Genomic DNA, 56,071 nt, shown 5'->3' on the forward strand with positions numbered 1-56,071 from the left:
ACAGCAGCGTCGGCGGACAGAACCCGGTGAAGGCGGACTGCACGAGATTGGCGCCGACGAAAGCGGGCAGCAGCAGCCACCACGGATTGACGAACGCCGCCAAGGCCGTGCCCGCGAGCACGAAGGACCCGGCGAGCGCGCGAATGAAGGAATCGGTTTTCATGTTGCGGTTTTAATTTATATGCGCATATACGCATGTAGTTGAATCGATGTCAACCTTCTGTTTTGTCCGCGGCATGCCGAAATCCCCCGCCCTTTCCGAGGCGGCGATCGAGTTGATCGCGCGCCGTTTTTCCGTGCTGGCCGAGCCGATGCGATTGCGGCTGGTCCACGCGCTTTTCCAGGGAGAGAAGAACGTCAACGCGCTCGTCGAGGAGACGGGCGGCACGCAGGCGAATGTCTCGCGTCACCTGCAAACGCTCACCCAGGCGCACGTCCTCGCCCGCCGGAAGGAGGGGCTGCAGGTCTTCTATTCGATTGCTGACCCGACGATCTTCAAACTCTGCGAACTCGTCTGCGGCAGCCTGGAAAAACAGCTCACCAAGCAGGCCGAAGCGTTCGGCCGCTAGTCAGCGGAAGGAGCCGGAAACCAGGAAACACGCGAAAAACGAATCCCTGAAAATGAGCCCACGGAATACACGGATTACACGGAATTCAGACTTATTCTTCCGTGTCGTCCGTGTGTTCCGTGGGCCTTCTCCGGCCTTTCGTGTGTTTCGTGGTTCCTGCTCAACGCGCGAGATCGTAGAGCGCGTAGCCGGCAAATAGATTCGGGAACCAGCGGCAGGGCGTCCGCCAGTTGCCGCTGAGGTGCGCGCGACGCACCACGCGGATGCCCTTCACGGCGCAGAAATGCTCGAAGTCCGCGATCGTCACCGGGTTCGTCGGCGCGCTTTCGAACCATTCCGTGGTGTAAACCTCGTTGCGGATCTTGCGCCCGCGCAGCAACGCATCGAGGCGGTTCTTCCAGAAACCGTGGTTGACGAAACCGACCGTGACCGAACGCCCGACGCGCAATGCCTCCACGATCACCGCCGTCGGATTATCGAGTTCCTGCACGGTACGCGAACAGATGACGCGGTCGAAATGACCGTCGGGAAACTCGCGCATGAAGGACGTCATGTCACCCTGATACGCGGACAGGCCCCGCGCGACGCAGGCGGTGATGCGCTCGAAGTCGAGATCCACGCCGACCGCGCACACCTGCTTCGTCTGCACGAGATAATCGAGGAGCGCGCCGCGGCCGCAGCCGAGGTCTAGGACGCGCGAGCCGGGCTCGACCCATTCCCCGATGATCTGCATGTCGACCGTGCGTTTCTCGATGACCTTCGTCATGGCAGGATGTCGCGTGTGGCGGATTTCTCAGATCGAGAAATCGAACACGGGGTTGGCCGTCGTCTCGAGGAAACTGCGGACGAGCGTGTAAAGCTGCTCCGACTCGAGCAGGAAGGAATCGTGGCCGAGGTCGGTCGAAAGCTCGGCGTAGGTGGCGCGTTTGCCCGCGCGGAGCAGCGCGAGCGCGATCGCACGGTTCTGCTCCGGCGGAAACAGCCAGTCGCTCGTGAAACCGACCACGAGCGTCTCCGCCTGCACAGGCGCAAACGCCGCCTCGAGCGAGCCGTAGGCCTGGGGCAGATCGAAATGATCGAGTGCGCGCGTGATGTAGAGATACGTGTTGGCGTCGAACCGGTTGATGAAGCTCTGCCCCTGGTGGCGCAGATAACTCTCCACCTCGAACTGCACGTCGAAGTTGTAGCTCCCGCCGTTGGCGCCGCTCTTCCGCCGCCGGCCGAATTTCCGGTCCATGCTCGCGTCGGAGACATACGTGATGTGCGCCATCATGCGCGCGATCGCGAGGCCCACGCGCGGTCCGCCGCCTTTCGCGTAATCGCCGCGGTGCCACTCCGGGTCCTGCATGATCGCCTGACGACCCACTTCGTTGAACGCGATCGCCTGCGCGCCTTCGCGGGCGGTCGTGGCCATCGCCGCGACGCGTCGCACGAAGTTGGGATATTCGATCGCAAATTGCAGCGCGAGCATGCCGCCCATCGATCCGCCGATCGCGGCGTGCAGCTCGCTGATTCCAAGATGATCGAGCAGGTGCTTTTGCGCGCGCACCATGTCCGGAATCGTGACGAATGGAAACGAAAGCCCGTAAGGCCGGTTGGTCTCCGGGTTCGTCGACGACGGGCCGGTCGACCCCTGACAACCGCCGAGGACGTTGGCGCAGATGACGAAGAACCGTTCCGTGTCCACCGCCTTGCCGGGACCGATGAGGTTGTTCCACCAGCCGGGTTTCCGATCCTCGGGCGTGTGCAGGCCGGCGCAGTGATGGTCGCCGCTCAACGCGTGGCAGATCAGGACGGCGTTGTCCCGGGTCGCGTTGAGCTCGCCGTAGGTTTCATAACGCAGCGTGAATCCCGGCAGGGTCTGACCGCTGTTGAACGTGAACGGATGCGGGTAAACGAAATCGTGGGGCACGACGATGCCCACCTCGCCGCGCGCGAGGCGATCATGGGCAATGACGTCAGTCGGATCGTCGGTCATGCGGGAAGGACAGGATCGTCCGGGAGCGGAGCGGACACAAGGGTCGCGTTTGTCATCAGTCGTGCGCTCGCGCGATGACACGACGCACCCGACGTCGTGTCGCGATCCGCGCGGACAGTAAGACGAAACAAGTTCAGCAGCCTCAGCCGGCGACCTTCTCGTCGACTTCCTCGTTCGAGAACACCGTCTGCACGTCGTCGATCTCCTCGAGTGCGTCATGCAGCTTCGCGAGCGACTGCGCCAGCTGCGCGTCGGTCACCGGCACGGTGGTCGTCGGAATGTAGGCGATCTCGGCGCTTTCCGCCTTGATCGCATTTTGTTCGAGCGCCTGCGCCACGCGGTCGAACGCTTGGACCGCGCAGCGCACTTCAAAACCCTGTTCGCTCACGATCACGTCGTCGGCGCCGGCTTCGAGCGCGATCTCCATCAGCGCATCCTCGGTGGTCTGCTCCTTCGCGATGAGAAACTGGCCCGCGTGCAAAAACTGAAACACCACGGCACCGCTGCTTGCGAGATTGCCGCCCCAGCGCGAAAACACCGAGCGCACATCCTGCGCCGCGCGCGTCTTGTTGTCCGTCGTCACCTTCACCACAAACGCCACGCCGCCGGGGCCGTAGCCTTCGTAAGTGATTTCTTCGAACACGACGCCCGGCAGTTCGCCCGTGCCCTTCTTGATCGCACGGTCGACGTTGTCCGCGGGCATGTTGGCGTCGCGCGCCTTCAACAGCAGCGTGCGCAGGCGCGCATTGCCCGCGGGATCGCCGCCGCCGGCCTTGGCGGCGAGCGTGATGTCGCGCGACAGACGCGAGAAGACCTTGCCCTTCCGCGCGTCGGTGACGGCTTTCAGGCGTTTGACTTTGGACCATTTATTATGGCCGGCCATTGGTGGAGCTGAGAGTTGAGAGCCTGAAGCTGAGAATCCGGATGCCGTCGAGTGCTGGGCTCCCGGCGCTCAGCTCCGGGCTGACTTACTTCTTTTTCTTCGGGGTGACGTTCTTGGTCGGGCGCTGAAACGCGGCCGCAGTCGTGACGGCCGCGCTGCCGGGCGACGCCGGCGGGAGATCGTCCTTCATGCGGTTGATGACGAGCTGCTGACCGATAGTGAAGATGCCGTTCACAGTCGAGTAGAGCGCCAGGGCGCAGGAAAAATTATAGCAGAACAGCGTGAAGATATACGGCATGAACTTCATCATCTTCGCCTGCGCGTTGTCCACCGTGGGCGAAGGCGTGAGCCGCATCTGGATCACCATCGTCGCGCCCATCAGCAGCGGCAAAATATTGATCGGCAGACCGACCACATGCGCCACCGTGTCCGGCGACGAAAGGTCCGTGGCCCAGAGGAACGGCTGGAAACGCAGTTCCGCCGTGCTCTGCAGCATCTGGAAGAAGCCGAAGAAAAACGGCATCGTGAGAAGAATCGGCAGGCAGCCGCCGAGCGGGTTGACCTTGTGCTTCTTGAACAGCTCCATCGTCGCCGCCTGGAGCTTCTGCGGGTTGTCTTTGAACTTCTCGCGGATCGCCTGCATCTCCGGCTGAAGCTTCGCCATTCGCTTCGCGGATTTCGACGCCGCCAGCGTGAACGGCACGAAGATGGTCTTCAGCGCCAGCGTCGTGAGCACGATCGCCCAACCCCACGCCCAAGTCGCGCCCGGGAAGAAACCGTGAATCCAGGTCATGAGCGTGAGCAGGATCTGGCTGAAGAACTTGAACATGCCGAACTGCATCACCTTGTCCTGATCGGCCTTGAACACGTCGCCATTGGCGAGCCGGCGATATTCCTTCGGGCCGACATAAAAATCGGCGCCGATCTTCGCCTCGCCGCTCCCGGCGAGCGCGGGCACGTCGAACTGCGTGGCGCTCGTCAGGCCATAGGCGTTGTGGCTCTCGTCGGGCAGCGCGGGGAGCAACTTCACGCGCCGCGTCAGCATGCCGGCGGCGGGCTGATCGGGTGTGAGGATCGCCGCGAAAAACTGATTGCTGACCGAGGTCCAGGTCAGCGGTCCGCCGGTCGCCACGAACGGCACCGCCGCATGGCCGCCGATCCCGAGGATGCCGTTGCTCGGCTCAAGCTTCGAACGCGCGAAAAACTCCTGATCCTTGCCGGTCGAGTAACCCGCCGTGAGGCGCAGGCCGACGTCCGCCGCATTCGTCGGCGCCGCCGTGCCGAGGCTCAGCGCGACGCGCGGCACCGGCACCGCCTGATCCGTCAGGTTGCGGAAAGTCGTCTCGTGGCGGATGACATACGGGTCGTGCTGCTTGTCGGGATTCGCGACGATCTCATAGCGACGCGTGACCTCGATGCGACCGTCATAGACGGCGCGATAGACAATCGACGTCGCCGTCGAGGACACCACCTGGAACGGCGTGGCGCGGTCGAGACCGGGAAAATCGACGAACGCCAGCATCGGGTCGGCGTGGAGCTCGTTGAACACGAAGGGCGCGGGGCTGTCCTGCTCGGCCGGATACTTTTTCAGAGCGACATTGCGGATCGCGCCGCCGAAATTCGTGAACTCCACCGCGACGAACGCGTTCTCCAGCGTGTGCACCTGCGCCTCGGCGACGTCGTGATTCACCGCGGCAAAGGCCGTGCCCGGCGTCATCGTCGACGGCGCGGCCGGCGCGGTCTCGCCCGCAACCTTCTCCGCGACGCCGGGTTGGTTGACGGTGGGTGTGGGTGCCGGCGTGTGCGGAGGAGAAAATCGTTGGCCGAGGTAAAGGCTGGCGAACGCTGTCAGCAGCAGCAGCACGCCAATCGTGGTGTTCTTTTTATCCATGGAAAAGAAAGGGGAAGTCAGCGCGCCTTGCCGGACGCAAGCAGCGACGGAGCCGTATCCGTCGATTCGCGACGGCAGGTCGGACGCCGGCGCAGCGTCGCCGGCACCGGATCGAATCCGCCCGGGTGCAGAGGCGTGCATTTCAGAAGCCGGACAATCGACAGTCCGGCGCCCGCGAGCGCGCCATGCCGCCGGATCGCCTCCGCGGCGTAGTGGGAGCAGGACGGGTAAAACCGGCAGCCGCAGTTCGGACCGAGCACCACCGGCAGCACCGGCGAGAGCGTGCGCTGATAGACCCAGACGAGCGCCAGGAGGGCGCGCGCCGGAATCTGCAGCAAAACCGAAAACAGGCGCTTCATGACGCTGCCGATCCCGAGGCCTCTCCGCGACGCTCGCCGCCCGGAGCGGACGGCAGGCGAATGCGCCGGCAGGCGTCGACGAATTTCTGCTCCAGCTCCGGCAGCGGCGCATCCACCGCCGCCGCGCGGGCGGTCAGGAGCACATCGCAGCCGGCCGGCACGCATTCCTGGTGCCGGCGAAAAACCTCGCGCAGACGACGTTTCGCACGATTGCGCCGAACGGCGTGGCCGACGGCCGCCGTGGAAGCGACGACCCCGAGCCGGCGAAGTTCGCCCGGCACCGCGCCCGCCGCTGCCCGCGGCCAATACGAAAACGTAAACGCGCCGCAGTGCACGCGGCGTCCCTGTTCACGAATCGCGCGAAACTCGCTCTGGCGGCGGACGTGCTGCTCAGGGCGAAAACGCATGGTTGCGAAAGTGAAGGCGAGAGTGAGAGCGACAGCGCCCTTTCACGGTCACCCGCACTTCACGTTACTCAGACGACGGTGAGCCGCTTGCGGCCCTTCAAACGACGAGCCTTGATGACTTTGCGGCCGCCTTTGGTGGCCATGCGCGCGCGATAACCAATCTTGCGGGCGCGCTTTTTGCGATGCGGGCGGAATGTGGGTTTCATGATCTTCTAGAGAAAAAGAGGGTCAGAGGTGCCCGACGCTTTTGGGAGTGTCAAGGGCAGGGTTTCACCCTTCGGCGTGCATTTTTCGCGCCTTCCGGCTCAATCTGACCGTGCCGACGTGCCTAGCGTTTCGATTTCGGACCGGCGCGCAGCTTTTCCGCCCGGAAAACACAGACGCAATCCGAGCCGTCCTCCGTGGTTAACCAGCTCGGCTCCATCGCGCCGAACTCGCGTTCGATCGCCTTCTGCAAACCACCTACTTCAATCAACACGACCCCGTCCGGCGCCAGCCGCTCCCGCGCCTGCGCGAGCAGTTTGCGAATCACGACCAGCCCATCCCCGCCGCCGTCGTGCGCCATCCGGGGCTCGGCCGCGAACTCCGGCGCCTGCGCATCGACGTGCGCACTCGGCTCGTAAGGCGGGTTGCTCAGAATCACGTCGTAGGTCGCCGGCGGAACCGCGTCGAACACGTCGCTCGCGAACAATCGCACGCGTTTCCCGAGCCCGTGTTCGCGGACGTTGATTTCCGCCACGGCGAGCGCGTCCGCCGAGAGATCGATCGCGTCGACCTGCGCCTGCGGAAAATGATGCGCGAGCAGGATCGCGAGGCAGCCGGAGCCCGTGCAGACGTCCACCACGCGCTTCACCCGCGCGCCCCGCTCCGGCAGCAGCGCCTTCAGCTGCTCCGGGATGATCTCGAGGAAGTAGCTGCGCGGAATGATCACGCGTTCGTCGACGTAAAACCGATGCTCGCCGAGCCACGCTTCGTGCGTGAGATACGCCGCCGGCACGCGTTCGAGCACACGCCGGCGAAAGGTCTCCGTCAACCGGCTCCGCTCCGCCGCCCGCAACGGCCGCGTCAGCACCCGCGCATCGCTGTCGAGCGGCAGCTCGAGCGTGCGCAGAATCAGATAAAGCGCCTCGTCATGCGCGTCGGTCGCGACCTGCCCGAGCGCCACGCCTTCGCGCGCATAGAGCCCCTCGGCAAATGCCAGCCACTCGCCGGGCGTCGCGAGCGTACCGGCGGACGCGAATGGATCGGAGCGCTTATTCACCGTTACGTTCGAGCGGAACTCCGAACCGCGCGCACCGACGTCATCGTTTACCCTCCTCGGCCGGTTCGACGACGTGCTGGTGATTGAAAATATGCTCGGGGCAGTAGCACTGGTCGCCCGCACATTTCGAGCAGTAGCGGAAATCCATTTCCGGGTTCGTCAGGTCGGTCTTGCCGCAGACGTGGCAACGGTGACGCGGTTCGGGGCCCTTGCGCTCCTCGGCCGCGCGTTTCGCCTGCAGCGACATCGAGCGGCGGCGGTAGCGCATCGTATTCACGATATCGCTACCGAAGAAGATCAGGAAGTTCGCGACCGACGCGAGCACCTGCCAGCGCGTGGACCACGTGCCCGTCGCGAGCTGGTAGCCGTACCAAATCCACGTGAGCAGCGCGAGCCACTTGATCTTCACCGGCAGGATAAAGAACAGCGCGAGTTCGAAATCCGGATTCAGCCACGCAAACGCGAGAAACACCGACCCGGCGATGAACGCATTCGTCACGGGCGACATCGGCGCGAGAAACGCCGCCCCGATCGTCAGGACCACGCCGAGCAGGAGAAACACGTTGTAGCGAAACGCGCCCCAGTAGTTTTCCAGCGCCGTGCCCATCAGGTAAAAGATCCACCAAGCGAACGGCAGGAAAACCAGACTCATCATCGAGTTGAAATTCACCGGCGGCGGAAAGAACAGGAACGTGATCAGCCGCCACGGTTCGCCGTTCACCACCAGCGCCGGCACGAGCACGAACTGCCGCAGATCGAGCAGCCCCAGCAGCGCCGAAAGGCACACGAACACCTGCCCGATGATCAGATAAAGCGTGGCGTGCGTGATCGCGAAGCGGCCGAGCCGGCGTTCAAGGAAATCGAGCATGGTGAAACAAACAGTGGATGAGCGAAAAGGAGGGACGGCGAACGCGAACGTCGCCGCTCACCGGTGGCACCGAGGCCCGAAACCGCAAGCCGCTCCGCAACCGCGAGGCACCCGCTACTTCTTCGCCGTTTCCTCGAGCTGCGCAACCAGCTTTTCCTTCGGCTTCTGCAGCGCCTCGTCCGTCACGGTGGCGAGGATCTCCTTCGCTTCCGCCGCGCGACCTTGTTTCAACAACACATTGGCCTGATGCAGCCGCATCGTTTCGCGTTCGACCTCGGTCTGCGCTTTCGCCTCGAGGTCGCGCCACGCCGTCATGGCGGCATCCCAGTCCGGCGGATCGAGGTCGTAGAGCGATTCGGCGTAACGATAGGTGAACTCGATCCGGTCCGGCGCGAGCTCGGCCGCGCGCTTGAAGGCCTGATGAATCGCGCGGTCGATCGCATCCTGTTTCCACTCGCCGGATTTCAGGAAATCGTCGCGCGCCTCATAGAGCAGCGTGCCGAGCTGGTAGTGATACAGCGGCTCGTCCGGCGCGAGTTTGATCGCGGCGGTGAAATACGACACAGCATCGAGCGGCCGGCCTTCTTCCGCGAGATAGTTGCCGATCTGATTTTTCACCAGCGGCTGATCGGGGTTCAGCTCGTTCGCTTTCAGCAGCATCGCGATCGACTGCTTCCGTTGCCCGACCTTGCCCAACAAATAACCATACGCCGCATAGCCGGCCGCGAGCTTCGGATTCGAGCGCAAAAGTTCCTCGTATCCGCGGCACACCTGCTCGATCTGCAGGCGAAAATTCTCCTGGTCGAAATTCGGATTCTCCTTCGTCGCCTCCGCCAGCAACTCCTGCTGCCGATCCACGAGCTGCCGCAGGCTCCGATCGGCGAGGGTCTCCGACGCACCTTCCTGCGCCGGGGCCCACGAAACCAAAACAGCCAGGCAGGCCAGGGAAACCAGAGCGGCGCGGCGGAACGAAAGAAGTGACATCGGCGGGAGTGCGACACGCTCGCCCGCTCCGGGTGCCGCCGCAATCGCCAACTCTGCGCCTCTGGTTTCGCCGCCTTCACGCCCCGGGCGCGTGCCCGTCGGCGAACTTTTTCCATGTTCGAATCGCTGCCGCGCAGCCGTTTGCCGAAAGCGCGCGTGTGTCCGACCGCTTCGCGCTGGCGCCGCCCCGAAAATCGCCCACCTGTGTTCACGTGAACACATCGCCGCCTTCCCCTGCCCTTCACGGTCGCGGCGCCGGGATCAATCCGCCGAACCGTTTCGATCAACTGCACGTCGAACCCGATCCTGACGCGCCCGAGGAGGAGCGTCCGCATCCGCGCACGCAATTTTTCTACGACACCACCGAATCGCTCCTCGCGAAAAACGACAGCCCCGACGTGGGCTTCAGTTACGGGCTCAACTCCTACCGCGGCTGCGAACACGGCTGCGCCTACTGCTTCGCCCGCCCGTATCACGAATACCTCGGCTGGAGCAGCGGGCTCGATTTCGAGAGCCGCATCCTCGTGAAACTGCGCGCGCCCGAATTGCTGCGACGCGAGCTCGGCGCCAAACGCTGGCAACCGCAGCCGATCGCGATGAGCGGCGCCACCGATTGCTACCAACCCGCGGAGCGCCAGTTTCGCCTCACCCGCGGCTGTCTCGAGGTCTGCGCCGAGCTGCGCCACCCGATTTTCATCATCACGAAAAACGCCCTCGTCACCCGCGATCTCGATCTCCTGCGCGAGCTCGCGCGTTTCAACGCGATCGCGGTGCATGTGTCAGTGACCACGCTCGACGCCGATCTCGCCGGCAAACTCGAACCGCGCGCGTCGCGTCCCGCCGCCCGTCTGCGCGCGATCGAGGAGCTCAGCCGCGCGGGCATTCCGGTCGGCGTGATGGTCGCGCCGATTATTCCCGGGCTCACCGACACCGAGATGCCCGCCATTCTCGCCGCCGCCGCGGCCGCCGGCGCCCGGCGCGCCGGCCACGTTTTGCTCCGGCTGCCCTTCGCCGTGAAGGATGTTTTTCTGCACTGGCTCGACACCCACGCGCCGACGAAAAAAGCCCGCGTCATCGATCGGCTGAAGACGCTTCACGGCGGCAAACTCTACGACAGCGACTGGGGCCGTCGCATGCGCGGCGAGGGCATTTTCGCGCAACAAACGTCCGAACTCTTCCACGTCGCCGCCCGCCGCGCCGGTTTGAACCAGACGGAGTTTTCGCTTTCGACCGAACACTTCCGCCGACCCGGCGGCACGCAGCTGGAAATGTTCTGACGCACGAACGCGCGCGCGGCGCCTCGCTCGCGTCGCTGCTTGCTTGCCGCGGGCGGCGCGCGTTTCGTTTCGCGCCATGCAGCACATCCGCGTCATCGGCCTCGATGCCGACGACACCCTTTGGCACAACGAGACGATTTTCGAACGCGTGCACGAGCGCTACCGCGCGCTGCTCTCGCACTACCATGACGCCGCCACCGTCGACCGCACGCTGCTCGCCACCGAAGCGCGCAACCTCGAGCTCTACGGCTACGGCATCAAGGGCTTCATGCTCTCGTCGATCGAGACCGCGATCGAGCTCACGGACGGTCGCAGCCGCGCCGAGGAGATTCGCACGCTGCTCGCGCTCGGTCGCGACATGCTCGCGCATCCGGTCGAACTGCTCGACGGCGTGCGCGACACCGTCGCGACGCTCGCCACTTCGCATCGTCTGCTGTTGATCACGAAAGGTGACCTGCGCGACCAGGAACGGAAACTCGCGAAGTCCGGCCTCGCCCCGCACTTCAGCGCGGTCGAGATCGTTTCCGAAAAGAACGTCGCCACCTACGAAAAAATCCTGCGGCGGCAGGGCGTCGCCGCGCACGAGTTTCTCATGGTGGGCAACTCGCTCAAATCCGACATCCTGCCCGTCCTCACGCTCGGCGGATCCGCGGCGCACATTCCGTATCATCTGCTCTGGCAACTGGAGAAGGCCGACACGCTCCCGGACGCGCCCGGTCGCTTCTTCGAGTTGAAACAGTTCCGCGAATTGTCCGGGCTGCTGTCGCCTGCGTCGCGTTGAAAACCGTGCAAAGCGTCTTGGCATGCTCCGGCCTGCCTGAGAGTAATCGCGGCCGCTCACGTTGAACCTCCTCGATCGCTACATTTTCAAAAGCGTTTTCTTCACCTGCCTCGCGGCGGTGGGGATGTTCGCGTTCATCGTCGTCGTGCCGAACATCGCGCGCGATCTCGTGGCGCACGCGCTCGCCGGCCAGCTGCCGCCGTTGACGCTGCTGAAACTGATTTCGCTGCTCGTGCCGGTGGCGATCGTTTACGCGCTGCCGATGGGCATGCTCACCGGCGTGCTGCTCACGCTCGGGCGCCTCTCCGCCGACAGCGAGATCACGGCGATGCGCGCCGCGGGCGTAAGCGTGCCGCGGGCGACGCGGCCCGTCGTGCTGCTCGGCGTGCTCGGCGCGGCGGTCGGATTGTATTTCAACTTCGATTCGATGCCGCGCGCGCGCGTGGCCTACGAAAGCACGCTCGCTGCGGCGATCCGCTCGAATCCGCTCAGCATTATCGTCCCGAAAACCTTCATCCGCGATTTTCCGGGCTATGTCGTTTACGTGAACGACAAGGAAGGCGGACTCCTGCACGACTTCTGGCTCTGGGAGCTCGACAAAGACCGCCGCGTCGTGCGCGTCGTGCGCGCCGAATCCGGTCGCGTCGATTACGACGATACGAACAACGAGTTCATTCTCACGCTCACGCACGCGCAGGTCGAATCGCGCCGCGAGAAAGCGCCGGAGAACTTCACCGATGCGCAGCTCGTCGGCGCCTTCGGTCAGTGGGGGCCGATTCACCTTTCGCTCGAGCGCTTCTTCGGCCGCGGCAGCAGTATCCGGGTCAAACGCGAGTGGCTCACCTACGACCAACTCGAGGCGGAGCGCCAGCGCCTCGCGCAGGTCGCGACGCCTGCCGCGCCGGAGGAAGCCGAGCGGCTCGCGCAGGACCGGATCAAGGCGGACATGGTTTACCACGACAAATTCAACACCGCGCTCGCCGTGCTGTCGTTCGCGATGATCGGCATTCCGCTCGGGATCAAAGTCTCGCGCCGCGAGACGTCCGCGAACTTCGGAGTCGCGGTCGGTCTCACGCTGGTTTATTACCTCATGACGGTCGTGATCAAGGTCCTCGACCGGCATCCGGAAGTCCGGCCCGACCTGCTGCTGTGGCTGCCCAACGCGATCTATCTCGGCGCCGCGATCTGGTTGATGCGCCGCGTGGAGCGGCGCTGACCCGTATCCACGATTCGAATTCGCCGCATCGCCAGGGCGGATCAAGAAAAGGGCCGTTTCAGGAATCGCGGGGATGCTGCCGCTCTGAATCTGAGGCGTTCGCAGAAGGCCCGGCGTTTCCGGTCCTTTACCACAGAATGCACGGAATGCTCACTTCCACCTCCGGTCACGGGCCATCTCCCAGCCTTATTCGGTGCATTCTGTGCATTCCGTGGTCCAAAATCCGATACATGGGTAGCGGCGATCGTCCCGATCGCCATCATCTCACGTTGCCGCGAATGCCGAGCCGGAACTTTTAACCACAGAATGCACGGAGTGCACGGAATGCTCACTTCCACCTCCGGTCACTGGCTATCTCCCACCCTTATTCGGTGCATTCTGTGCATTCCGTGGTTCAAAATCCGATACATGGGTAGCGGCGATCGTCCCGATCGCCATCACCTCACGTTGCCGCGAGGCGCCCGAGCCGGAACTTTGAACCAAAGAATGCACGGAGGGCACGGAATGCTCACTTCCACCTCCGGTCACTGGCCATCTCCCAGCCTTATTCCGTGCCTTCTGTGCATTCCGTGGTTCCAAAATCCGATACATGGGTAGCGGCGATTGTCCCGATCGCCATGATCTCGTATTACGGCGAGTGCCGGAGCCGGATTTTTTAACCACAGAATGCACGGAGGGCACGGAATGCTCACTTCCACCCCCGGTCACTGGCCATCTCCCAGCCTTATTCCGTGCCTTCTGTGCATTCCGTGGTTCCAAAATCCGATACATGGGTAGCGGCGATCGTCCCGATCGCCATGACCTCACGTTGCCGCGAGGCGCCCGAGCCGGAACTTTGAACCACAGAATGCACGGAGTGCACGGAATGCTCACTTCCGGCCTTCGGTTCACCGACATCTTGCACCGCTATTCCGCTCATTCTGTGGTTCCAAAATCCGAGGCAGGGTAGCGCAGCCGCGTCACTCCGTGCGGTAGAACGGGTTCGGCAGCTTGAAGCTTCGCTCGGCGCCTCCGCCGGCAAGATCGCTGTCCTGATCGCCGACGTTCGCGATGAGGGTGAAGCCGTCCGCCGCGAGCCGCGTCCGCTCCCGCTGTTTGAACTCCGCATTGCTCGCGCGGTCGTCGTCCGCCTGCAGGATTAAGGACTCATAATCGCCGCACTCGATCGCGCGGAGATTTCTCTCCGTGGCGGCGCGCTGCCGTTCGGGTCGCGACGACAGGAAGATCACCGCGATCTTCAGCCGCCGCGCCGTCCAGTAAAGGTCGCGCACCGGTTCGAGCGGTGGCGCGGCCGCCGACTCCACCCATTTCTCCCAGACGTCCGGCACATACCCGAGGTCCTGCGCCGCCATTTGCGGCCAGTTGAAAAACAGCGTCTCGTCGAGATCCAGCACGATCGCGAGCCGCGCGGCCGGTTTCCCGCCGGTCCGCGGTTCCAGTCGCACCCGCTGCTCGAGCCACGTGCGCGCCTGGCCGGCGACTGCGGCGACCTCGCGCAGGTAATCACCGGATTCCACGTAAGCGCGAATTTCCGCCTTGTGCGGGCCGAGATTCGCCGGCTCCGCCGCGAGCGGCAGCGTCGCGAGGATACAGAGCGCCGCGCCCGCCGCGAGGAGGCGCCGGAGCGGTCGTTGCATTGCTTCGCGCGGCGTCACCGCAGCGCGAGATCCGCGCGCTTCACATCTTTCACCGGCCATTTCGAAACCGTCAGGCCTTTCGCGGTGCGCGTGCTCACGGGCACGCTGGCGAGATCGAACTCGAACTCGCGCACGCGCGCACCGCTGCGGCCGTCGATGAAAATGGTGAGCTTCTTCGGCATCTCCTTCTCGGTCTTGCTGACTTCGAGATACACGATCTTCGAACCTTCGGACTTCACCAGCGGGTAGAGCTTGTCGCGCGAGAGGCCGCCGATCTGGAAGCGTTTCACAAAGGCCTTTCCGCTCTCCTTGTCCTGATAGACCATCGTGTAGAAGTTCGGGTCGCCGTCTTTCGGGAAGATCCCGAGATGGATGATGTCGCGGCCCATGAAAACCTTGTCTGCCACCTTCGCGACTTTGAGCGAGCCGTCGCGCATGATGCAGAGCACGCTGTCGAGAATCGTGCACTCCTGCACGAACTCGTGCTGACGCCAGTTGAGGCCAATGAAGCCGTCCTCCCGATTCACATACAAACGCTGGTTCGCCGAAACGACCTCGGCGGCGTTGATCTGCTCGATCTCGTCGTAACTCGTGCGACGCTTGAGGCCCTTGCCGTATTTCTGCTGGAGCATCTCGAACCACTCCACCGCGTAGCCCGTGAGGTTCTTGAGATTCGCCTTCGTCTCCTTGATGCCTTCCTCGATCTTCTTGATCGCCTCGTCGGCCTGGAAGCGGTTGTAGGCGGAGATGCGCTTGATGCGGATTTCCGTCAGGCGCGTGATATCGTCGTCGGTGACCTCGCGGCGGAGGTTTTTCACGAAGGGTTTCAAACCCTCGCGGATCTCCTCGAGCACGCTTTCCCACGTCTTGGATTTTTCGATACGGCGGTAGATCCGCTCCTCGATGAAGATCCGCTCCAGCGAATCCCAGTGCCACTGCTGCTCGAGCTCGCCGAGCCGGATCTCCAGCTCGCGCTTGAGGAGTTCCCTGGTCTTGTCGACGGAGCGCTTCAGGATCTCGCGCACGCCGAGAAACTCCGGCTTGTCCTGGCGGCTCTGTTCGTCGGTCACGATCACGCACGCCGCCGGCGAGATGTTGGCCTGGCAGCCAGTGAACACGTAGAGCTGCTGGATCACCTTCTCCGGATCGCTGCCCTGCGGCAGGTGCACGAGGATCTCGACGGAGTCCGCGGTGTTGTCGTCGACGTGGCGGACCTTGATCTTGCCCTTCGCGTTGGCGGCGAGGATCGACTCGATGAGCGATTCCGTCGTCGCGCCATACGGCAGCTCGGTGATCGCGAGCAGGTATTTGCTGCGCACCTCGATCTTGGCGCGGACCTTCACCTTGCCGCCGCGCTCGCCGTCGTTGTATTCCGTGAAATCCGCGACGCCGCCGGTCGGGAAGTCCGGGTAGATCCGGAACGTTTTCCCCTGGAGGTGATTGATCGCCGCGCGGCAGATGTCGTTGAAATTGTGCGGCAGGATTTTTGTCGCGAGGCCGACCGCGATGCCTTCCGCGCCCTCGAGCAGCACGATCGGGAATTTCGCGGGCAACGTCACCGGCTCCTTCGCGCGGCCGTCGTAGCTCAGCTGCCAAGTCGTGGTCTTCGGATTGAAGAGCACGTCCTTCGCGAAATTCGTCAGGCGCGCTTCGATATAACGCGGCGCCGCCGCATCGTCGCCCGTCAGCAGATTGCCGAAATTGCCCTGCGGCTCGACGAGGAACCCCCGCTGACCGATCGCGACGAGCGCGGCGCCGATCGACGCATCGCCGTGCGGGTGGAGCGACATCGTGCGACCGACGACGTTGGCAACCTTGTGGAAACGGCCGTCGTCCATGTCCCACAACGTGTGCAGAATCCGGCGCTGCACCGGTTTCAGGCCATCGTCGAGGTGCGGCACCGCGCGATCGAGGATCACGTAGCTCGCGTAATCGAGGAACCAGTTGCGATAGCTCGACGCCAGCGGCGAATCCTCGTCCTGCACCTTCTCGCCTCCGCGCCGCGGCGGCTTCACGGCCGCGGCATCGGCGACCGTCGCGTCCTCCGCCACCGGCTCCAGCGGAACGGCGGGAGCGGTTTTTTCCGACTTCGCTTCCGGTGCCGGCGCTCCGTCGAGCGGGAGTTCAGGTTGGTCGTTGTTCTTGGCGGGTTTTTTCTTGGCCATCGCGGGCGATTGGTCGGCGGTTGTGAAACGCGATCCGGTCAGCGTCAAGCGGCGTTGTCCAACGCTTTCCGGTCGCCACGTTGCAGCACTTCGAGCGCGCGCTCGAGTTCCACGTCGCGGACAGAGCGCCGATCTTCGAGCGTGGGTTTCGGCAGCTCGATATCGGGTTTCACGCCGCGGCCTTCCAGTCGCTCGCCATCGAGCCCGACGTAATCGGTCACCGGAATCTGCAACTCGCCGCCGCCGGGCAATCGATACGAACGCGAGTAGATCACCGCGCCCGCGGTCTTGCGCCCGATCACGATCGCGCGGCCATGATGCTGCAACACGTGCGAGAAAATCTCCGCCGCGCTGCCCGTCGCCGGTCCGACGAGCAGGACGACGTCGCCGGAATAACGAGCGGAAAACCACGAAAGGCTGTGCGACTGTTTCGTGCGGCCGCTGCGATGCACCATCTCGCCTTCCGCCACCCGCCCGGGGAAAAATTCCGCGAGCGCCACGGTGAGCGCGAGCGCCGAGCCGCCGTGATTGTTGCGTAGATCGATCACGACGCCCGGCGCGTCGCGGTGCGCTTTCAGCTGCCGGCTGAGCCAGCTCAGCGTTTCGCGCGCGAAACGATCAAAGCGCAGATAAACGAAATCTCCCGCGAGCGGCCGAACCTCGAGCCGCTCGAAATTCAACAATTCCGGTCGCAGCGTGAACGTCCGCTCCACGTCGTGCTCGTCCAGAAAGCCATATGTCACCGGCTGGCCCAGATGCGTGACGAACGGCACCTCGTCGCGAATCGGTGCGCCGTTGCGCGTGACGACGAGCCAGCCGCGCCGGATGCCCGCGCGATCCGCCGGGCCGCCGGGCACGACGTCGGTGACGACGCGTTTTCCGTCCAACATTTCCCAGCGCACGCCAATCGCAGCCCGATGCTCCGTCGCGATCTCGTGCGCGCGGCGCGGCGTGAGCGCGACCAGATGCGATTCCTTCAACTCGGCGCACATGCGGTTCAGCACCGCGTAAAGCGCGTCGTCATTATTCGCCGCGATCGCCTCCGGACGATACCGCTCGCGCATCGCCTTCCAGTCGACGCCGCGAAAACTCGCGTCGAAATACTTCCGATCCACGAGCGACCACGCGCGATCGAACACCTTTTCATTGAGCTTCGTGCGTTCGACCTGCGACAGCGCCGGCGGCTCGCGATACTCGGTCGGCAGCGTCGCGCAACCGCCGGCCAGCAACGCGAGCAGCAGCACGCCGAGGACGACTGAAATCCGAAACGAACGAAGTGGACGATCGAGCGCGGACACGGGAGTTGGCAGGTGGACCTTGGTTCAGCGGTGACGTCGCGCCCGAGGAGAAACGAGATCGTCCGCCACGAACGATCCCACCGGTGCGAGTGGCGTCAGACTTCGATCAGATCTTTCTCCACGCGGAGATTGCCGATGATGAAGTCCTGCCGCTCGGGCGTGTTCTTGCCCATGAAGAAGGTCAGCAGATCGCCGCTGTCGTGCAGGTGCGCGAGCGTCACCGGTTCGAGGCGGATGTTCTCGCCGATGAAATCCTTGAACTCGCCCGCGGAGATTTCGCCGAGGCCTTTGAAACGCGTGATCTCGTGACTCGCGCCGAGCTTCGCGATCGCGGCTTGTTTTTCCTCCTCGGAGTAGCAGTAGATCGTCTCCTTCTTGTTGCGCACGCGGAAGAGCGGCGTCTCGAGGATGTAGAGGTGACCGTTGCGAATCAGGTCGGGGAAGAACTGCAGGAAAAACGAAATCAGCAGCAGCCGGATGTGCATGCCGTCGACGTCGGCGTCGGTCGCGATGACGATCTTGTTGTAGCGGAGACCGTCCATGCCGTCCTCGACGTTCAGCGCCGATTGCAGGAGGTGAAACTCCTCGTTCTCGTAGATGACTTTCTTCGAGAGGCCGAAGGTGTTCAGCGGTTTGCCCTTCAACGCGAACACCGCCTGCGTCTGCACGTCGCGCGTCGCGGTCAATGAGCCCGCGGCCGAATCGCCCTCGACGATGAAGAGCGTGCTTTCCTCGGCGCGCTCGTTGCGGTCGCCGAGATGGAGGCGGCAGTCGCGGAGCTTGCGGTTGTGCAGCGATGCTTTCTTCGCGCGTTCACGGGCGAGATTGCGGATGCCGGCGAGCTCCTTCCGCTCGCGCTCGCTCTCCTCGATCTTCGACTTCAACGCTTCCGCCGTATCGCGGTTCTTGTGCAGATAGACGTCGAGCGTCTGCTGCATGAACTTGCCGACGAATTCCTTGATCGACGGACCGCCTGGCGCCATGTCGGTCGAACCGAGCTTCGTCTTCGTCTGCGATTCGAACACCGGCTCCATCACGCGCACGACGATCGCGGCGTCGATCGACTGGCGGACGTCCGCGGCGTCGTAATCGCGTTTGAAGAAATTGCGCACGGTCTCGACCAGCGCTTCGCGAAACGCCGACAGGTGCGTGCCGCCCATCGTCGTGTGCTGGCCGTTGACGAAGGTGTAATATTCCTCGCCGTAGTGCGCGCCGTGGGTGAACGCCACCTCGATGTCGTCGCCTTCGAGATGGATGACCGGATACAGCGGCTCGCCGCTGAGATTTTTCTGCAGCAGGTCCTTCAGGCCGTTCTCGGATTTGAAGACCTTGCCGTTGAACGTGAGCGCGAGGCCGCGATTCAGAAACGCGTAGTTCCACAGCATGTCTTCGATGAACTCGGTGCGGAACTTGAAATCTTTGCCGAACAGCGCCTCGTCGGGCGTGAACTCGATCAGCGTGCCGTTGCGCTCGTCGGTCTTCGCGACCTTCGCGTCCTTCTTCAACTTGCCCTGCGCGAATTCGACGACCTTGGTCTGCCCGTCGCGAAACGCCTGCGCGCGATATTCGAACGAAAGGGCGTTGACGGCTTTCTGGCCGACGCCGTTGAGGCCGACGGCTTTCTTGAAGGTTTCGCTGTCGTATTTCGCGCCGGTGTTGATCACCGACACGCACTCGAGGAGTTTGCCGAGCGGAATACCGCGGCCGTAGTCGCGCACGCGCACGGTGCGGTCGACGAGCTCGACTTCGATCTTCCGGCCGTGGCCCATCGTGAATTCGTCGATCGAGTTGTCGATCGACTCCTTCAGCAGCACGTAGATGCCGTCCTCCGCGTGGCTGCCGTTGCCCAGCCGCCCGATATACATGCCGGGACGCAGACGGATGTGTTCGGTCGAGGACAGGGTCTTGATGCTCGCTTCGGTGTAAGCTTGGGCCATGGATTTTTTGCGGGAAACAGAGGGCCGCGCCGCCGCGCCTGACAAGCGCAATTGCGGCGGCGAACCGCGCGGCGAAATCCTCGGGCCGGCGCACGTCGCGGACGGGGTTGCGGTTCCAGGATTGTGCCGCGCCGCGAGTTGCGCATACTGGCGTCAGCACTCACCGCCATGAAAAAAGCCCTCCTCTACCTCCTCTTCGGCCTGCTCGCGCTCGTGTTGATCGCCTACGTCGCGGGTTATTTCTTTCTCGGTTCGATCGTGAAGGCCGGCGTCAACAACGTCGGCCCGAAGGTCACGCAAACGAAAGTGGAGCTCGGCGGCGCCACGATTTCGCCGGTCACCGGCAGCGGCACGCTCAGCAATCTCGCCGTCGGCAATCCCGCCGGTTGGAGCGACGCCAATGCGTTTTATCTCGGTCGCGTGCACGTCGAGGTCGCCCCGGCTTCGCTCCTCAGCGACACCATCGTGATCGACGATCTGGTGATCGAGAATCCCGAGCTGACCTACGAGACACGCGTCGTCGCCAGCAACATCGGCGACCTGCTGAAGAACATCGAGGCGTCCGTCGGCGGGAAGGATCAGCCCGAGGACAAGAACGCCAAACCGCGCAAATTCATCGTGAAACATTTCAAGCTCGCCGACGGCAAGGTCACGCTCGGCGTCGGTCCCGCCGCGCTGCCGCTCCCGCTCCCCGGCCTCGAGCTCAACGACCTCGGCGTGAAGGAAGGCGGCCTCACCGCCGGCCAGCTTTCCGTCGCCGTCGTGCGGCAGGTGCTGACCAATGTCGTCGCTGCCACGACGCGCGCCGGCGGCAAGATCGGCGGCACGATGGGCGCCGCTGCCGGCGACGCCGCGAAAAAAGCCGGCGAGGGCCTCAAGAAGCTCTTCGGCGGCGACAAGACCGAAAAGAAATAACGCGCGTCGGCGTTTTGTGCCCCCGGTCGCTCGGCGCCGCTGTATCGGCGCTGACACCCCCGCCGGTTGACGCGCCGGGCCGACCGATTTCGCTGAGTCCGTGAAAATTACCTACTTCATCGAAATCCTGTCGTCGTGGTGTTACTGGGCGGAGCCGGCGTGGGCCGAGCTGAAACAGCGCTACGCCGGCCGCGTGGAGTTTCAGTGGAAGGTCGCGCTGATGCGGCCCGAGGATTTTCCCGCGTCGCGCGCGCAGTGCGATTGGTTTTACCAGCGTAGCGGCACGATCGCGCGCTCGCCGTTCATGTTGAACAGCGGCTGGTTCGAACTCGAGCGCCACGGCCACTACGAAGCGCCGAACTTCGTCACCGAGGCCGCGCGCGATTTCGGTTTCAACGGCGACGAGATCCGGCTCGCACTCAACACCGCCGCGATGCGCGACGGCCGCCGCGTGGGCGACATGGCTGAGGCCGTGGCGATCGCCGCGCAGGCCGGCCGGCTCGATCCCGCGAAACTTCGCGCCCGCGCCGAATCCGCCGAGGTCCGCGCGCGCGTCGACGCCTCGACCAAGGAGTTTTTCGCGCACCAGATCAACCAGCGGCCGGCCTTTCTCCTCGAAGACGCGATCGGCGACAAAGCCGTCGTCTCCGGCCTCTGGCGGATCGAGCCGCTCGCCGCGACGATCGACGCGATGCTGGCCGACTCGGCCGCTTACGCCGCACACGCCGCGCATTTCGGCCCGCCGCCGGCCCGCTGAGTGCTGCGCCCGGCGGCGCAATCGCGCATTCGTTGGCGACAAACTCGCCGGATCGTGCAACCTCGGGGAAGCCCAGGCGACAACCTGGGTTGTATCTATGAAAGCGCTACCCCGTCTCCTCGCGTTCTTCCTTTGCACCGCTCTCACGATGATCGCCGCCGATCCCATCGTCTCGCCCGAGGTCCATTCTGACCGGACGGTCACCTTCCGCTTCCTCGCGCCCAAGGCCGAGGTCGTCGCGCTCCAGGGCGTGACATTCAAGGAACCCCAGCCGATGCAGAAAAACGACGATGGCGTCTGGAGCCTCACGATCGGTCCGCTCGAACCGGAGTTCTATTACTACACGTTTTCGATCGACGGAGCCGCCGTCACGGATCCGTTGAACCGCAACATCAAGAAATGGATCCGCAGCGAGAGCGTGTTCGAAATCTCCGGCTCGCCGCCCATTCTCGCCGCCTCGCAGCTCGTGCCGCACGGCGTCGTCCACCGCCACGTCTTCGACTCGAAAACCCGGCACCGCGACAACGCGATCCTCGTTTACACCCCGCCTGGTTTCGATCCGCGTGCCAAGACCACCTATCCGGTCGTGTATTTGTTACATGGATTCGGCGACGACGAGACCGCGTGGCATGAAACCGGACGCGCCAACTTCATCGCCGACAACCTGATCGCCGAAAAACGCGCCGTGCCGGCGATCATCGTGATGACCAACGGCCATCCCGTGCCGATCCCGCCCGGCGCGAGTTTCAACGATTACGCTCCGGCCAATCTCGCCGCGATGCAGCAGGAGCTGCTCACCGAAGTCATCCCGCTCGTCGAACGCAGCTATCCGGTGCGCCGCGACGCCGCGAATCGCGCGATCGTCGGGCTCTCGATGGGCGGCGGCCACTCGCTCAACATCGGCCTCACGCATCTCGAAAAGTTTGGCTGGATCGGCGGTTTCAGTTCCGCGGCGCCCGCGGGAAATCTGGACGCCAAATTCGCCGGCCTCGCCACCGCCGCGCAGAAAAAATCCGGTCTACCGCAACTGTTGTGGATCGGCATCGGCCGCGACGATTTTCTCCTGGAGCAAAACAAGGCCTTCGTCGCCTGGCTCGACCAGCATCAGATTCCGCACGAGTGGCAGGTGACCGACGGCGGTCACGAATGGCCGGTCTGGCGCCGCTTCCTGGGCGAATTCCTGCCGCTGCTGTTCAAGTGAACGAAATTCGCGGAACCGCGCGCAAACCGCCGACGTCTTCAAGGTCTATTCGACGATGAAATCACGCTTCCGCTTCTCCCTTCTCGTCTGCGCCGTCGCCACCTTGATTGTCGGGCCGGCGCTCGCCGCGCCGGACGCGGGCATGCGTTTCTCGCAGAGCCTGCCGGCCGAGGAGTTCGCCTCGTCCGGGCTCGCGCGGTTGTCGTCGGATCAGATCGCCGTGCTCGATGCGCTCGTGCGCCGCGATATTGCCCAATCGCGTCTTCCCGCCAGGCAAACCGGGACCCGCCGCTTCTCCGAGCGCCTGAGCGCCGATGAGCGGCGAAACGCCGGCTTCGACCTCCTCACCGAGGTCGAAGTCGGTCAGCTTGACGGCGCCGTCGAGCGCCTCATCGCCCCGCCGCCCGCCGCGTCGGGCGCGCTCGCCACCAGCGGTTCGTCCTCGGCGGCGGTCACGAGCTGGAAACTGCGCCGCGACCCGCAAATCCACGGCTCCATGACCCTCGTCGTCGGCGTGGGGAGTCACGGCTACAGCGAATATGGCGGTGGCGTTGTGCTCACCTACGACGATCCGGAAAACCGTTATGCGATTTCGGTCGGCTACGCCGAAATGCACACCAAGGGCGGCTATCCGTATCGTGGCTATCGCGATCGTTTTTACGGGCGGCCACTGTCCGCCTTCGACCTGGTCGACGGTTCGCCGCTCCGTTGACGCCGGGCCGCCATAGCGCGCCGTCGCGGTCGGGGGCTCACTCGTGCTCCCCGCGATATTTCTTTTCGCCCGCGCGCACCGCGATCGGGAGCTGATTTTCCTTCGGTGGTAGCGGACACGTGGCGAAGGGAGTGAACGCGCACGGCGGGTTGAGCGCCTCGTTGAAATCGAGCACGATCTTCCCGCGTCGCGGCGGATCCGCGTAAACGAAACGCGCCGCCTCGTAGGTTTCGTCGCCACTCGTCAGATCGGAAATCACGAACATCAGCGGCTCGTTCACCGCTTCAACCAGCGGCAACAATTCGAAGGTGCGCCCGTCCTTCTCGAACACGGCCTTGCCCGGAACGAGCGCGGTCGACTCCTGCCCCAGGAGGTTGCGAAACGTCACCTCTTTCGCCCGCGGAAAATCCTCCCAGCGCGCCTCGATCCGCCACGCCGGATCGATCGGGAAATAGTCGATCCCGGCGAAGTTCATCCGCCGCTCCGATTCGGAATCTCTGACGCGCAGCGCGAGCCGGCCGCCGCGCTCGATCGCGTAAAGCGTCAACGTGCCCGCGGTCACCAGCGTCGGCGGTTCGCGTCCTTCCACGACCAACGGCGCGCCCAACATTTCGCGTCCATCGACTTTCACATCAGCCGCGGGATTCGTCGTGATGGAAACACGGCCGGCCGGACTGAGGATGACCGTGCCGAGATGCGCCGGGCCCTTCGGCAGCACGATCCGGTTGTCCGGCGCCGAACCGATCGAATTCGAGCCGGGCTCCAGAAAATAAAGGCCGATCAACGTCAGCCAGCCGTCCGCGCGCGTCAGGTTTTCACGGCGCTCGGCCCGCGCTTGTTCGATCTCGCGAACATACGCCGATGCTTCGATCCCCGCCGACACGGCGGTCGTCAGCAGCAGCGACATCAGCGCGGCCAGGCGCCAGTCCACTCCGAACCGTTTGCGTGCATTCACCGCCCGCAGCGTGCCGCGCCCGCCGTTGTCCGCAAGCGCGCCGCTTTCAACCCCAACGCCGCGTGCTGCCGTGCGCGCGCCAGGACCACGCGACCATCAGATCGGCGGTTTCCCGCGGAAGGCCCCGACGAGGGCGGAGATCACGAGGAGCACGAGGAAAACAAAGAAGAGCGTCCTCGCGATTTCCGACGACGCGCCCGCGATTCCCGTGAAGCCAAACAGCCCCGCGATCACGGCGATGATAAGAAAAACCAAAGCCCACTTCAGCATGGCGAGAATTGGAAGCGGCGATCGCGATTCGTCCCGGCAACGCGGCGCGGCGTCAGCTGTCCTCGAGTTTCACGTTTTGGGTGCGAAGAAACGGCACGAGTTCATCGACGCCGAAATCCGCCAGGATCTTGCCGTGCCAGTCGAGCGTCGGCGCCTTGGTCTGCCCTGATTTCTGCTCCATCTCACGCATCGCCTCGCGATCGGCGACGACGTCGCGCTCGCGGTAGCTGATACCGTGCTCGCTGAGGAATTCGACCGCCTCGTGACACCACGGACAGCCGGGCTTCACATAAAGGATGGGGAGATTGTCGGCGGGCATGCCGCGATGGTCCGGCCTCCGGGCGTCAGGTTCCTCCGCTGGAGCCCGGACGCCGGCGTTTCGGGGACTTTCCCGATGCCGGCCGGTCGAGCCGCCACAGGACGTTCGCGCCTCGCCAGAGGGCGATGGATTCGCCGATTTCGAAACGCAATTCGTCGCGCCACGCCTCGGCCGCAGCCTGTTGTCCGACTCCCGGCAGCCCCGCGACTGCGGTGGCAAGCCAGGTTTCGCCCGGTTCCGCGTCACCGCTCAACCCCGGCACCGCCGTCAGCGAATGCAGCAGATTCGTGTTGGGCTCCGGCACGGCGATCTCCGCCGTCCGCGTGCCGGCGAGATCCCAGATCCCGGAAAACATCGCGCCGTTGTCGAGCAGGGTCCGCGCGTCGCGCGCAAGCACGAGTGCCGGCTGCGCCGTGCGCTCGAGCGGAAACCCGCCCTCGAACGATCGCAGCGTCACTGAACTTTGGATACGATGCAGCCGCACGTGTCCCGGCAGCGCCGGCACGAGCCACGTGTCGATCTCCACTCCAGGCCAGGGCTGCCAGCGCGAATGGAGCGCCGGGGCGTCGGGAGTATTGTCCGTTTCGAACTGCTCGCGTCCGCGCCAGTCGCGTCCGTCCCGGCTCACGAGCAGCATGCTGTCCGCCGCCCCGTGTTGCGGGCCGTTTCCGCCCACCGGCACGCTGAAGGCAAACGCCGTCGAGTAGACGAACTTCCCATACTTTTGCGCCGCGTGGCGAAGGTGCGCGGTCTCGAGAGGATTGTCCGCGAGGGCAAAAACGTGTCCGCGCGAGTCATCGCGGCAGATCCGCAGCCCGGCGCAGCCTGATGCGACGCTCACCGCCGGCACCTCGGGCGGACGTTCCTCCGCGGTCCAGAACGGATGCGATTCCGGCAACGCGAGCGGCAGAAACGCCTTCGCCGCCCAATACGGCGAGCCGGGAGCGTTGTAGGCTTCGGCCATGATCTGGTTTGGATACGCGTAGCCGATCGTGAGAAATCCCCGTCCGTCGAAGATCGGCTGGCGCGCCCACCACCGGAGATGCTGCAGATGGAGGTGTTTTATCGTTCCCCAAGGCAGCGCCTCGAGATCGGCAAACGCCAGTGCGCCCCAGAACGCCCCTTGCGCGAAGCGATACGTCAGACTGCGGCCCATCGGCAATGCGCTGCCGTCGGGTGCGAACCAGGCGACGAAATCCGGCGCAAAGCGGCGCGCCCGTTCCAGATAATCGCTCGTCCGCGTGGCGCCCGGCCCGCTGAGCTTCGCCCAGACCAAGCCATAGAGGTGCAGCGCCGTCGGCACGTAGTAGTCGACGTGCCGGGTGGCTCCGTCGCGATACCAACCGTCGCCGTGATAAAACGCGTCCAGTCGCTGCAGGTCCGCCTCCAACCGGACGTCGTCGACCGGCGCGCCCACCGACGCGAGCGCGCCATTCACCAAAACGCGGAAAAAGTGCCAGTTGTTGTCCCGGACTTCGCGGCGATTGATTTGTCCGAGCCACGCGACGAGGCGCTGCTGCGTCTCGCGGCCGAGCGGACGCCACATCAGTTCCGGTGCCAGCCACAACGCCACCGCGAGCGAACTCATCTCGACCGCCCGCTGATCGCGATCGACGAGTGCTCCCCAGTAATGCGGATGCGCAGGATCGACTCCCTGCGCCAGCACCTCCGCGATCAGGTCCGCATCCCGGAACCCGCCGCCGCCGGCGACGAGCGACGCCACCGCCCACAACGGCCGGACGAAGGTCTCCAGCCGGTCCGCCGGCGCGCCATAGCTGGCGGTCACCGCGTCGAGCGAAATCGCGGCACCTTCCTTCGCGAGAAGAGGCACGAAAGGCTTCCACAACTGCTCGGCCAAGGCCTGGAGATCCGCACGCGTCCGCAGCGGGTTTTCAAGCGCGGCGGACAGATGCATGAGTATAGCACAAAGAGGTCACGTGGGGCATTCCGGAGGGAAACCTACGTCCGTTCGGGAACCAATCAATTCCGGGGGCGACTGTGCGTGCAGGCGCCAGTCCGTGGCCCCGGGACGGTGGCGCTCACGGCAAAGCTCCGGTGGATCACGATCTTTCCAGCCATGAAGTTCCGCTCCAACCACAGTCTGTCCCTGCAGCTCCCCGATCTGAAGAAAGCCGAAGCGTTTTATTCCGGAGTGCTCGGATTCCGGCTCCTCGCCAAGACGCCCTCGCGTCTCGAATACGACAGCGGCCGGCTGCTGCTTTACATCGAAAAGGGCGCGCGTCCGCAACCGCCGGCACCGTCGTTCACCGTCATCGATGCGCGGGCCGCCCGGACACTTCTCGAAGAAAACGGCTGCGAGGTGCTGGAGGATCGGGGAACGTCGGTGAACTTCCGCGACCCGTTCGGCGTCCACTTCGAGGTGGTCGAAGACTGACCCCCGCCGCGCCCGCGCCGGTTCAATTCGCCCGCAATAGCTCGAGCATGCGGCGGTCGAGCTGGTGGCCGCGAAAATCTTCGTAAGCCACGTCCGGCCGGCGACTGTCCACGATCCCGAAAGCGCCCCGCAGATTCCACATCGCCCAGCCCCAACCCGCTTCCTTCCACAAGGCGAGCAGGTCGCTCATCCATGCCAGCGCGACGTCGTGCGGGGTCGCCGTGAAACAGCCCCACTCGCCGACGTGCACCGGCACACCGCGACGCACGAGCGGCTGCCAGCGTTCGATCAGCTCCACACGTAGCTTCTCGCGATCCCAGCGCACGCCGTGCGCATCGACCATCGGCCACGTCGGCTGCTCGTGCGATTCGAACTCGTTCTCGGGCACCCACGTCGCCGTGTAATGGCTGACCATTTTCGGCAGGTAGCCGCGGGTGCTTTGCACCAGCCCGAGATCCGCCAGCCCCAGGACCGGCGTCTGACCGATATCGGCGCCATCGACAAAGATCAGCCGGTCCGGACTTACCTCGCGAATCGCGCCAACCAGCGTCCGCGCAATCTCCTCGTAGCGAGCGTGATCTTTCATGAACGGCGGTTCGTTGAACAGATCGAAACTCAGCCGCTCGCTCGGAATCGAGCGGTAGCGCTCCGCAAAAAACCGCCAGTGATACGTCGCCGCCTCGAGCGCGCGTTCCATCGACTCGCGCGGACTGTCGAACAGCAGATACGGCTCCAACTCCCGGCGATTCACGCAGTAGCCGGGAATGCGATGGAAGTTCAGGTTGACGTGAATGCCGTGCGCGCGGCCCCACTCGATCGCCTCGTCGACCGGCGCCAGCGCCGCTTCGTCGATGTTCATCCAGTCGTTCGCCTCCGACCATGCCCAATACGACATCGGCAGCCGGGCAAAATCGAAACCCCACTCCTGCATCCACGCGAAGTCGCTTTCGACGAAGCGCTGCCCGCGCCGGCCGCCGGCCAGCTCGGTCAGATTGAAACCGCGCCAGCGCGGAATCTTTGGCTGTCGCCACGGTCCCGGCTCAGGTTGCGCTGCGCCGCGGCTCGTCCACCAAGCTCCGGCCGTCGCTACGGCCGCGGTCACAAGGAAATCGCGTCGGGTCAGGTGCATGCTGCTTCGGGGCTAGGCAGGGGTTGGGGATTCGCCGAGCTTAACGAAAGTCGCGGCGCGCAACATCCGTTTTTCACCTTCGAGATTTGAGATTTCTTGTCGCGCCAACATGGGGCGTCGCACCGAGGACGCGCGTCCCAACTTCTCCCAGCAACCCGCCGCGCCCGCGCCGGTCGCGAAGACACGCCCGGCGGTCAGCCGGCACGTGCATCCAATTCCATTGCTTATGAAAACTCATCCCTCCTCTCCTTTCCTCAGTCACGAAGCGATCGCCCAGCGCGCGCGTCGCATCTGGGAAAATCGCGGCCGGCCCTCTGGCGACGATGTCGAGATCTGGCTCGAAGCGGAAAACCAGCTCGCCGCCGAGGCCGCCTCCGCCCGCACCACGTCCGCCGCCCACCAACCCGCGCCGGCCGACGTGCAACCCGCTCGCGGCACCCGACGCGCCCCGTCCGCGGTCCGCGACGACATCGATCCAGAGGCGGTGCAGGAACGGCTCGACGATTTCGGCGCGCCGCCGCGGCGCAGCGCGACTTCGGCCGAGGTGACGTAAGGCGCGGGACTTGCGTAGTGCCAAACTGGAGACGTCGCGGCGCTCACGGAAATCCTCCGAGGGTGGACTGGGACGCCGGCCCGCTCTCCCGCTCGGCCCCTTTCGGCGGCCCCGGCGCGTCACGAAGTGGCGCGCCCCAGGTCCAACCTTCCAACGCAAACTTCCACTCACATGAAACTACTTTCACTACCCCGCTCCGCCCTGCTTCTCGCCGCCGCGATGTTCACCTGCGCGGCCGACGCCCAGTTGATGATTTCCGGCAAACTCACCGGCGAATTCACCAACGCCGCCGGCCCCAACGATACGGTCACGAACGCGCCCGACGGCAGTTCCGCATCGTTCGTGTCGGGGATCACCTATGGCGAGGGCTCGGTCCCAACCTCGATCGAGTTCACCCAGAAAAACTTCACTGACATCGGTCCCGGCCTCGTAGCCGACGATCTCTTCACCATCACAAACGGTCGCAACCTGCTCAACTCCACCGCCACGTCCGCGCAGTTCGCGCTGTCGATTTCGCTGACGTCGCCGGAAGCGCACTCCGGCCTCCTGACGACGATCCCGTTCACCATCGATAATACGCCCAACAAGGGCGGATTGATCGACGACGCGTTCACGATCTCGGCGGCCCCGATCGCTCCGTTCGATTACGCCGGCTATCGCGTGCAATTCACCTTCGTGGCGCCGCCCGCCTTTCAAATTCCGGAGAATCAATCGATGCCGGCCGGCGCGCTCTACGTGAACTTCACCCCCGTGCCCGAGCCCTCCACCTACGCCCTGGCCGGAGCCGCGCTCCTCGTCGGTCTGATCGGCTGGAGAACCGTGCGCCAGCGTCGGAAAGTCGACTCCGCGACGCCGACAACCTGAGCGCGCACTCGCCAGCGTTGCCGACGCGCAGCGAGCCTGAAACAGTCCGGCGCGCGAGTCCGCACCCGGTGCCTTCGGCGCTGTCAGCGGGTCGCGCGCCTGCATGTTTCCCTTCGCCCTTACCATCTTTGTCGGTGCCTTCCTGCTCTTCGCAGTCCAGCCGCTCCTCGGAAAATTCATCCTGCCGTGGTTTGGCGGCAGTCCGGGTGTCTGGACGACGTGTCTGCTTTTCTTTCAGGCGCTACTCCTTGGCGGGTATCTCTACGCCCATCTGACGTCGAGCCGGCTGTCGCTGCGGCGCCAGGCACTGCTGCACCTCGTCCTGATCGCGGCCGCGCTCGCGTGTCTGCCGGTGACACCGGATCTGCGCTGGCGGCCGGAGGGTGCGGAGAATCCCATCCCGCGGATTCTGCTGCTGCTCGGCGCGAGCGTGGGACTTCCTTATCTCGTGCTGTCCTCGACCGGTCCGCTGATCCAGCGCTGGTTCAGCCACGTGCATCCGGGCCGCTCGCCATATCGCTTGTATTCACTTTCCAACGTCGGCTCGTTGCTGGCGCTGCTCGGGTATCCTTTCCTGTTCGAACGTTTTTTTTCGCGACAGGAGCTCGCCCATTATTGGTCGGCGGGACTCGTGATTTACGCCGCCGGGGCGGGCTGGTGCGTGTGGCGGATCTGGCGCGTCGCCGGCGCACCTGTCGCAGGCCCGGCCGAAGCGCCGCCTGATGCGCTCGCCGCCGCCGAGGCGAGACCGGCGCCGCTCGACCGCTTGCTGTGGTTCGGCCTCGCCGCCGTCGCCTCCGTGCTGCTGCTCGCGACGACCAACAAGCTCTGCCAGGATGTCGCGGTCGTCCCCTTCCTCTGGGTGCTGCCACTCAGCCTGTATCTGCTGAGCTTCATCCTGTGTTTCGATCATCCGCGCTGGTATTCGCGCGGCTTGTTCAGCGGCCTCTTTGCCTTGGGCGCACTGGTGGACGTTTCCTTGCTGTTCGCCGGACACAATGCCCGGCTCGCCGAACAGGTGATCGGCTACGCCGGCACGCTCTTCGCCGGCTGCATGCTCTGTCATGGCGAACTCTACCGGCTGCGCCCGGGCGCCGGACAGTTGACGTCCTTCTATCTGTCGGTCGCCGCGGGCGGCGCCTGCGGCGGGCTGGTGGTGGCGGTGATCGCACCGCTGGTGTTCGATCGTTATCTCGAACTGCATCTCGGGCTCTGGTTGCTGAGCTACTTTGTGGGCGTGCTCGCCTTCCGCCACCGCAGCCTCGCGCTCGTATTCGGCACCGCGGCGGGAGTGCTGGCATCGAGCCTCGTCGTGCCCGCGCTCGGAGCGCTCGCCGAACGTTCGGACGAGCCGTGGACGGCGTTCTTCGAGCAACTGAAGACATTTTTCGGCGAACACCTCGCGTTGATCGCGTTCGCGGCGATCGCGGCCGCCGTCAGTCTCGTGAGCCGCCAGGGCTGGACGCGGACCTGGACCCTGCGGGCCGGCAACTTCGTGATGCTTTTCTCGATCGGACTCGGCATGCTGTTGATCGCGCAGGTGCGCAAGGACTCGCAGGACGCCGTGCTGACCTCCCGCGACTTTTACGGCGTGCTGAAGGTGTTCGAGCACAATGCCGACCAACCCGATCTGCATTATTACACGCTCGTGCACGGCGTGACGTCGCACGGTTTGCAGTTTGCGGCCGCCCCGCAATCGGACTGGCTCACCACCTATTATGGCGAGAAAAGCGGACTCGGCCTCGCTCTCGCGCAAATCCCACCGCAACGAGCCCGGCACATCGGCTCCGTCGGTCTCGGCACCGGCACCACCGCCGCCTACGGGCGCAGTGGCGACCGGGTGCGCATCTACGAGATCGACCCGCAGGTGGAACGGCTCGCCCGGACACGTTTCACGTATCTGGCCCGTTCGCCTGCGAAAGTCGACGTGGTGCTCGGCGATGCGCGGTTGTCGATGGAGCGCGAGCTCCAGCGCGGCGAATCGCAACAATTCGACGTGCTGGCGCTGGACGCGTTCAGCAGCGATGCGATTCCCGTTCACCTGCTCACCCGGGAGGCGTTTGAAATTTATCTGCGGCACCTGAAGCCGGGCGGTATCATCGCGGTGCATACATCCAATCGCTACCTCGACCTGCAGCCGGTGGTGGAGACCGTCGCGCGCGAGCTCGGCCTGCACACTGCCACCCTTTCGGACAACCCGTCGTCGGAACACTGGTGGCTGTTCCGCAGCACCTGGGTCTTGGTGGCGCGGCGCGCAGACCTGCTTGAGAGCGAGGACATCGCCGGGTCAGCGGAAGCCCCTTCCGGCCGCGACGTGGCGGTCTGGACCGACGATCGCGCGAGCGTTTTCGAGATCCTGAAGTAGCCCGCGTCCGAAAAAGCTCGCGATCCCGATCAGGGATTCGCCGGGGAACCTCCCGCCACGCGAGCCCACTCTCGGGGCGTCCCCGCGCCCCGTCATGAAGCTCATCGACCTCCTGCAAGGCAAGTGGCTGGGCCATCCCCTGCACCCCGCCCTCGTGCATGTCCCGATCGGCGCGTGGCTGGTGGCGTGCGCGCTCGATGTGGCCAACCTCGCCGGTTGGACGCAGGGCGGCCCCGGCCGGCTCGCCCTTTTCTGCGTCGCCTTCGGCCTCGCGGGCGCCGTCCTCGCCGCCGCGCCAGGTCTCGCCGACTGGCTGTCCATCAAGCCGGACAAGCCCGCCAAAAAACTCGGTGTCTACCACCTGCTGCTGAATGTGGCCGCCATGATCCTCTGGAGCATCAACCTCGTCCAGCGGTTCGATACCGAGCAGGCCGTCACGCCTCCCATCATGATCACCTCCGCCGCGGGCACGCTGCTTGTCCTCGCCGGCGGTTATCTCGGCTCGCTGCTCGCGTTCGATCATGGCATCGCCGTCGCACGCTTCTCGAAGCAGCAGTGGCGCGAACGCGCGGTGCGCGAGGGCGCACGAGTCCCGGAGGAGAACTGAACGATGGCAGCGGCGAAAAATCTCCTGCTCGGCAAACCGTTCCGGAGTCCGCTGCATCCGGCGCTCGTGCATGTCCCGATCGCACTGCTGCCGCTCGGCCTGCTGCTCGATCTCGGCAGCTGGGTCTGTCCGCTCAATGAACTCTATCTGGTGCGCGGCGCCTTTCTCTGCCTCGCGGCCGGCCTTCTTACCGGCCTGTTCGCCGGCCTCGTCGGTTTCGTCGACTACAGCGAGATCCGGCGCGATCATCCGGCGAAGAAAACGGCGACGCTGCACATGGTGCTGAATCTCGTCGCGCTCGCGCTGTATGGCGCCAGCCTCGCGGCGCGCTGGAATCACCTCGAGGCCATGCGCACGCCGTTGCTCGCCGTGGTGGTCTCGGGGGTGGCTACGCTCATCCTGGCCTACTCCGGCTACCTCGGCGGCCATCTCGTCTACAGCGACGGTGTCGCCGTCGGCCGCCACCGCCGCAAACCCCTGCTGCCGCGGGAAACGATCGTCGCGCCCCGTGGCCGCGGTGTGTTCGTGCCCGTGGCCGACGCCGCGGCGCTGGCGGAAGGCGCCACGTTGCGAGTGAAAGCCGGCGACACCGCGATCGTGATTGCGCGGACCGAGGGCCGCGTCCACGCGGTTCAGGAGTATTGCCCTCACCGATACGGCCCGTTGTCCGAGGGCACCTTGCGCGGCTGCGAAATCGTCTGCCCGTGGCACAATTCGAAATTCGACGTGCGCTCCGGCAAGGTCACCGGCGGTCCGGCCAAGGTCGATCTGCGCACGTTCCGCGCGGAGGAGCGGAACGGAGAAATCTGGGTCGAGACGCCGGACGCGTAGATCCGCGCCGCCGGCGGACCGCCGTCAGGTCACCTTCGGCAGCGGCGCATCGATCTCCGGCGCGTGCGGGTGATTGCGCTTGTCCTTCCGCAGGCCCTGGCGCTTCGCCAGCTGGCGATCGAGTTTCTCGACGAGATCGTCGAGCACGTTATAGGCCTCCTTGCCCTCCGCCGACGCGACGATGTCCGGACCGCCGATTTCGATCTGCGCAGTCGCGGTGAAGTGATGCTCCGTGCCCATCGTCTGATCGCGGTGCAACCGCACATTGATGCGCACGATGTAATCGTTGTGGCGCAGCAACGCGCCAAACTTGTCGCGCATCGCCGTCTGCAGCGCTGGGGTGAGCTCGAGATGGACGCCCTGAAGGATCAACTTCGAGGCAAGGTCGCCGGTGGTTTTGCGATTCATGCGTCGCTAGACCGCGCGCCGGGCCCCAAGGCACGCAACAAAACCTCCGACCGGCGCCCCGGTCATTTCCTTAAACTCCGCCCGCGGCGCCCGCTCGCTGACGTTTCCCCCTTTTTTTACAGGCACCGGTATCAAGCGGTTGCGAGCGCAAGACGGGCAGCCCGCGCCGCCATCTTCATGCGCAAATTCCGCAGCCATGCAGGGCTGCGGCAGAATCGCGGCGGTGAGCCGCCGCGGTCGAATTTTGTAGATACTTTTCGCGACGCTGCTCCGTCATCGAGGTTCGCAGTTGTCGGGAAACGCCCGATGTGTCGCATAGGAAGAATGCCTGTTATTCCTCTGCGCTGGTTCTATCTTGCCAGCGGACTTTTTCTCCTCGTTGCCGCGAGCGACCTGTTTTTCTTCTCCCATGTCGCCGCCGACGCCCGCGCCGCCGAGGAACACCAGCGCATCGGCGCCGCCGACTTCCTCGCCGCCGCGTCCGCGGGCGAGCTGAAAAACGGCCACGTGGTTTACCGCGGCCACGCGCTCGGCCTGGCCGATCTCGTCGCCACGCGCACGACGGGAGAACAAACCGCCACGGTGCGCTCCGCCGCGCGTCTCACGGACGCCGATCTGCTCGTGCTCCGGCAGCAGCATTTCGTCGAGGAAGACGTGGCGACGTTCGCCGCGACGGCCGAGCCCGCCGCCCTCTTGCAGGCGGCGAAACTCGTCCGCGGCGCGCTCGTGCCGCTCGGCGTGATCGCGCTCTTCATCGGCACCGCGTGCGGCGTGCAACGCTACGCCGGCCGCATCGCAGCGTTCTCCGGCCGACGGCTGCGGCCGGTGACCTCGAGCGTGAAATTCTCCTCCGTCGCGGGCTGCGACGAGGCCAAGGACGAGGTCCACGAGGTCGTCGAGTTTTTGAGAGATCCGACCCGGTTTCGCGAAACGGGCGGACGCATGCCGAAGGGCGTGCTGCTCGTCGGCCCTCCGGGCACCGGCAAGACGATGCTCGCGAAAGCCGTCGCGGGCGAAGCGAAGGCCCATTTCTACAGCTTGAGCGGCTCGGATTTCGTGGAGCTTTACGTCGGTGTCGGCGCGTCGCGCGTCCGCTCCTTGTTCAAGAAAGCGCGTGAGACGGCGCCGAGCATCATCTTCATCGACGAAATCGACGCGATCGGCCGCCAGCGCGCCTCGGGCGACGCCAGCGGCGCACAACAGGAACACGACCAGACGCTCAACGCGCTGCTCGTCGCGATGGATGGTTTCGAATCCGACGACGCCGTCGTCGTGTTCGGCGCCACCAATCGTCCCGATACGATGGACAAGGCCCTCCTGCGCCCCGGCCGCTTCGATCGTCAGGTGTCCGTCGGCCTGCCGGACCTCGCCGGCCGCGTGGCCATCCTGCAAGTCCACGCCGGGGCGGTGAAACTCGATGAAACCGTCGATCTCAACGAAATCGCCAAGGCGACGCCCGGCTACTCCGGCGCCGATCTCGCGAACCTGCTCAACGAGGGCGCGATCCACGCCGCCCGGCACCGCCGTGCCAGGATCACGATGGCCGATCTCGACGAGGCGCGCGACAAGATCAACTGGGGCCGTGAAACGCGCCGCGCCATGACCGAGCAGGACAAGCGCGTCATCGCGTATCACGAAGCGGGACACGCGCTCATGCAGGTTCTTTCGGGCGACGACGCCGTGAAGCTGCAGAAAGTCACGATCATCCCGCGCGGCCGCTCGCTCGGCAGCACGCACTTCACACCCGAGCGCGACCTGTTCAACTACTCGCAGAAACAGCTGATCGCGAAACTGCAGTGCCTCATGGCCGGCCGCATCGCCGAGGAGATCGCGCTCGGCAGCATCACGAGCGGCGCCTCCGGCGACATCCAGGAAGCCACCCGCACCGCGCGCCAAATGGTTTTCGAATGGGGCATGTCGCCGCTCGGCTTCATGGCGCTCACGCGCAGCGACGGCTCCGAGGCGATCGCGAGCCAGCAGACGTTTCACGAAGCCGAGCGCCACGTGCGCGAGCTGCTCGACGGCAACTACGCGCTCACGACCGCGGAACTGATGAAGAACCGCGCGTGCCTCGACGCGATCGCCGCCGCGCTCATCGCCCGCGAAACCATTTCCGGCAACGAAGTCCGCCACCTCGTATCCGAATTCCGCGCCGCCGCCTGAAGCGCAAAAACGCACACGCCGCCGCCTCGCCGCGACTTCAAGGCGCGAGGTGCTTCGCCAGGAACGCCTCGATTCGCGAATACAGCTCGATGTTGTGCTCGAGCCGCGCCATCCCGTGCCCCTCGCCGCGCACGAGATAGGTTTCGTGTGACACGCGATTTTTCGCGAGCTCGTCAATCAGGCGCTTCGATTCTCCGACGTTCGCGATCGGATCCTCCTTGCCGTGGGAAACGAAGACCGGCACGCGGATCCGATCGGCGCGGCGCACGGGCGAGATCGCATCGAATTTTTCCTGCTGCTGCTTCGGATCGCCCAAGCGGCGCTTGAGCGCCGCGTAGCGCGCATCCGTGAACTGATCGTATTTCGCGTCCTGCAGCACCTGCGCCCAATCGAAGATGCCGGCGATCGTTACCGCACAACGGTAGAGCTCCGGCTCGTTCACGACACCCGACAGCGCGAGGTAAGCGCCGAACGACGCGCCCATGATCGCGACGCGCTTCGCATCGACCAGCCCCGAAGCGACGAGCTTCTTCGTCGCCGCGGTGACGTCATCGTGCATCTTCCGAAAGTCCCATCGATCTTCCTCGGGAAAACGCCAGTCGTAGCCGGGTGAGCCACGGTAGTTCGGCTGCAGCACCGCGTAGCCGCGATTGGCGAGAAACTGCACCTCGGGGTTGAAGCCCCAGACATCCCGCACCCACGGTCCGCCGTGCGGCAACACGACGAGCGGCGCGGGATTTTTCTTCGACGCCCCTGCCGGCAGCGTGAGGTAGGCGTCGAGTTCACGACCGTCGTCAGTCGTGAACTTCACCACCCCCATCGGCTGCATCCGCTTCGGATCGATCCACGGCACCGAAGCCTTGATCAGCCCGAGCGAACGATTCTTCAGATCGACCTGGTAATACACGGACGGCTGCCGGTCGGACCAAACCTCGACGAGAAACCGGCCCTTCGTATCCCGATCCTGGATACGCACGACCATCCCTGGAAACGAAGCCTCGACGAGTTTTTGCGCTGTCCGATACCCCTCGTCGAACCACACGGATTTCGGTGCCGCCGCGTGGTAGAACGCCCCCACGATGCTGCGGGTCTCGAAGTCGCGACGGATGTAGCCCTCGAAATCGTAGGCCTTGTCGCGCACGAGCAACTCGCCCACCTCGCCGCTCGCCGCATCCATGAAACGCAGCGCCCGCGGCTGGTTCGGCTCGCGCGGCGACACCACCACCAGTTGTCCCGGAGTTTCGCCCGCGCCGACGATGTCGACCGCATCGAGATCGATGGGCGACGGCTTCCACCCGCCCGCATCGAACCGATGCAGGTGCGCGTAACCTTCCTCGTGTGTGAACGCGAACGCCAGTTCGCCGTCGCGATCACACAGGTAACCCACGTTCAGCGCACCGCGCGGCAGCGGATAGCTTTTGAGCACGTGACGCGCGTTGCGGTCGCGCACGTCGATCACGTCCGACCAATCGGTGTCCGCCGCACGCAAGTTCACGATGCCGCCGAGATTCAGGTTCGTGTCGATCTCGGCCACGCCGAGGTTTTTTCCGTCTTCCACATCGGAGCTCATCCAGACCAACGGCGTCCGCCGGTTGCGCTCCGGCACGGCGATCAGCCGCGCCCCGCAATACTGCAGCACCGCGTAATTGCGGCGCAGGTTGCGCACGTGCGCGATCATCATGCCCATCCCGTAGAGTTTCTCCTGCGCGGTAAGAAACATCAGCCGCTCGTCGTCGAGCCACGTGAACGCGTAGATGTCCTTGTCGCCGCCGCCGCGCAGCACATCGATGTCCTTCGTCTCGAGATTGTAGACCAGCAGCTCCTCGCGATCCTGCCCGGTGGTGACGAGCGCGGCCAGATACGTGCCGGCGCGATTCAGCGACGGCGATCGCAGCAAGGCCGGCCGGAAAAAATCCTGGATCGGGATGGGCGCCGTCTCCGGCACCGGCTCGATCCGCCCGAGATCCGTTTTCTCACGCGCATTCATTACGGCAACGCACGCGGCCGCCAACACGGCCCGCTGGAGCAAGGGGCAAAGCCAGGAAAGCATGACCGAGTCTCGCCACACCCGCCGACCTTTTGCAAGAACCCCACCTCCTCTCCCGACTGCCGCACCGAGCAGAGTGTCATACATTATATGACACTCTGGTTCGGCTCCGCTGGAAGGCAGAGCGGGTGCGAAAAGGGGTTGGCTCTTTTTCTCTGATGGCGCGTCTGTGCTAGGCACCTCCCCAATCCCCATGATCCGTCGTGTTCCTTTCCTGGTGTTTGCTTTTTTCGTCGCCGGTTGGTCGCCACTGACTGCCGCCGACCATCCGATTCTTCCGCTCGGTTCGCCGCTGCCCGATTTTCGCCTGCCGGGCGTCGACGGCCGCGACTACACGCCGGCCGATTTTGCGCACGCTGACGTGCTCGCGATCGTTTTCACGAGCAACCACTGCCCCACCGCGCAGCTTTATGAGGAGCGTCTGAAACAACTCGCCACCGATTACCGCGATCGGTCCGTCGCGCTCGTCGCGATCAATCCGAATCACGCCGATGCCGTGCGTCTGGACGAGATGGGCTTCACCGATCTCGACGACACATTCGAGTCGATGCAGGAGCGGGCGCGCCATCGCGGATACAACTTCCCGTATCTCGACGACGGTCCGACGGAGACCTTCGCGCGACAACTCGGTCCGGTGGCCACGCCGCACGTCTTCATTTTCGACAGCGCGCGTCGGCTGCGTTATCAAGGCCGCATCGACGATTCCGAGCGGCCCGATCTCGTAAAGCACCGCGACGCCCGCGCGGCGATCGACGCGCTGCTGGCGGGAAATGAACCCGCCGTGACACAGACGAAAGTCTTCGGCTGCTCGACGAAGTGGAGCGACAAAACCGAGGACAACCACCGCTGGCGCGAAAAGGTGGCGAAGGAGCCGGTGAAACTCGAACCGGCCGGCGTCGAGGCGCTGCGCGCACTGCGCGCCAATCGCGATTCGGGCAAGGTGCGCCTGATCAATGTCTGGGCAACCTGGTGCGGCCCGTGCGTGGCGGAGTTCGACGAACTGATCGAGCAGAACCTGCGGTTCCGTCACCGCGATTTCGAGCTCGTCACCGTCGCGGCGCAGTTTCCCGACGAGCAGCCACGCGTGCTGAAATTTCTCCAGCAGCATCACGCCTCGACGCGCAATCTCATCTTCGCAACGACGGAGAAATATGCGCTGCTCGAGGCGCTCGATCCGGAATGGAACGGCGCGCTGCCGCACACGCTACTGGTGGCGCCCGGCGGAGCGGTGATCTACCGGCAAACCGGCGCGCTCGACTTTCTGGCGCTGCGACGCGCGTTGCTGCCCGCGCTCGATGCGATCGCGCCCTGGCCGGCGACGGGCGGGGAGTGAACGCGCCGCGGGGCGTCAGCGCTTTTTCTTTTTCGCGGGCGCGCGTTTTGTCGCGGCCGCAGTCTTTTTCCCGGGCGCAGTCTTTTTTCCGGGCGCGCTGCTTCTGGCGACCACGCGCTTCGTAGCGGCGCCGCGGACAAGGCGCTCCGCCTTGCGCTTCGTGACCGTCGTCTTGCGGCGGGCATTCGCCTTCGCCGGACCTGGCGCGGCGCGGCGCGCGCTGGCTGTATTCGCTTTCTCGCGACGCGTGTGCGCCTTGCCGGCGGGTTTCCGCGTGAGCCCCTGACGGCGGGTCTTTCGATTCCTGCGGGTGGCGTTTTCCATCTCGAAGAGGACCGCGCCTCAGGCGGGGCGTTCCCAAACGTCGCGGGCCGCCGATCGCGCGATGCGTCCGGCGGCCCGCCTGCTGCACACGGCGTGAGCCGTGGAATGGCGCTCCAAGTTTATTCGGTGGCGCTGCGATTCTTGTTCGAGCTGTCCCGCGTCATGTTCGCGATCTCGCTCTGCGACACGTTCAGCGTGAAGTGATCCTTGCTCGAGTCATAGTTGAGCTGCGTGAGCGGCACGCGGATGAGGTCGTTGCCCATGCCGAGAAAACCGCCGGAGGAGATGACGACGGAGGCGCCGCCCGACATCGCGCCCGAGAGACTGCCGACGGCGGAATCGATGGAGGAGCCGAGGGTCGCATTGCTGTCCGCGGTGGTGGAGGCGGTGCCCGTGGACGTGCGGCTCGTGTTCATGCTGCCACTGGTGCTGCTGGTATCGCGGGCACCTTCGCGGTTGCCGAACGCGGTCGCGAGTTGCGGCGTGCGCGAGGAATCGAGCACGACATCTTTCACCTCGCCGATGCGCTTGCCCTGGCTGTCGTAAACGTTCTTTCCGATCAGCGCCTTGGCCGTGAGTTGGTGATCGAGCGCGGATTGCGAGACGGTTTGGATGCTCGCCGCGCCGGACGACATGTCGGACATCGAGGAGTGCATCGAATCCATCGAGCTCGTCGAGCGGTTCGAACTGCTCGAGGTCGAGGACGGGCTGCTGTAGGTCGAGCCCGACGTGCTGCCGGTCGACGAGCGGCCGGTCGACGTGTCGGTGCTGGACGAACCGGTGCTGGATTGGGCCGAAACGGCGAGAGGAAGCGAAGCGGCCATCGCCAGAACGGCGAGCGTGCGGAAGTGTGGTTTCATGGCTGTCGAATGGGTTGTTTTCTTTTTCGCCGGCGGACGCCGAAACGAAGGCGTTCACGGGGTTGTGTTCGCCGCGTCAACGTAGTCCCCGCCGCACCGGCGCGCCATGGGGAGCCCATCCTCAACGTGCCTCCGGTTGCGTTCTTAGCCGCAGGTCCGGAGTAAATTGTGCGTGGTCGCCCGAAGCTGTCGCGCGACCTCAGGCCACCGATTCGCGGGGCATGTTCACCGACTGGACGCGCTTCCGGTATTGGCCCGGCGATTCGGCAGTAAGTCGCTTGAACACCACGGACATGTATTCCAGATGCTCAAAGCCGGTCATACTCGCGATCGTCTTGAGCGGAAAATCCGTTTCCATCAGCAGTTCCTTTACCCGCGCCAGCTGCACGCGCCGGATTTCCGCTTGCGGCGAGCGGCCGATGAACCGGCGGAATTTCTTCTCCAGCTGGCTGCGCGACGCCGCCGAGTGTTTGAGCACATCGTCGACGCTGATGCCGGTGCAGGCGCGCTCACGGATGTAGCTGAGAGCGGCGGCGACATTCTTGTCCCCGATCGCGAGAATGTCGGTCGACAGGCGCGTCACCACGTGCACCGGCTCGATCCGCAGGTCCACCGTGCCGGGGTCGTCGCCACGCAGCATTTGATCCAGCACTTCGGCCGCGCAGTAGCCGGTCTGGTGGGAGTTGAGCGCGACACTCGAGAGCGGCGGATAGGCGAGCTCGCATCGCATGGTGTCGTTGTTGACGCCCAGGACCGCGAGTTCCTCGGGGACGAGCCAGCCGGCGGCTTGGGCCGCGGTCATGACTTGAAACGCCTTCACGTCCACGCACGCCATGACGCCGACCGGCCGCGGCAGACCGCGCAGCCAAGCGGTCAACTGTTCCGTCTGCATCGCATCCCAATCCGGCGTGATCTCGCCCGGATACTCGGCGTCGAAAACATCGCAGCTGTGGCCCGCGAGTCGCAGTGCCTCGATGAAGCCGTCGCGGCGTTCGCAGGACCACGCTTCATTGCTGAAACCGCAGAACGCGAAATGCCGGAAGCCGCGCTCGATGAAGTGCTCCGCGCCCAGGTGACCGATCGCGGCATTGTCGGGCCGGATCTTCGGCACGCCGGGAAACGGCGGGGTATCGTTCAGATCCACCAGTGGAATCCCGAGTCGCGCGCAGGTCTCCACCATTTCCGGAGTCGTGTGCCGGCTGATCACGCCATGCCACTTTTCCTGCGTCAGCCAGCCTGGTTCGCGCTGCGTGCGCGCCTCGTCGTCGAGAAACGTCGCCCACTGCCGATGCGAACGCTCGTATTGCACCACGCCCTGCAGCACGCGCGAGGCCTCCTCGAAGCGCATCAGGAAAACGAGCAGGATCTTCGGCCTCATGGGGCGCGATGTTTCGCAGCTCGCAAAAGAATGCAATGCCGCGCCCCCGTGCCGCTGCGAAATTCGTGCACTGCCGCACCGCCGGCCGGCACGGATCGCTGGCAAAAATGCGTTTCTCCCTCGCAAACACCCGCACTCACGCAGCGCCGGATTTGACGCAGGTGCCCCGCAATCCCAGTTCGATCGCGGCAACAATTGTTAAACTTTTCCCCGCGAGGCGCGTCAGGCAGCCGATCCCCTATGCTTCCCCTGCGCCTTCTGCCCTTTGTCGCCGCGTTGTTTTCCGTCTCCGCCTTTGCGGCGCCGGCGATTCGTCTCAACACGCTCGGTTTCCTGCCGGATGCGCCGAAACAGGCCACGGTCGCCGCGAAGTCCGGCGACTTTTCGGTCGTGCGCGCACACGATGGCGCGGTGGTGTTCAAGGGCACATTGCAGCCCTCCACGTCGGCGCCCGATGGCGAGGAGGTCCTGGTGGTCGCCGACTTCTCGAGTTTGCGCGTTCCGGGAACTTACGTGCTTCAGGTGAAGAACGCCGGCGAGTCGCCGGTCTTCCGAATCGCGTCCGATCTTTATCGCGAGCCGTTCTTCCTCGTCACGCGCGCGATGTATATGTGGCGCTGCGGCGTCGAGGTCAGCGGCGAGTGGCAAGGCCGGCACTTCCATCACGCGGCCTGTCATCTCGATGACGCGTGGCTCGATCACGTCACCGGCCGTCACGAGAAACTCGCTTCGACGGGCGGCTGGCACGACGCCGGCGATTACAACAAATACGTCGTCAACGCCGGCGTGACGCTCGGCGCGATGCTGCGCGCGTGGGAGGATTTTCCGGCGGTGCGGACAATCGCGCTCAACCTGCCGGAATCGGGGGGACCGCTGCCGGACTACCTCGCGGAAATCAAATTCGAGACCGACTGGCTTCTCACGATGCAGGCGGCGGATGGGTCGGTTTACACGAAGGTTTCGACCGAGCGCTTCGGGCCGTTCGTGCTCCCGGAAAAAGAAACGACGCCGCGCTTCGTGTGTCCCGCCGGCACGCCGGCCGCCGCAGACTTCGTCGCCATGCTCGCGCAGGCGGCGCGTGTTTTCCGGCCGTTCGCGCCCGACTACGCGGAGCGCTGCCTCGCCAGCGCCCGCAAGAGCTACGCCTACCTCGTCGCACATCCCGAATTCATCTCGCCCGACCAATCGAAATTCCACACCGGCACGTATGCGACGAAGGATGCCGACGATCGTCTCTGGGCCGCCGCGGAGATGTGGGAAACTACGGGCGACGCCGACGCGCTGCGCGATCTCGAAACCCGCATCCGCGACCTGAAACCTGCGTTCGACGAAAACTTCGATTGGGGCGAAGTGAAGAATCTCGGTCTGCTCACGTTTCTTTATTCGCAGCGCCCCGGCCGCGACGCGGCGCTCGTGCAGGAACTGCGGGACAACCTGCTGAAAACCGCCGACACGATCGTCGCGAAAGCGCATGCGCATCCTTACGCGCGTCCGCTCGGCGACCGGTATTATTGGGGCGGCAATGGCGGCGTCGCCCGCCAGACGCTGCTCCTCGCGGCAGCGCAGCGGTTGACTGGCGATCGCAAGTATCGCGACACCGCGCTCGACGCGATCAACCACCTGTTCGGCCGCAATGTCCACGGCCGCTCCTACGTCACCGGCCTCGGCGCGCGCCCACCGCTGTTTCCACATGACCGCCGCTCCGGCGGCGACGACGTGGACCAACCGTGGCCCGGCTATCTGGTTGGCGGACCGAATCCGACCGCGAAGGACTGGTTCGACGTAGAACCCGATCCGCGCACGAACGAAATCGCGATCAACTGGAACGCCGCGCTGATCTACGCGCTCGGGGGTTTCCTCGCGGAAACGAAATAACGGAAGTAACGGCCATCGCGAAAGGCGTCGCCGACGCCCCCGCGGACTCGCTCAGACGCGCGTCTTGAAATAATCGATGGTGCGCTTGAGGCCTTCCTCGAGCGGCACCCGCGGCTCCCATTTCAGCACCTTGCGCGCGAGCGCGATGTCCGGCTGGCGCTGCTTCGGATCGTCGGCCGGCAGCGGTTTGTGCACGATCTTGGATTTGCCGCCAACGAGCTTCAACGTGAGCTCGGCCAGCTCGAGCATCGTGAACTCGCCCGGGTTGCCCAGGTTCATCGGACCGACCGTCTCGGTTTGCGCCATGAAACGCACGAAACCCTCGATCAGGTCCTCGACATAGCAGAACGAGCGGGTCTGCGAACCGTCGCCGTAAATCGTGAGATCCTCGCCGCGCAGCGCCTGCACGATGAAATTGGATACGACGCGGCCGTCCGCTTCGTGCATGCGCGGACCGTAGGTGTTGAAGATGCGGATCACGCGGATATCGACGCCGTTTTCGCGGTGGTAATCGAAGAAGAGCGTCTCGGCGCAGCGCTTGCCTTCGTCGTAACACGAACGCCGCCCGATCGGATTCACGTTGCCCCAATAACTCTCCGGCTGCGGATGCACCGACGGATCGCCATAGACTTCGCTCGTGCTCGCTTGAAACACCCGCGCCTTCACGCGCTTCGCCAGACCCAGGCAATTGATCGCCCCCATCACCGACGTTTTCGTCGTTTTGATCGGGTTGAACTGATAGTGCGGCGGCGACGCCGGGCACGCGAGATTGTAGATCTGGTCGACCTCGAACTTGAACGGGTCGATCACGTCGTGCCGCACAAACTCGAAACGCGGATTTCCGGCGAGATGCTGGATGTTGATTTTCCGGCCGGTGAAGAGGTTATCGATCGCGATCACTTCGTGGCCATCGGCCAGCAAACGATCGCAAAGATGGGAGCCCAGGAAGCCGGCGCCGCCGGTGACAAGGATGCGCATAAGTGCGGCTGAGAGACTTGTGAAACAGGTTTCGGTTCGCGAGGAAAAGTTGTGCAACGAGCGGAACCGCCCGCACACGGGAAGCGATTTCCGGACAAAAATCATTTTCGAACTTGCTTAATTAAGTTATTACTTAATTAGTGCGCCATGCTCTCGCTCGCCGCTCTTGCTGACCCGACCCGTCGCCGGATCGTGGAGCTGCTCGCCGGGCGCGAGCGCACCGCCGGCGAGATCGTGGACGAGTTCGACATGTCCGCGCCCGCGATTTCCCAGCATCTGAAAGTGCTGCGCGACTCCGGCCTCGTGAATGTCCGCGCCGAAGGGCAGCGGCGGATCCACTCGTTGAACGGCGAAGGCCTCGACGAACTGTCGGACTGGCTGGAACGCACGCGCGCCGTGTGGAGCCGCCGCCTCGACGCGCTCGAACGGGAACTCCGTGCCGACGACGCCAAGAAGAAATCTTCCAAATGAACCCATCCCCCCGCAACGACTCCTACGCCGAGTTCCCCGCCCGCGGCGAACTTCGCATCGTCCGTCTCCTTCCCGGCCCCATCGAACGCGTCTGGGAGTTCCTCACCGATCCCGAAAAACGCAGCCGCTGGTTCGCGGGCGGCGCCACCGAGCCCAAGGCCGGCGGGAAAATCGAATTCGTCATGCACCACGCGAAAATCGCGCCCGACGAAACGCCGCCGGCGAAATACGCCCAGGTCCAGGACCCGGGCGTGACCTTCGAGGGCCGCGTGCTGCGTTACGAGCCGCCGCGCGTGCTCGCTTACACGTTCGGCGACGACGATTCCGAAGTGACCTTCGAGCTGACGCCGCAGGACGGGCAGGTTCTCCTCGTCCTCACCCATCGCTCACGCGGCGAAGACATCAAGGAACAGAGCAACTACGCCGGCGGCTGGCACACGCATCTGTCGATCCTCATCGCGCTGCTCGAGGGCACGACTCCGCCAAAATTCTGGGCCACGAACGCGCAGCTTGACGCGCATTACCGCGAGGTGGCGCCGCGCTGATCTCAGCCCGGCCTACCTGACGTTTCGCCCCTGACGTTCTCCCCCGCTTACCGGCGCACCGCCTGCGTCGCCAGCCACTGCTTTGCTCTTTTGATCCCGATGAAAACCACCACGACACCCATCGCTCCCCGCCTCGTCTCGTCTGACGAATGGCTCGCCGCGCGTCTCGAACTGCTCCGTGCCGAAAAAGAACTCACCCGCCAGCGCGCGGCGCTGGCCGCGCGTCGCCGCGAGCTTCCCTGGCAACGCGTGACGAAAGACTACGTGTTCGCTTCCGAAGCCGGTCCCGCGTCGCTCGCAGATCTCTTCGGCGCGCGGAGCCAGTTGATCGTTTATCATTTCATGTTCGGCCCAGAATGGGGCGAGGGCTGCAAGAGCTGCTCGTTCGTCTCCGATCACTTCGACGGCATGCTCCCCCACCTCGGCGCCCGCGATGTCGCCTTCGCCGTCGTTTCACGCGCGCCGCTCGCCGAACTCCTGCCGTTCAAGCGCCGCATGGGTTGGGCGTTCAATTGGGTTTCTTCCGCAGGGAACGATTTCAACTACGACTTCCACGTTTCGTTCACGCCCGAGGAAATCGCGTCGGGCCGGATCCGCTACAACTACACCGAGCTGCCGTCGTTTCCCTTCGAAGAAGCGCCGGGGTTCAGCGTCTTCGCCCGCGACGCCGACGGCGAAGTTTTCCATACCTACTCCACCTACAGCCGCGGGTTTGAGCACCTGATGAACACCTACAACTTCCTCGATCTCGTGCCGAAGGGGCGCGATGAGGACGGACTCGAATATCCGATGGCGTGGGTGCGTTATCACGATCGCTATGACGCGTGATGCGTCACCGCGCGCGACATCGCGTCCAACACGAGTCACGTTCGGTCGCTCGTTGCTGATCGCCGCGGGCGTCGCGCTGGTGCCGAAATGCGCGTGGTGCGTATTCGTTTATCTGGTCACGGGCGCGGCGATCTTTTCCGCTGCGCCCGAATTCTGCGGCGGCACGGCGACAACGGTGCCAACGCTTCAGCTTGCGATCGCCGCGGGGACGTTTCTCGTCGCGTTCGCAGTTCTGCGACGCCGCGCCCGCTGCGCGCGAGACCGCTCGCGGCCGTCCGCTTAACGGGCGAGCCGCGCCGCGGCGCCGGCTTCGTAACGTTCGATCCAGGCGCGGTGCCACGAGTCGAAATCGCCGGCCTCGATGTGCGCCCGCGCCTGCGCGACGAGATCGAGGTAGAAATGAAGGTTGTGCAGCGTGAGCAGCGTGCAGCTGATGATCTCGCCCGCGAGCGTCACGTGCCGCAGATACGCGCGGGAAAACGTCCGGCACGTGTAATTGTCGAGGCCCTCCACGATCGGCCGCGGATCGTCGCGGTATTTCTCGTTGCGCAGATTCATCGGCCCGTCGGGCGTGAAGACGAGACCGTTGCGCGCCACGCGGCTCGGTAGCACGCAATCGAACATGTCCACGCCGAGCGCGATCATCTTCAGGATCTGCGGCGGTGTCCCGAGGCCCATCGTGTAGCGAGGTTTGTGCGCCGGGAGAAACGGCGTCGTCGCGCCGACTTGTTTCAACATCTCCGGTTCGGGCTCGCCCACGCTGACGCCGCCGACGGCGTATCCAGGAAAGTCCAACGCCGCCAAAGACTCCGCCGCCTCGCGACGCAGGTCGTCGAACGTCGAACCCTGCGCGATCGCAAACACATGATGGCCGCCCGCGAGAAAGCCGCTGTCGGTGGCGATCTCCTTGCACTGTTTCGCCCAGCGGTAACTTCGGGCCACGGCCCGCGCGCACTCGTCGCGCTCGCACGGCCACGGCGGGCACTCGTCGAGCACCATCGCGATGTCGCTGCCAAGGTTTTGCTGGATCGTCATCACCTCCCGCGGACCGAGGAACAATTTCGCGCCATCGAGATGCGATTGAAACGCCACCCCGTCGTCGCGGATGTCGCGCAGCTTCGCGAGGGAGAAAACCTGAAAACCGCCACTGTCAGTCAAAATCGGGCCGTCCCAGCCCATAAACCGATGCAACCCACCGAGCTCGCGCACGCGTTCGCTGCCGGGGCGGAGGTTGAGATGGTAGGTGTTGCCCAGAATGATCTGGGAACCGATCTCGCGCAAATGCACCGGCGTCAGGGATTTCACCGTGCCCTGCGTGCCGACGGGCATGAAGATGGGCGTTTCCACCACACCATGAAGCGTCTGCAAACGCCCGCGGCGGGCCGCGGTCGCGGTGTCGGTTTTAAGCAGCTGAAAAGGAGAAGTCATCGCCAGTGGCAGAGCGTGGATGGATTGCGGCGTCGCTGTGCCGCTCGCAATGCCAGAATGCACGGCGGCGCACTTGACCGTCCCCGGAAGCCATGGGTAACTGTCCCGAAGTGCTCCTGGTCATCGACAACTTCGATTCGTTCACCTTCAACCTGGTCCAGTATTTCGGCCAGTTGGGCGTGGAACAGCGGGTGTTTCGCAACGACGAGATCACCCCGTCCGAAGCGCTGGCGTTGAACCCGGACCGCGTGCTGCTGTCGCCCGGCCCGTGCTCGCCGAAGGAGGCCGGCGTCACCCTCGAAATCATCAAGGCGTTCGCCGGCGTGAAACCGATGCTGGGCGTGTGTCTCGGTCATCAGTCGATCGGTCATTATTTCGGCGGCAATGTCGTGCGCGCCTCACGGCTCATGCACGGCAAGACCTCGCCGATCCTGCACCGCGACACCGACGTTTTCCGCGGAATGCCGCAGGGCTTCGCCGCCACGCGCTATCATTCGCTGCTCGTCGAGCGCAGCACGTTTCCGCAGGAACTTGAAATCACCGCCGAAACCGCCGAGGGCGAAGTCATGGGCCTGCGCCATCGCACGTTGCCGATCTGGGGCGTGCAATTTCACCCCGAGTCGATCGCGACCGAGGACGGGATGAAGATCCTGAAAAACTTTCTGGAGCTGAATTGATGCCCAAGGAACACACGGACCACACGAAACCCGACCTTCATTCCGTGTATTCAGTGTGTTCCGTGGGCCAAAACTAAATCCCCATGCGCTGTCCCAAGTGCACTTCGATTGAGGACAAGGTCATCGACTCCCGCATCAGCAAGGAGGGATCGACCATCCGCCGCCGGCGCGAGTGCCTCGAGTGCGGCCACCGCTACAGCACGACCGAGACGCTCATCCGCGACGGCATCGTCGTCCTCAAACGCGACGGCCGCCGCGAAGAGTTTTCCCGCGAAAAACTCGTCCACGCTGTCCGCGCCGCCTGTCACAAGCGTCCCGTCGACGCCGAGCAGATCGCAATGCTGATCGAGGACGTGATCGACGTCTTGGAAGCGCATTACGAAAGCGAGATCCCCTCCGCGGCGATCGGCGACGCCGTCATGCAGCGCCTGCGCACCGTCGACCAGGTCGCCTACGTGCGCTTTGCGAGCGTGTATAAGGAATTTCGCGACGTCTCCGAATTCGTGCAGGAAATCGGCTCCCTGCCGAAACCGAAAAACGGCACCAACCCGCCGCACTGATCGCGGGAGCCTGCTTACAGGCCATCGGACACACCGCCGCCGTGACCTCCGCCTCCCGCGACGAGCTTCGCCGCCTGCACTTCATCGACGCGCTGTTCGCGCACGTGACCGGGCACGACCTCTATCTCGCGCGCCAGATCAAGGAGGCGATCACGTTCAGCCTCGCCGAACTCGCCGCGCAAACCGCCGCGCACCCCGAGCTCGCGGCGAAATACGACGCCGCCTTCAACGCCGCGGCCGCCGATCTGCTCGCGAAGCTTTTCACGCAGTTGCCGCGACACGGATTTTTCCACTGGGATGCCTCGCTCACGCTGGCCTCGGCGACGCCGCTCTTCACGCGCGCGGAAATCATGGCCGGCCTGAAACAGCTCGCGCCCTTTCGGGAATCCACGCTGCTCGTCACCAATCTCCGTCCCGCGCTCATCCCGCCGACCCGCCGCGCCACCGCGCAACGTCAGCGCGATTACGTCGAGGCGCTCGAGCTCATCCAGGACCTCGCCGCCGCCCGCACCACCCGCGGCGCCAATCTACAATTACTCTTCCTGTAACCGGAGCGCGTCTCGCACTTCCGGATACGTCAGAATTTTTCCGGCCCTGATACCGTTCAGGAGCCCGGCGTTTGCATCAACTCGGGGATGATGCAAAAGTATTGTTGGTTTGAATACAAAAACCGTTCCAGCGTTTCCGAATCGCGATCTTTTCCGGATCGGACGTTGACCTCCTCGTCGCAGCCGCGTTTCTAGCCGGCGCCCCCCGCCTCCGACAGCGGATCCATGCCCTTGGCGCGTCGCCCCATCCCTACCATGCCCAGACCCACCCCATCCACCAGCACCGCTCCCGCTTCCTCAATCGCCACGACTGGCGCCGCCACCTTGCTCACGCTCTTCGCCGCGTCCGAATCTCACGGCGGGATCGTCACGAATACGTCGCTAAATTTGCCGTCAATTACGGTGAATTTAGCCAGGCAATTGCCCACGGATTGGAACATCGATGGCGAGGGAAGCGCGGAGGTGCAGTTCTACGCTTCAACCTACAACGCCAAATTTTATTTCAAAAGAACCCTAAATTCCTTCGGATTTGTCGGCGCTCCCGGCAACAGCGACCTTAGGAATCTTTCGCTTCTGCCCTCGCCTGAAACTGTCTCAGCCTCACAGGCCTTTTTTAGCGCTGCGACTATCGCCCACGGAAATGCTTTCAAGGACGCAGCAGGTTTTGTATCCGGTCAGGAAGGCTACATCGGATTTCGGTTCAAGCCTGCCGACACCATGTTTTACGGCTGGGCGGCCGTGACCATCACGCCGGGGTTCAGCGGCTCCTTCACCCTCCACGAATGGGCCTACGACAACACCGGCGCCTCCATTCATGTTGGACAAACGGCAGCATCTGCGATCCCCGAGCCCGCCGACGTCGCCGTCGGTCTCGGCGCGTTGGCGCTCGGTGCCGCGGGGCTGATGCGCTGGCGAAGCCGCAAAGCCGCCTGAGCGAACGAGCACGCTCCTTTCACCTTCGTCTTCCGCCGGCGCCCCCGTGGTGGGGCGCCGTTTTCATTTTTGCCCTTCATGAAAAATCCTGCGCGCAAAGTCCTGCTCATCGGCTGGGACGCCGCCGACTGGAGCGTCGCGCGTCCGCTGCTCGCACAGGGCAAGATGCCCGCGTTGAAGCGGCTCATGGACGCAGGCGTGTGGGGCGATCTCGCGACAATCCGCCCCGTGTTGTCGCCGATGTTATGGACGAGCATCGCGACCGGCAAACGCGCGTGGAAGCACGGCATCCACGGTTTCGTCGAACCGTGTCCGGCCACCGGCGGGATCCGCCCGATCACCAATCTTTCGCGCAAAACCAAAGCGATCTGGAACATCTTTTCGCAGCAAGGCTGGCGGAGCAACGTGATCGGCTGGTGGCCGTCGCACCCCGCCGAGCCGATCCGCGGCGTGATGGTCTCGAATCATTTTCAGCAGGCGGTGGGCAACCTCGGCGAGCACTGGCCGATACGGCCGGGCACGGTGCATCCCGCCGCGCTCGCGGAGCCGCTGCAAGCAATGCGCATCCATCCCGCCGAACTCGGGAACGAACACCTGCTGCCTTTCATTCCCCGCGCGGCCGAAATCGACCAGTCGACGGACCAGCGCATGGAAACCTGCGCGAGAATCATCGCCGAGATTTCCGGTATCCACGCCGCCACGACCGCCTGTCTGCAACTCGAGCCGTGGGAATTCGCCGCGGTGTATTACGACGGCATCGATCATTTCGGGCACGGCTTCATGAAATACCATCCGCCGCGGCAGCCGTGGATCGGGGAACGCGATTTCGAGCTGTATCACGGCGTGATCGAAGCCGCGTATCGGTATCACGACATGATGCTCGACACGCTGCTGCGGATCGCCGGCGACGACACGACCGTGATGTTGATCTCCGATCACGGCTTCGAATCGGGGAACCTGCGACCGCGCGGCCTGCCCAGCGAACCGGCCGCCCCCGCAGCAGAGCACAGCCCGTTCGGCCTGTTTGTGCTGCGCGGGCCGGGCATCAAACCCGGGGAACGGATTCACGGAGCGACCCTGCTCGATATCGCGCCGACGCTGTTGCACCTCTACGGGCTCCCGGTCGGACGCGACATGGACGGCAAGGTGCTGGTGAACTGTTTCACGGCACCGACGCCACCCGAGTTCGTGGACTCCTGGGATGAGATCGTCGGCGAAGACGGGCGTCATGCCGCGCAAACGCAGCTCGATCCCGTCGAGTCCCGCGAGGCGTTGCGGCAGCTCGTGGAGCTGGGCTACATCGAGGAAGCCGATTCCGATCGCGGCCAGGCGATCGACGAAACGGTGCGCGAACTGCAGTTCAACCTGGCGCAGGCCTACATGGACGGCGGCCGCTTCGGCGATGCAGCGGCGATGCTCGACCGGCTTTGGGAGACCTGGCCCGCGGAGAGCCGCTTCGGCATCGGCCGGCTCAAGTGTGCGCTGGCGCTCGGTGAAGCCGCGTCCGCGCGCGCCACGTTCGATCTGCTGCTTGCGCGCAAACAGGAGGACGCCACGAAAGCCGCGGACGAACTGCGCATTCTGACTGCCGAGTTGGAAACACCAGCGGAGAACAAGGCGGACCTGGCCGAAGCCGCGCCCGAACCGAAGGAACCCGATCCGCGCACGCAGGCGAAACTTCGCCGGCTGCAGGCTCGCGCCGGCACGAACCACCGCTCCCTCGCGTTTTTTCATGCGAACGTGCTCGCTCTCGAGCAGCGCCCTGAAGAGGCGCTGGCCAGCCTCGATCGCGCCGCCGGCGCGGACCCCTCGCACCAACCGTCGCTGCTCGCGAAGCGCGGCGAAGTGCTGCGAACGCTGTTCCGCTGGGACGAAGCCGAAGCGGCGTATCTCGAATTGTGCACCATCGATCCGCGCAATCCGGAGGGCCACCTGGGACTCGCGCATTGCGACCTCGCCCGCCGTCGCCCCTACGAGGCCGCGGCCAATGCCTTGCGCGCACTGGAGTTGAACTTTCACCATCCGCAGGCCCGCTGCGTGTATGCGAGGGCTTTGATTCGCGTCGGCAAGCCGCGCTTCGCCGAGCAAGTGCTCAAAACCGCCGTCAGCGAGTTGCCGAACTTCGCGCAAGCCCACGCCATGCTCGCGCTGATTTATCGCCGCTGGCTCAAGGACGAACCGGCATCCGCCCGCCATCGCGAGCTCGCAAGAGCAACGGCGCGAAAAAACCAGGAGCGCCACCGTGGCGTTTCCCCTCCGAAATCGGTCGCCGGGATCGACGCCATGGCGTTTCCACGGCTCGAGCCGATCACGGCTCAACTGGCTGAAAGCAAAACGTCCGCGTCGCCCTTGATCGTCGTTTCCGGTCTGCCGCGCTCAGGCACGTCTCTCATGATGCAGATGCTCGCCGCCGGCGGAGTGCCCATCGTGTCCGACGGCGCCCGCGCCGCGGATGATTCCAACCCGCGCGGCTATCTGGAAGACGATCGCGTCAAACGACTGCTCACGACCAAAGACCGGACGTGGCTGCACTCGGAACGCGGCAATGCGATCAAGATCGTGGCCCCGCTCCTGAGCGCGATCCCGCCCGATCTCGCATGCAAGGTGATTTTCATGGAGCGGAGCGCCGCCGAGGTCATCGGCTCGCAACGAAAAATGCTCGAGCGTCAGGGCAAGAACGGCGCGCGATTGGACGACGCCACGCTGGCCCGGAGCTTGGCCGCGCATGTGAGAGCCACCCAGGCGCTCTGCCAATCACGCCCCAACCTCGATTTGCTCCCCGTTGCCTACGTCGACGCCGTATCCGATCCTCGGGGCACAGCTCGGCGCATCGCGCATTTTCTGAGACTTCCACTCGACGAAGCGGCCATGGCGACCGTCGCCGACCCGACGCTCTATCGAACCGGGCGGGAGAGCGACCCCGCGAAACCTCAACCTTGATTTCTCCGTTCGTGTGTCTCGTGTGTGTCGTGGTTAAACCCTTCCGTCCATGGCCAAAACGATCTTTCAAAAAATCATCGACCGCGAGATTCCCGCGAAAATCGAACACGAGGACGAGCACTGCATCGTTCTGCACGACATCGAACCCCAGGCGCCCGTGCACCTGCTGATCGTCCCGAAGCGCGTCATTCCGCGCGTCGCCGCCGCGACTTCCAGCGACGAACAGACGCTCGGCCACCTGCTCGTCGTCGCGGGCAAGGTCGCGCAGAAGCTCAATCTCACCCAGGGTTTTCGCCTCGTGATCAACAACGGACCCGACGCGTGCGAGTCCGTCCCGCACCTGCACGTTCACCTGCTCGCGAAACGTCAGATGACCTGGCCGCCGGGCTGATCCGCCCGGCCGGCGCGCAGCTTTACGATCCTCCCAGCGAACGCTCCCCAGCGCGCGTTCGTTCCGTTAGGAGCAGCTCCATGCTTTCCCTGAAATCGCTTCCCCTTTTGCTGGCGGCCACGGTGACCCTCCACGCAGCGGAATTCCCGCCCGCCGAATCCGTCACCCAAACTTTTCCGCTGGCTCGCGTTCGTCTGCTCGACGGCCCGTTCAAACACGCGCAGGAGCTGAATCGCGCGTATTTGCTCCAGCATGACATCCATCGCCTGCTCGCGCCGTTCCGCATCGAAGCCGGACTGCCGCCGAAGGCGCCGAAATATCCGAACTGGGAAAGCAGCGGCCTCGACGGCCACACCGCCGGCCATTACCTGACGGCACTCGCCGAGACCTGGGCCGCCACCGGCGACGCCGAATGCAAGCAGCGGCTCGACGCGATGGTCAGCGAGCTCGCCGAATGCCAGCGCGCGCAGCCCGACGGCTATCTCGGCGGTGTCCCGCGCGGCCGCGTCCTGTGGGACCAGATTGCCGCGGGTAAAATCGATTTCCAAAACTTCAGCCTGAATGGCGCGTGGGTGCCATGGTACAACCTCCACAAGCTTTTCGCCGGTCTGCGCGACGCGTGGCTCATCGGCGAAAACGCCCAGGCGAAGGACGTGCTCGTGCGACTCTCCGACTGGTGCGACACGCTGCTTTCACGTCTCTCGGACGAGCAATTCCAACTGATGCTCCGCACCGAGCACGGCGGAATGAACGAGGTGCTTGCCGATGTCTCCGCCATCACCGGCAATCCCAAATACCTCGCGCTCGCCCAGCGGTTTTCCCATCGCGCGCTCCTCGAGCCGCTCCTCCAGCACCACGACCAGCTCACCGGCCTGCATGCCAACACGCAGATTCCGAAAGTCATCGGCTTCGCCCGCATCGCCGAGCTCGGCGGCGACGCTTCGTGGCGCGACGCCGCGCGCTTCTTTTGGAACACCGTCGTCGAAAAGCGCAGCCTCGCTTTCGGTGGCAACAGCGAGCGCGAGCACTTCAATCCGACCGACGATTTCTCTTCGCTGATCGAATCCCGCGAGGGCCCGGAGACCTGCAACACCTACAACATGCTCCGGCTTTCGGAGACGCTCTTCCGCAATGAGCCGGCCGCGCGCTATGCCGATTACTACGAACGCGCGATGTTCAACCACATCCTCGCGTCGCAGCACCCCACGCACGGGGGCTACGTTTATTTCACCCCGATCCGTCCGCAGCACTACCGCGTGTATTCGCAGCCCGAACAATGCTTCTGGTGCTGCGTCGGCACCGGGATGGAGAACCACAGCAAATACGGCGAGTTCATCTACGCGCACTCCGCCGACGCCCTGTGGGTGAATCTCTTCCTCGCCTCCGAACTCGACTGGCGCGAACGCGGCGTGACCGTGCGGCAGGAGACGTCGTTTCCCGACGACGCCCGCACGCGCCTCGTCCTGCATTTGAAGGAGCCGCAAACCTTCACGCTTCATGTCCGCCATCCCGGCTGGGTCGCCCGCGACGCGTTGGCCGTTTCGATCAACGGCCAGAAACAAACGCTGCTCTCCAGTCCCGCGTCCTACGCCGCGCTCACGCGCGCGTGGCGCGACGGCGATACGATCGAGATCGAATTGCCGATGCGCACCACGATCGAACGGTTGCCCGACGGCTCCGATTACGTCGCGTTTCTCCACGGCCCGATCGTGCTCGCCGCGAAAACCGGCACGGAGCAACTCGACGGCCTGATCGCCGGCGATGGCCGCATGGCGCACATTTCGACGGGGCCATATCTGCCGCTCGACTCCGCGCCGATGCTTGTCGGCGATCCCGCCACGCTCGCGGAACAACTCACTCCCGTCGCCGGAAAGCCGCTGACCTTCACCGCGAAATCGCTGATCCGACCCGAGCACTTCCGCGATCTCGAGCTCGTGCCATTCTTCCGCGTCCATGATGCGCGCTACATCATGTATTGGCGCACCGTCTCCCCGGAAAAA

General features: G+C 64.6%; 53 protein-coding genes (2 of these 53 running past the window's edge). 27 read left to right on the forward strand and 26 right to left on the reverse strand.

What is annotated here, in order from left to right:
- Positions 1–163: the 5' portion of a YgaP family membrane protein gene (locus tag AC6RV7_RS15700; protein ID WP_500094974.1), read on the reverse strand. The gene continues 71 nt to the left of window position 1, outside the view; 163 of the gene's 234 nt are visible here — the first part of the coding sequence; its start codon is at positions 161–163; its stop codon lies beyond the left edge, outside the window.
- Between the two features lie 73 nt (positions 164–236).
- Here AC6RV7_RS15700 and AC6RV7_RS15705 point away from each other — a divergent pair, with 73 nt between their 5' ends.
- Positions 237–569: an ArsR/SmtB family transcription factor gene (locus tag AC6RV7_RS15705; protein ID WP_500094975.1), complete on the forward strand. Its 333-nt coding sequence runs from the start codon at positions 237–239 to the stop codon at positions 567–569.
- Positions 570–729: 160 nt separating this feature from the next.
- Here the strand turns inward: AC6RV7_RS15705 and AC6RV7_RS15710 are convergent, their stop codons facing one another.
- The 10 genes from AC6RV7_RS15710 to AC6RV7_RS15755 form a co-directional block, all read right to left on the reverse strand.
- On the reverse strand, positions 730–1,335 hold the full coding sequence (locus tag AC6RV7_RS15710; protein WP_500094976.1) for a methionine biosynthesis protein MetW: 606 nt from the start codon (positions 1,333–1,335) through the stop codon (positions 730–732).
- Between the two features lie 27 nt (positions 1,336–1,362).
- Entirely contained in the window at positions 1,363–2,547 is a 1,185-nt protein-coding gene (metX, locus tag AC6RV7_RS15715) for a homoserine O-acetyltransferase MetX (protein ID WP_500094977.1), read from the reverse strand.
- 142 nt (positions 2,548–2,689) lie between these two features.
- A complete protein-coding gene (locus AC6RV7_RS15720; protein ID WP_500094978.1) occupies positions 2,690–3,430 on the reverse strand; it encodes a YebC/PmpR family DNA-binding transcriptional regulator in 741 nt (246 codons plus the stop codon).
- Positions 3,431–3,515: 85 nt separating this feature from the next.
- Entirely contained in the window at positions 3,516–5,321 is a 1,806-nt protein-coding gene (yidC, locus tag AC6RV7_RS15725; protein ID WP_500094979.1) for a membrane protein insertase YidC, read from the reverse strand.
- A 17-nt stretch (positions 5,322–5,338) separates the two neighbouring features.
- Entirely contained in the window at positions 5,339–5,680 is a 342-nt protein-coding gene (gene yidD / locus AC6RV7_RS15730) for a membrane protein insertion efficiency factor YidD (protein WP_500094980.1), read from the reverse strand.
- On the reverse strand, positions 5,677–6,087 hold the full coding sequence (gene rnpA / locus AC6RV7_RS15735) for a ribonuclease P protein component (protein WP_500094981.1): 411 nt from the start codon (positions 6,085–6,087) through the stop codon (positions 5,677–5,679). The genes yidD and rnpA overlap by 4 nt, the downstream gene beginning before the upstream one ends.
- Positions 6,088–6,155: 68 nt before the next feature.
- Positions 6,156–6,293, reverse strand: a complete 138-nt coding sequence (gene rpmH, locus AC6RV7_RS15740) for a 50S ribosomal protein L34 (protein WP_414663533.1) — start codon at positions 6,291–6,293, stop codon at positions 6,156–6,158.
- A 122-nt stretch (positions 6,294–6,415) separates the two neighbouring features.
- A complete protein-coding gene (prmB, locus tag AC6RV7_RS15745) occupies positions 6,416–7,348 on the reverse strand; it encodes a 50S ribosomal protein L3 N(5)-glutamine methyltransferase (RefSeq protein WP_500094982.1) in 933 nt (310 codons plus the stop codon).
- A 40-nt stretch (positions 7,349–7,388) separates the two neighbouring features.
- A complete protein-coding gene (locus AC6RV7_RS15750; protein ID WP_500094983.1) occupies positions 7,389–8,216 on the reverse strand; it encodes a hypothetical protein in 828 nt (275 codons plus the stop codon).
- Positions 8,217–8,330: 114 nt separating this feature from the next.
- A complete protein-coding gene (locus AC6RV7_RS15755; RefSeq protein WP_500094984.1) occupies positions 8,331–9,200 on the reverse strand; it encodes a hypothetical protein in 870 nt (289 codons plus the stop codon).
- A 212-nt stretch (positions 9,201–9,412) separates the two neighbouring features.
- Here AC6RV7_RS15755 and AC6RV7_RS15760 point away from each other — a divergent pair, with 212 nt between their 5' ends.
- The 3 genes from AC6RV7_RS15760 to AC6RV7_RS15770 all read left to right on the forward strand — a co-directional run bounded on the left by AC6RV7_RS15760 (position 9,413) and on the right by AC6RV7_RS15770 (position 12,474).
- On the forward strand, positions 9,413–10,477 hold the full coding sequence (locus tag AC6RV7_RS15760; RefSeq protein ID WP_500094985.1) for a PA0069 family radical SAM protein: 1,065 nt from the start codon (positions 9,413–9,415) through the stop codon (positions 10,475–10,477).
- Positions 10,478–10,553: 76 nt separating this feature from the next.
- Positions 10,554–11,258, forward strand: coding sequence for an HAD family hydrolase (locus tag AC6RV7_RS15765; RefSeq protein WP_500094986.1), 705 nt, complete (start codon positions 10,554–10,556; stop codon positions 11,256–11,258).
- Positions 11,259–11,319: 61 nt separating this feature from the next.
- Positions 11,320–12,474, forward strand: coding sequence for an LptF/LptG family permease (locus tag AC6RV7_RS15770; RefSeq protein ID WP_500094987.1), 1,155 nt, complete (start codon positions 11,320–11,322; stop codon positions 12,472–12,474).
- A gap of 959 nt (positions 12,475–13,433) precedes the next feature.
- Here AC6RV7_RS15770 and AC6RV7_RS15775 read toward each other — a convergent pair.
- The 4 genes from AC6RV7_RS15775 to AC6RV7_RS15790 all read right to left on the reverse strand — a co-directional run bounded on the left by AC6RV7_RS15775 (position 13,434) and on the right by AC6RV7_RS15790 (position 19,511).
- Positions 13,434–14,111: an HAD family acid phosphatase gene (locus AC6RV7_RS15775; RefSeq protein WP_500094988.1), complete on the reverse strand. Its 678-nt coding sequence runs from the start codon at positions 14,109–14,111 to the stop codon at positions 13,434–13,436.
- Positions 14,112–14,125: 14 nt separating this feature from the next.
- Entirely contained in the window at positions 14,126–16,276 is a 2,151-nt protein-coding gene (locus AC6RV7_RS15780) for a DNA gyrase/topoisomerase IV subunit A (RefSeq protein ID WP_500094989.1), read from the reverse strand.
- 44 nt (positions 16,277–16,320) lie between these two features.
- Positions 16,321–17,574 (reverse strand): S41 family peptidase, encoded by a 1,254-nt coding sequence (locus AC6RV7_RS15785; RefSeq protein WP_500094990.1) that lies wholly within the window; start codon positions 17,572–17,574, stop codon positions 16,321–16,323.
- Positions 17,575–17,669: 95 nt separating this feature from the next.
- Positions 17,670–19,511, reverse strand: a complete 1,842-nt coding sequence (locus AC6RV7_RS15790) for a DNA topoisomerase IV subunit B (protein ID WP_500094991.1) — start codon at positions 19,509–19,511, stop codon at positions 17,670–17,672.
- 168 nt (positions 19,512–19,679) lie between these two features.
- Here AC6RV7_RS15790 and AC6RV7_RS15795 point away from each other — a divergent pair, with 168 nt between their 5' ends.
- From AC6RV7_RS15795 to AC6RV7_RS15810, 4 genes are all read left to right on the forward strand, one after another.
- Positions 19,680–20,426, forward strand: a complete 747-nt coding sequence (locus AC6RV7_RS15795; protein ID WP_500094992.1) for a DUF748 domain-containing protein — start codon at positions 19,680–19,682, stop codon at positions 20,424–20,426.
- 100 nt (positions 20,427–20,526) lie between these two features.
- A complete protein-coding gene (locus AC6RV7_RS15800) occupies positions 20,527–21,183 on the forward strand; it encodes a DsbA family oxidoreductase (protein WP_500094993.1) in 657 nt (218 codons plus the stop codon).
- A 97-nt stretch (positions 21,184–21,280) separates the two neighbouring features.
- Complete coding sequence (locus AC6RV7_RS15805) at positions 21,281–22,384, forward strand: alpha/beta hydrolase-fold protein (protein WP_500094994.1); 1,104 nt, start codon at positions 21,281–21,283, stop codon at positions 22,382–22,384.
- A gap of 55 nt (positions 22,385–22,439) precedes the next feature.
- Positions 22,440–23,096 (forward strand): hypothetical protein, encoded by a 657-nt coding sequence (locus AC6RV7_RS15810; protein ID WP_500094995.1) that lies wholly within the window; start codon positions 22,440–22,442, stop codon positions 23,094–23,096.
- Positions 23,097–23,133: 37 nt separating this feature from the next.
- Here AC6RV7_RS15810 and AC6RV7_RS15815 read toward each other — a convergent pair whose 3' ends face one another.
- The 4 genes from AC6RV7_RS15815 to AC6RV7_RS15830 all read right to left on the reverse strand — a co-directional run bounded on the left by AC6RV7_RS15815 (position 23,134) and on the right by AC6RV7_RS15830 (position 26,555).
- The gene (locus tag AC6RV7_RS15815; protein WP_500094996.1) at positions 23,134–24,051 is read right to left on the reverse strand and encodes a DUF1684 domain-containing protein; all 918 of its coding nucleotides are present in this window, start codon (positions 24,049–24,051) and stop codon (positions 23,134–23,136) included.
- Between the two features lie 96 nt (positions 24,052–24,147).
- Positions 24,148–24,321, reverse strand: coding sequence for a DUF1328 domain-containing protein (locus AC6RV7_RS15820; RefSeq protein WP_500094997.1), 174 nt, complete (start codon positions 24,319–24,321; stop codon positions 24,148–24,150).
- A 52-nt stretch (positions 24,322–24,373) separates the two neighbouring features.
- Positions 24,374–24,640, reverse strand: coding sequence for a glutaredoxin family protein (locus AC6RV7_RS15825; RefSeq protein ID WP_500094998.1), 267 nt, complete (start codon positions 24,638–24,640; stop codon positions 24,374–24,376).
- A 25-nt stretch (positions 24,641–24,665) separates the two neighbouring features.
- Positions 24,666–26,555, reverse strand: coding sequence for a DUF2264 domain-containing protein (locus AC6RV7_RS15830; protein WP_500094999.1), 1,890 nt, complete (start codon positions 26,553–26,555; stop codon positions 24,666–24,668).
- Between the two features lie 162 nt (positions 26,556–26,717).
- Here AC6RV7_RS15830 and AC6RV7_RS15835 point away from each other — a divergent pair, with 162 nt between their 5' ends.
- A complete protein-coding gene (locus AC6RV7_RS15835) occupies positions 26,718–27,035 on the forward strand; it encodes a VOC family protein (protein ID WP_500095000.1) in 318 nt (105 codons plus the stop codon).
- 22 nt (positions 27,036–27,057) lie between these two features.
- On the opposite strand, the gene AC6RV7_RS15840 is transcribed toward AC6RV7_RS15835, so the two are convergent.
- Positions 27,058–28,164: a glycoside hydrolase family 5 protein gene (locus tag AC6RV7_RS15840; protein WP_500095001.1), complete on the reverse strand. Its 1,107-nt coding sequence runs from the start codon at positions 28,162–28,164 to the stop codon at positions 27,058–27,060.
- A gap of 226 nt (positions 28,165–28,390) precedes the next feature.
- Between AC6RV7_RS15840 and AC6RV7_RS15845 the strand changes: the two genes are divergently transcribed.
- The 5 genes from AC6RV7_RS15845 to AC6RV7_RS15865 all read left to right on the forward strand — a co-directional run bounded on the left by AC6RV7_RS15845 (position 28,391) and on the right by AC6RV7_RS15865 (position 33,384).
- Complete coding sequence (locus AC6RV7_RS15845) at positions 28,391–28,717, forward strand: DUF2934 domain-containing protein (protein WP_500095002.1); 327 nt, start codon at positions 28,391–28,393, stop codon at positions 28,715–28,717.
- A 171-nt stretch (positions 28,718–28,888) separates the two neighbouring features.
- Positions 28,889–29,581, forward strand: a complete 693-nt coding sequence (locus AC6RV7_RS15850; RefSeq protein ID WP_500095003.1) for a choice-of-anchor K domain-containing protein — start codon at positions 28,889–28,891, stop codon at positions 29,579–29,581.
- Between the two features lie 103 nt (positions 29,582–29,684).
- Positions 29,685–31,946 carry a spermidine synthase gene (locus tag AC6RV7_RS15855; RefSeq protein WP_500095004.1) on the forward strand — a complete coding sequence of 754 codons (2,262 nt, stop codon included), beginning with the start codon at positions 29,685–29,687 and terminating at the stop codon, positions 31,944–31,946.
- Between the two features lie 94 nt (positions 31,947–32,040).
- Positions 32,041–32,553 carry a DUF2231 domain-containing protein gene (locus AC6RV7_RS15860; protein WP_500095005.1) on the forward strand — a complete coding sequence of 171 codons (513 nt, stop codon included), beginning with the start codon at positions 32,041–32,043 and terminating at the stop codon, positions 32,551–32,553.
- Between the two features lie 3 nt (positions 32,554–32,556).
- Positions 32,557–33,384, forward strand: a complete 828-nt coding sequence (locus tag AC6RV7_RS15865; RefSeq protein ID WP_500095006.1) for a Rieske (2Fe-2S) protein — start codon at positions 32,557–32,559, stop codon at positions 33,382–33,384.
- A gap of 24 nt (positions 33,385–33,408) precedes the next feature.
- Here the strand turns inward: AC6RV7_RS15865 and hpf are convergent, their stop codons facing one another.
- Positions 33,409–33,792, reverse strand: coding sequence for a ribosome hibernation-promoting factor, HPF/YfiA family (gene hpf, locus AC6RV7_RS15870; protein WP_500095007.1), 384 nt, complete (start codon positions 33,790–33,792; stop codon positions 33,409–33,411).
- A gap of 324 nt (positions 33,793–34,116) precedes the next feature.
- On the opposite strand from hpf, the gene ftsH reads away from it, so the two are divergent.
- Positions 34,117–35,955 (forward strand): ATP-dependent zinc metalloprotease FtsH, encoded by a 1,839-nt coding sequence (gene ftsH, locus AC6RV7_RS15875; protein ID WP_500095008.1) that lies wholly within the window; start codon positions 34,117–34,119, stop codon positions 35,953–35,955.
- Between the two features lie 37 nt (positions 35,956–35,992).
- Here ftsH and AC6RV7_RS15880 read toward each other — a convergent pair whose 3' ends face one another.
- On the reverse strand, positions 35,993–37,942 hold the full coding sequence (locus AC6RV7_RS15880; RefSeq protein ID WP_500095009.1) for an alpha/beta hydrolase family protein: 1,950 nt from the start codon (positions 37,940–37,942) through the stop codon (positions 35,993–35,995).
- Between the two features lie 253 nt (positions 37,943–38,195).
- Here AC6RV7_RS15880 and AC6RV7_RS15885 point away from each other — a divergent pair, with 253 nt between their 5' ends.
- Complete coding sequence (locus AC6RV7_RS15885; protein WP_500095010.1) at positions 38,196–39,335, forward strand: redoxin family protein; 1,140 nt, start codon at positions 38,196–38,198, stop codon at positions 39,333–39,335.
- Between the two features lie 443 nt (positions 39,336–39,778).
- On the opposite strand, the gene AC6RV7_RS15890 is transcribed toward AC6RV7_RS15885, so the two are convergent.
- Both AC6RV7_RS15890 and AC6RV7_RS15895 read right to left on the reverse strand, forming a co-directional pair.
- Positions 39,779–40,519, reverse strand: a complete 741-nt coding sequence (locus AC6RV7_RS15890; RefSeq protein WP_500095011.1) for a PRC-barrel domain-containing protein — start codon at positions 40,517–40,519, stop codon at positions 39,779–39,781.
- 199 nt (positions 40,520–40,718) lie between these two features.
- Positions 40,719–41,897 (reverse strand): XylR family transcriptional regulator, encoded by a 1,179-nt coding sequence (locus tag AC6RV7_RS15895; RefSeq protein ID WP_500095012.1) that lies wholly within the window; start codon positions 41,895–41,897, stop codon positions 40,719–40,721.
- Positions 41,898–42,137: 240 nt separating this feature from the next.
- On the opposite strand from AC6RV7_RS15895, the gene AC6RV7_RS15900 reads away from it, so the two are divergent.
- Complete coding sequence (locus AC6RV7_RS15900) at positions 42,138–43,772, forward strand: glycoside hydrolase family 9 protein (protein ID WP_500095013.1); 1,635 nt, start codon at positions 42,138–42,140, stop codon at positions 43,770–43,772.
- A gap of 51 nt (positions 43,773–43,823) precedes the next feature.
- On the opposite strand, the gene AC6RV7_RS15905 is transcribed toward AC6RV7_RS15900, so the two are convergent.
- Positions 43,824–44,750 carry a UDP-glucuronic acid decarboxylase family protein gene (locus tag AC6RV7_RS15905; RefSeq protein WP_500095014.1) on the reverse strand — a complete coding sequence of 309 codons (927 nt, stop codon included), beginning with the start codon at positions 44,748–44,750 and terminating at the stop codon, positions 43,824–43,826.
- 147 nt (positions 44,751–44,897) lie between these two features.
- Here AC6RV7_RS15905 and AC6RV7_RS15910 point away from each other — a divergent pair, with 147 nt between their 5' ends.
- From AC6RV7_RS15910 to AC6RV7_RS15920, 3 genes are all read left to right on the forward strand, one after another.
- The gene (locus AC6RV7_RS15910; RefSeq protein ID WP_500095015.1) at positions 44,898–45,221 is read left to right on the forward strand and encodes an ArsR/SmtB family transcription factor; all 324 of its coding nucleotides are present in this window, start codon (positions 44,898–44,900) and stop codon (positions 45,219–45,221) included.
- Complete coding sequence (locus tag AC6RV7_RS15915) at positions 45,218–45,766, forward strand: SRPBCC family protein (protein WP_500095016.1); 549 nt, start codon at positions 45,218–45,220, stop codon at positions 45,764–45,766. Before AC6RV7_RS15910 ends, AC6RV7_RS15915 begins: the two co-directional genes overlap by 4 nt.
- A gap of 99 nt (positions 45,767–45,865) precedes the next feature.
- On the forward strand, positions 45,866–46,594 hold the full coding sequence (locus AC6RV7_RS15920) for a DUF899 domain-containing protein (protein WP_500095017.1): 729 nt from the start codon (positions 45,866–45,868) through the stop codon (positions 46,592–46,594).
- 279 nt (positions 46,595–46,873) lie between these two features.
- Here the strand turns inward: AC6RV7_RS15920 and tgt are convergent, their stop codons facing one another.
- Positions 46,874–48,022, reverse strand: a complete 1,149-nt coding sequence (gene tgt, locus AC6RV7_RS15925; protein WP_500095018.1) for a tRNA guanosine(34) transglycosylase Tgt — start codon at positions 48,020–48,022, stop codon at positions 46,874–46,876.
- A gap of 110 nt (positions 48,023–48,132) precedes the next feature.
- On the opposite strand from tgt, the gene AC6RV7_RS15930 reads away from it, so the two are divergent.
- From AC6RV7_RS15930 to AC6RV7_RS15960, 7 genes are all read left to right on the forward strand, one after another.
- Positions 48,133–48,699, forward strand: a complete 567-nt coding sequence (locus tag AC6RV7_RS15930; protein WP_500095655.1) for an anthranilate synthase component II — start codon at positions 48,133–48,135, stop codon at positions 48,697–48,699.
- 83 nt (positions 48,700–48,782) lie between these two features.
- Complete coding sequence (gene nrdR, locus AC6RV7_RS15935) at positions 48,783–49,259, forward strand: transcriptional regulator NrdR (RefSeq protein WP_500095019.1); 477 nt, start codon at positions 48,783–48,785, stop codon at positions 49,257–49,259.
- 41 nt (positions 49,260–49,300) lie between these two features.
- Positions 49,301–49,807 carry a hypothetical protein gene (locus AC6RV7_RS15940; RefSeq protein WP_500095020.1) on the forward strand — a complete coding sequence of 169 codons (507 nt, stop codon included), beginning with the start codon at positions 49,301–49,303 and terminating at the stop codon, positions 49,805–49,807.
- Positions 49,808–50,062: 255 nt separating this feature from the next.
- Positions 50,063–50,740: a hypothetical protein gene (locus AC6RV7_RS15945; RefSeq protein WP_500095021.1), complete on the forward strand. Its 678-nt coding sequence runs from the start codon at positions 50,063–50,065 to the stop codon at positions 50,738–50,740.
- Positions 50,741–50,818: 78 nt separating this feature from the next.
- Complete coding sequence (locus AC6RV7_RS15950; protein WP_500095022.1) at positions 50,819–53,680, forward strand: alkaline phosphatase family protein; 2,862 nt, start codon at positions 50,819–50,821, stop codon at positions 53,678–53,680.
- Positions 53,681–53,729: 49 nt separating this feature from the next.
- Positions 53,730–54,071 (forward strand): histidine triad nucleotide-binding protein, encoded by a 342-nt coding sequence (locus AC6RV7_RS15955; protein WP_500095023.1) that lies wholly within the window; start codon positions 53,730–53,732, stop codon positions 54,069–54,071.
- Between the two features lie 80 nt (positions 54,072–54,151).
- Positions 54,152–56,071, forward strand: partial view of a beta-L-arabinofuranosidase domain-containing protein gene (locus AC6RV7_RS15960; protein WP_500095024.1) — the 5' portion only. The gene runs 474 nt beyond the window's last position; the window shows 1,920 of its 2,394 coding nt (coding positions 1–1,920); it begins with the start codon at positions 54,152–54,154; its stop codon lies beyond the right edge, outside the window.

It is taken from the genome of Opitutus sp. sgz309028 (assembly GCF_059821195.1).

What these genes read in the sequence shown, in the direction of transcription:
- AC6RV7_RS15755 (WP_500094984.1), bottom strand. Translation starts at nt 9,200, where the DNA reads ATGTCACTTCTTTCGTTCCGCCGCGCCGCTCTGGTTTCCCTGGCCTGC.
- AC6RV7_RS15915 (WP_500095016.1), top strand. Translation starts at nt 45,218, where the DNA reads ATGAACCCATCCCCCCGCAACGACTCCTACGCCGAGTTCCCCGCCCGC.
- AC6RV7_RS15895 (WP_500095012.1), bottom strand. Translation starts at nt 41,897, where the DNA reads ATGAGGCCGAAGATCCTGCTCGTTTTCCTGATGCGCTTCGAGGAGGCC.
- ftsH (WP_500095008.1), top strand. Translation starts at nt 34,117, where the DNA reads ATGCCTGTTATTCCTCTGCGCTGGTTCTATCTTGCCAGCGGACTTTTT.
- AC6RV7_RS15950 (WP_500095022.1), top strand. Translation starts at nt 50,819, where the DNA reads ATGAAAAATCCTGCGCGCAAAGTCCTGCTCATCGGCTGGGACGCCGCC.
- AC6RV7_RS15810 (WP_500094995.1), top strand. Translation starts at nt 22,440, where the DNA reads ATGAAATCACGCTTCCGCTTCTCCCTTCTCGTCTGCGCCGTCGCCACC.
- AC6RV7_RS15865 (WP_500095006.1), top strand. Translation starts at nt 32,557, where the DNA reads ATGGCAGCGGCGAAAAATCTCCTGCTCGGCAAACCGTTCCGGAGTCCG.
- hpf (WP_500095007.1), bottom strand. Translation starts at nt 33,792, where the DNA reads ATGAATCGCAAAACCACCGGCGACCTTGCCTCGAAGTTGATCCTTCAG.
- yidC (WP_500094979.1), bottom strand. Translation starts at nt 5,321, where the DNA reads ATGGATAAAAAGAACACCACGATTGGCGTGCTGCTGCTGCTGACAGCG.
- AC6RV7_RS15900 (WP_500095013.1), top strand. Translation starts at nt 42,138, where the DNA reads ATGCTTCCCCTGCGCCTTCTGCCCTTTGTCGCCGCGTTGTTTTCCGTC.
- AC6RV7_RS15775 (WP_500094988.1), bottom strand. Translation starts at nt 14,111, where the DNA reads ATGCAACGACCGCTCCGGCGCCTCCTCGCGGCGGGCGCGGCGCTCTGT.
- AC6RV7_RS15855 (WP_500095004.1), top strand. Translation starts at nt 29,685, where the DNA reads ATGTTTCCCTTCGCCCTTACCATCTTTGTCGGTGCCTTCCTGCTCTTC.
- AC6RV7_RS15885 (WP_500095010.1), top strand. Translation starts at nt 38,196, where the DNA reads ATGATCCGTCGTGTTCCTTTCCTGGTGTTTGCTTTTTTCGTCGCCGGT.
- AC6RV7_RS15710 (WP_500094976.1), bottom strand. Translation starts at nt 1,335, where the DNA reads ATGACGAAGGTCATCGAGAAACGCACGGTCGACATGCAGATCATCGGG.
- AC6RV7_RS15825 (WP_500094998.1), bottom strand. Translation starts at nt 24,640, where the DNA reads ATGCCCGCCGACAATCTCCCCATCCTTTATGTGAAGCCCGGCTGTCCG.
- AC6RV7_RS15845 (WP_500095002.1), top strand. Translation starts at nt 28,391, where the DNA reads ATGAAAACTCATCCCTCCTCTCCTTTCCTCAGTCACGAAGCGATCGCC.
- AC6RV7_RS15705 (WP_500094975.1), top strand. Translation starts at nt 237, where the DNA reads ATGCCGAAATCCCCCGCCCTTTCCGAGGCGGCGATCGAGTTGATCGCG.
- AC6RV7_RS15790 (WP_500094991.1), bottom strand. Translation starts at nt 19,511, where the DNA reads ATGGCCCAAGCTTACACCGAAGCGAGCATCAAGACCCTGTCCTCGACC.
- AC6RV7_RS15795 (WP_500094992.1), top strand. Translation starts at nt 19,680, where the DNA reads ATGAAAAAAGCCCTCCTCTACCTCCTCTTCGGCCTGCTCGCGCTCGTG.
- nrdR (WP_500095019.1), top strand. Translation starts at nt 48,783, where the DNA reads ATGCGCTGTCCCAAGTGCACTTCGATTGAGGACAAGGTCATCGACTCC.
- AC6RV7_RS15750 (WP_500094983.1), bottom strand. Translation starts at nt 8,216, where the DNA reads ATGCTCGATTTCCTTGAACGCCGGCTCGGCCGCTTCGCGATCACGCAC.
- AC6RV7_RS15850 (WP_500095003.1), top strand. Translation starts at nt 28,889, where the DNA reads ATGAAACTACTTTCACTACCCCGCTCCGCCCTGCTTCTCGCCGCCGCG.
- tgt (WP_500095018.1), bottom strand. Translation starts at nt 48,022, where the DNA reads ATGACTTCTCCTTTTCAGCTGCTTAAAACCGACACCGCGACCGCGGCC.
- AC6RV7_RS15905 (WP_500095014.1), bottom strand. Translation starts at nt 44,750, where the DNA reads ATGCGCATCCTTGTCACCGGCGGCGCCGGCTTCCTGGGCTCCCATCTT.
- AC6RV7_RS15720 (WP_500094978.1), bottom strand. Translation starts at nt 3,430, where the DNA reads ATGGCCGGCCATAATAAATGGTCCAAAGTCAAACGCCTGAAAGCCGTC.
- yidD (WP_500094980.1), bottom strand. Translation starts at nt 5,680, where the DNA reads ATGAAGCGCCTGTTTTCGGTTTTGCTGCAGATTCCGGCGCGCGCCCTC.
- AC6RV7_RS15880 (WP_500095009.1), bottom strand. Translation starts at nt 37,942, where the DNA reads ATGAATGCGCGTGAGAAAACGGATCTCGGGCGGATCGAGCCGGTGCCG.
- rpmH (WP_414663533.1), bottom strand. Translation starts at nt 6,293, where the DNA reads ATGAAACCCACATTCCGCCCGCATCGCAAAAAGCGCGCCCGCAAGATT.
- AC6RV7_RS15860 (WP_500095005.1), top strand. Translation starts at nt 32,041, where the DNA reads ATGAAGCTCATCGACCTCCTGCAAGGCAAGTGGCTGGGCCATCCCCTG.
- AC6RV7_RS15890 (WP_500095011.1), bottom strand. Translation starts at nt 40,519, where the DNA reads ATGAAACCACACTTCCGCACGCTCGCCGTTCTGGCGATGGCCGCTTCG.
- AC6RV7_RS15780 (WP_500094989.1), bottom strand. Translation starts at nt 16,276, where the DNA reads ATGGCCAAGAAAAAACCCGCCAAGAACAACGACCAACCTGAACTCCCG.
- AC6RV7_RS15820 (WP_500094997.1), bottom strand. Translation starts at nt 24,321, where the DNA reads ATGCTGAAGTGGGCTTTGGTTTTTCTTATCATCGCCGTGATCGCGGGG.
- AC6RV7_RS15945 (WP_500095021.1), top strand. Translation starts at nt 50,063, where the DNA reads ATGCCCAGACCCACCCCATCCACCAGCACCGCTCCCGCTTCCTCAATC.
- rnpA (WP_500094981.1), bottom strand. Translation starts at nt 6,087, where the DNA reads ATGCGTTTTCGCCCTGAGCAGCACGTCCGCCGCCAGAGCGAGTTTCGC.
- AC6RV7_RS15805 (WP_500094994.1), top strand. Translation starts at nt 21,281, where the DNA reads ATGAAAGCGCTACCCCGTCTCCTCGCGTTCTTCCTTTGCACCGCTCTC.
- AC6RV7_RS15955 (WP_500095023.1), top strand. Translation starts at nt 53,730, where the DNA reads ATGGCCAAAACGATCTTTCAAAAAATCATCGACCGCGAGATTCCCGCG.
- AC6RV7_RS15840 (WP_500095001.1), bottom strand. Translation starts at nt 28,164, where the DNA reads ATGCACCTGACCCGACGCGATTTCCTTGTGACCGCGGCCGTAGCGACG.
- AC6RV7_RS15920 (WP_500095017.1), top strand. Translation starts at nt 45,866, where the DNA reads ATGAAAACCACCACGACACCCATCGCTCCCCGCCTCGTCTCGTCTGAC.
- AC6RV7_RS15830 (WP_500094999.1), bottom strand. Translation starts at nt 26,555, where the DNA reads ATGCATCTGTCCGCCGCGCTTGAAAACCCGCTGCGGACGCGTGCGGAT.
- metX (WP_500094977.1), bottom strand. Translation starts at nt 2,547, where the DNA reads ATGACCGACGATCCGACTGACGTCATTGCCCATGATCGCCTCGCGCGC.
- AC6RV7_RS15835 (WP_500095000.1), top strand. Translation starts at nt 26,718, where the DNA reads ATGAAGTTCCGCTCCAACCACAGTCTGTCCCTGCAGCTCCCCGATCTG.
- AC6RV7_RS15765 (WP_500094986.1), top strand. Translation starts at nt 10,554, where the DNA reads ATGCAGCACATCCGCGTCATCGGCCTCGATGCCGACGACACCCTTTGG.
- AC6RV7_RS15910 (WP_500095015.1), top strand. Translation starts at nt 44,898, where the DNA reads ATGCTCTCGCTCGCCGCTCTTGCTGACCCGACCCGTCGCCGGATCGTG.